The organism is Psychrobacter sp. HII-4 (assembly GCF_904846595.1).
GTDB classification, from domain to species: Bacteria; Pseudomonadota; Gammaproteobacteria; order Pseudomonadales; family Moraxellaceae; genus Psychrobacter; species Psychrobacter celer.
This window is the reverse complement of sequence record NZ_CAJHBJ010000001.1, coordinates 173,014-230,684: the sequence shown is the minus strand read 5'-3', so window position 1 is coordinate 230,684 and position 57,671 is coordinate 173,014. Positions and strand designations below refer to the sequence as shown.

Genomic DNA, 57,671 nt, shown 5'->3' with positions numbered 1-57,671 from the left:
GTCATAGAGATAAACAGCAAATATGGAAAAGTCAGGCGCAGCAGCTCAGCGGTGATGGCAAATTTGTCGGGTTGTTCAGCAAACCCTGGGGCAAACAGTGTCACCACCCACGGCGCAATTAAAATCACCAGCACCGTCAGCATGGACAGCACTAGTAGCAGTGCCCCTGAGGTACGACTGACCAAAATTTGCACCTGTTGTAGGCTATATTTTTCTTTATACTCAGACAGCACAGGGACGAATGCTTGGCTAAAAGCGCCTTCGGCAAACAGACGCCGCAAAAAGTTTGGAATCTTAAAAGCGACCAAAAAGGCATCCATCAGGCCACCTGCGCCAAACACGCCCAATAACACCACATCACGTACCAAGCCTAAAACACGAGACAGCATGGTCATGCTACTGACGACCATCGTAGAGCGAAATAACCGACTTTTTGCCATAAGAACCTGTTTTGCTATGTTGTTTGCAGATAAGGGGTTGCTAATAAGAAGTTGCTGAGTGGTGGGTGTCAAAAAACTGACAAATTATAGCACTTTCGTTATCGAGTTGACTTCCTCCCCTCCCTAAAGTGAGGGGATTCCTACTAAAGACGGCCAAGCCCGACCGCGAGAATGTTTTTCGCTCCATTAACATCTCTGTTATGGGTCGTTTTACAAGAACGACAAAACCACTCTCTTATACCAAGCCCTTCTCTACCTTTCGGACTGTCTTGGCGGGAGCCGCAACACGAGCAGGTTTGGGTGCTGTACGCTTCATTGACTTCGATATAGTGGCAACCTGCGTTCGCGCATTTGTAATCCAGTTGCCGCTTAATCTCAAACCAACCAGCATCATAGACGGATTTGGCCAGTTTGGATGAAGTGAATGATGTTGATTTAATCTTTCCAACAACGATTAGGCTGTTGGCCTTAACAAGCTTTGATGTGAATTTATGGATCAGATCTTGACGGGTGTTTTTGATCTTGGCGTGTATCGCACGGATCCGTTTTTTATTCTTGGCTCTTTGGGCAATGGCCAGTTTTTCTGCGTATTGATGGGTTAGCTTAGTGGTTAGAACATCGCCATTACTACTGACCGCTGAATCCTGACAGCCTAGGTCAATACCGACTTGGCCAGTACCGCACTTAATCTTTGGAAATTCTTTAACGGTGATACAGGCGTACCATCTGCCTCGTGCATCTTGTACCAGCTCACAGGTGTTGATGTTGTACAGGGCTAGGTTATCGCTATCCCACATATCAATGATTAGCTTTTTGCCTTTAGCAAGGCTTAGCTGAATAGTAGATTTAAGGCTTGTCTTGCCTGATTGACGAGTTGATAGGTGTTTTACGGCTGTCTTTTTAAAAGGAATCCAGCCCAAACTTCTTCTCTTGGCTTTAGGATTATTGGTGCGCCAGTTGAGTTTGGCTTTTTTAAACTGTTTACGGGATTTAGCGTGAACCTCACTAATCGCTTGCAAGGTTTGGCTGTGCAGATTTAGGTATTCACCCGCCCCTTTAGTGTAAGCGGCTAAATCATAAGCTGAAAAGAACTTGCCTGTGCGCTGTAAATGTTTAAAACTAAGCTCATTAACGTAATTCCAGACAAAGTTGACCGCTCCAGCTAAGATATTAAGCTGCTTGGCGTGTTTGTCTTTGATGCGTAGTTTGAGCGTTTTCATGAAATAATTATGATCTCAATGCGTTTGATTATCAAGGGGTTCGCCATACTGGGCGACAATGGCTGACGCCTGATATCCACGCCCTAGAAGGATGTGGTTTTACGGCGTTAGATGATAAATGGAGTGACTGTGGGAATGCTACCAGCCAGCCAGCCAGCCAGCAGCAGCTATCCTGCCATTTGGTGAGCAATAAGCTCACGCAACCGCGCCCATTCAAAAAACTCGCCTGGATCGGTCTTGCGTCCAGGGGCGATGTCGCTGTGTCCAGTGAGGTGACGGCGGGTGTTGGGGTAGGCGTTATATATAGCTGCGACGACGGCTGCAAGCGTGTGGTATTGCGCGGCGGTAAAGGACACAAAATCAGACCCTTCAAGCTCGATGCCGATGCTATAATCATTACACTCAGGTCGCCCAAGGTAGCTGGATCTGCCAGCATGCCACGCGCGCTCATTGAAGTTGACAAATTGCGTAATTGTGCCATCACGTTCTATGAACAGGTGCGCTGACACTTCAGCACCTTTGATCGTCTGAAAATACGGATGGGCGTCCCAGTCCAACTGATTGGTAAATAGTGCTTTGACATAATGCACACCATCAGAGCCGCATGCGCCAAACTCGTTGGGCGGTAGGCTGATATTGTGAATGACAATGGTATCAATGGTGGTGTGCTCAGGTCGCTTATTAAAATTGGGTGATGCAAGCCAAGTGGCGGCCGATAGTAGGCCATCATCGATAGTCATGGATGATGGGATGGTTGAGCTGGGCATAATGTTCTCTTTATATTGTCGTTTTCGTTATAAATAGGTTGAGCGCAGATGTCAGATGTATGGCATCGATGATGGTGGTTAGCATATTTAGTTGTTATTTAGATTTATATTCATTCATATGATAACGGGCGAGAGTTTCCTCATGTCTATAAAGCCGATTTTTTCTGTAAATTGTACCTCAAGCGCTACTCGCCTGCGAGCGTGCTGCGTGCGTGCACGTTTGCCTTTTGCAGTGGCAGCGCTGCTACTTTCAGCGCAAGTGCAGGCTGTGTTGCCGATGCCTGCGTCCTTGGTGATGACAGGCGAGCTGGCGGCTGCGCCAACCACCACGGCTGATATTAGCCAGAGCCCAATGCCGCAGACTGATGGCACCTTGCCTAGTCAAAATAGCGAATCCGAGCAATTATTAGCCACATGGCGTCAGCAGGTGCAAGCGCACAGTCTGGCTGAGCATACCACTTGGCGGCGATTGTTGTACTTTTTGGATGATAAAAAATCACTCTTTAATAAAGACGCGTCCAAAAGCCTTATCGATAGTCCTGCGTTTTTTCTCAGCACTGACGGCCAGCACGACGCTGGCGCTGAGCTGGATGCGCTGCTAGTGGCCTTGGCCGAGCAGATGGTCGCACCGCCTGAGTCTAAACCCAGCAGCGATGCACAGTCCGCTATTTGCCGGTTTCCTGCGCGCACACACTGGCTCACTCAGAGGCTAGGCATTGATAGCTCAAGCTTGCAAGCGTACTGCCCTGAGCTGACAGAGTGGATGGCGATGCTAAACCCCGAGCAGCTGTCCATTATGTTTGCTGAGGAGTACTTGGACAATCCAATCTCCGCGTTCGCCCATACCCTGCTACGTATCGACTCACCAATCAGCGCTGCTGACCCCAGTCAGATTCACCATGCTTATGCCCTCAATGACACCGTCGATGGCGATCCTGACGATGCGTTCGCTGTTTATGCCATTAAAGCCACCAGCGGCGGCTATAATAATAGAATTGAGATCGACCCTTATCCCGAAAAGCTGGCCAAATATCTCAAAGACGATGAGCGTGACGCGTGGACGTATCAGTTGGATTTGACACCCGCAGAGGTGCAGCAAATCATCCTGCATGTGTGGGAAACTAAGGATTTAGAGATTCCTTATTATTTTACCACGGATAACTGCGCCTCTGAGATTCTGCGTCTGATCGATGTGGTGCGCCCCGAGCAGGATTTGCTCAGCCAGCTGCCTTATGTGGTCATCCCCTCCGATGTGGTCAAGCTGCTTGATGAGGAGTCTTTATTGGCAGATGCCCGCCATACCCCATCTGACAGTACCGTGCGTCAAGCCGAGCTAAATAATGCCAAGGCGGCCGCACTGGGCTATCAAAACCTCACCAATGATGACGCGAGTAATATTCAATCAGCCGCGCGCAATGTGGCATCGAGTATCTCAGCTGGCGATAAAAAGACCATCATAGATCATGGCATTATTGCCTCGGACAACAACCCAATCGATAGACATCCATTACAAGTGGCTCAGATTGGCGCAGGTCAGCGCGGTGATAATGGCTACCTTGATGTGGGGTTGCGTTTGGGATTCCATGATACCTTGGATCGCGCTTCAGGATTTCCGCAGTTTTTTAATCTAGAGGCACTGGCTGCGACCGTGCGTTTTTATGAGACAGACAATAGTAAAGACCATGAGCCAGATCGTGTGGTGTTAGAAAATTTTACAATACTACGAGGTCGCTCTTTTAATCCTGTCAATACCGCCAAGCAAGGCAAAACCTGGGGCGCCAGTGTCGAGGCGACCCGCGTAAATGATGGCTCGCAACCATCAGGGTGTGATCACTTGGTCGGTAGCGCCGGCTATGAGACGGGCTGGTCGTGGGCGCTCGGCAGCCCAAAAGCTGGCAGCGGTGAGATGCCGCCGCAGCTATGCTACGCCCTATTGTCAGGGAAGGGGCAAGCAGGCCGCGGCATCCATAAAGGCTTTCGTATCGGTGCTGGGGTCAATACAGGCTGTGACTATCAGATTAACAATCAGTTACGCGCGCAGGCCCAATTACAATTGCCATATTGGTATCATGGCAGCAGTGACGACCCAGACGCTCGCAGTCATTATTGGCAGCCAATCTCAAGCGTCGGCCTACAGTACGATATCGATAAAAATCAAGCAGTGCGCATCAATGCCAGCTATGAGTGGCAGGAGCGTATCGATGCCAATGACGATATACAGCTGTCATACCGACGCTATTTTTAAGGATATAAAATGAGTATGCACCTACTGATTATCGGACAAGGCGACATCGGACTGCCCGTGGCCAATAAACTGGCGCAGGACGGTTTGTCAGTCACCGGTCTTGCTCGCCGCACCCGCGAGCACTATGATTTAAATGATCAAGCAAGCTTTATGCAAGCAGATGCCTTGCGCTTGCGCGCTGATGAGCTACAAGACTTTACCCATTTGGCGATTATCGTCACGCCCGATGACTACTCAGCCAGCGGTTATCAAAACAGCTATTTGGCGATTGCTCAGCATGTAGCCGCGCTGGCCGAGCAACTACCACATCTGACGCGCGTTGTGTTTATTTCGTCAACGGGCGTTTATGGGCAGGATGGCGGCGAGTGGATCGACGAAGAGACGGTGCCGACCCTGCCTGAGCGCGAAGCCTCGCAAATTATCTTGCAAGCAGAAAGGGTACTGCAGCAAGGCTTTGGTGATCGCGCCATTGTCATTCGCCCTAGTGGTATCTATGGGCGCGAGCGTCTGATGCGCCTGCGTCAAGCCCGGGATCCGCAAAAAAAGCCCGTCGCCGCTGCCCACTGGAGCAATCGTATTATGGATAGCGATTTGGTCAATATCATCGTCAATGTCTTGACCATTGCTGCGCCAAAGCCGCTTTATATTGCGACGGATTATGCGCCAGTCACCACCTTGGAGCTTGGTGTTTGGCTCAGTGCGCAAGTGGGAGAAGCGCCGCCAGCGATAGCGGACGAAAAAACCGCTGTCACGGGCAAGCGTCTGCACAGCAATATACCATTAGCGTGGCTTGACTATCCTGACTGGCAAGTAGGTTACCGTGATATTTTGCGCCATCAAGCGTAAAATAGCCATCTATCGTCAACCCTATCGTTCAGTTATTTTAAAACCGATACAGCACAGCCGGTACTTATTTCGCGCTTATCGTTTTTTATCATTGATGGAGATTTCATGACCCAGCCTTCTACTTCTGAGAGCCGCTTATCTACTGCAAAGCACGCAGCAAGCGACATGCTGGCAGAAGGCAATGCTGAGCGCTCCTCTACGTTGCCTGATAGTCAGCAGCCTGCCATCGTGCACCCTAATTTTGATCCAAACCAAGCGCCGCTCGATCCTGCGCGGCCGCTGAGTGATATTCCAGAGCCAGCGCGGCGGCTAAACGGTCAGCTGCGCCGGCTTTACGGCAACTCTAAACGGTTCTATCAGCCTTGTACAAGCAGTTTATCGAAATGGGCGCTGATTGCCTCTGAGGCGTTGGCTGAGCATTTGGCGCTATTACAGGCAGCAAAGCTTGTCGAGTTGCCTGACAGCTTTTATCAAAACCACAGCGAACAGCCGCTACTATCGCCGCTCGGTGACATGATATTGTTGGATATGGCCGATATCCATCAGGCCATGCGCGCGTATCCAGCGCTCCATCGTTATGGTTTTGCGCCTACTGATCGCTCGGTAAAAACTCACCAAACAAGCGCAGGCTTGCCTGAGAAGACCAAAGCCTCTACCGCCTCCCTGTACGCCCTTATCAAACGCTATAATCCTGACGAGTTACTAAGCGATGCCTATGCTGATGACTGGCAGGTGATCTTGCAGCCGCAGCAGTTTGAAACGGGTGAAGGCAGCTTGGCCACTGACATCATGGCGTGCAGCGCGGCGGTTCATGCGCTAAAGCAGTGCCAGACGCGTAAAAGCATCAATCACCGCTATAGTGCGGCGCAAGTGTGCCAGTACGTACGCAGCTATTTGCTCAGTCAGGTGATCTGTGAGCCTGCGCAGCGCCATGTTTATCGGCAAATTCGAGTGTTTGCAGGGCATATCGTGGTCGCCGCCTACTATTTGGGCTGGGACATACAAGTCAGCCATGACGGTCACTGTTACTTTAACCTCTCATCGCGTAATGGCTTATTAATGCGTTATCCCAATATGCAGGATTATGCCATCAACGGTTGGTCAAGCTGATCAATAATGCGTACAATAACGCCACTTTTTTGCCTTTTTTTGCCAATAGGAATATCTCATGCTAAATGCCGCAACTGCTGACGCTCAAACCGCCTCTTTTTCTTCTCATCAATTTATTCAGCTGGCGCTTGATAACCAAGTGCTTAAGTTTGGCGAGTTTGTCCTAAAGTCTGGTCGTATCAGCCCCTATTTTTTTAATGCAGGCTTGCTGGCGACAGGTGAGATGTTGTCTCTGCTGGCACGCGGCTATGCAGATGCTTTGGCGGCACAAATGACCAAAAGTGACGAGGCGGACATGCAAGAGCTGGTCATCTTTGGTGCGGCTTATAAAGGCATTCCCTTTGTTGCTGCCACCGCGCAAGCGTTGTGGCAGCATCACGGTATCAACGCCAAATGGGGCTATAACCGCAAAGAAGCCAAAACACATGGCGAGGGCGGTAACTTGGTGGGTGCAGATGTCAGCGGTAAGGCGGTCTGGGTGCTCGATGATGTGATTACGGCTGGCACAGCGATGCGTGAAGTGGTCGAGATACTCGAGCAAGCGGGCGCCAGCGTGGCAGGTATTATCGTGGCGCTTGATCGAAAAGAAAAAGGCCAAGGTGAGCACTCTGCTATCCAAGAGCTGGCCGCGACGCTAAACGTACCAGTACGAGCATTGGTCGATATCGACGATCTGATCAGCTATTTGGCAGCGGCAAACGGCCAGTACAAAGATGCCACCCAACTTGCAAAAATGCAGCATTACCGCGCCCAGTACGGTGTATAGTTGGTCATTATCGTTATAGTGGCTGCTGCTCTGTGATTGCTAGTATACATATCGGCTATATATCAGTTATATATCAGCGCGCCTAAACCATCTAATATAAATGAGTTTTATTATGAGCCAAGAAAATCAAAAAAAATCCTTACACATACTGGTCATCATGGACCCTATCGAGCAGGTCAATTATAAAAAGGACACCAGCTTGGCGATGATGTGGGCGGCTCAAGACCGTGGTCATACGCTTGGCTATTGTCAGATTCATGATCTGTGGCTGGATCGCGGTCAGTTGATGGCCGATACCCAGCCTGTGACCGTCAAACGTGATCCGGCAGATTTTTATAGCTTGGGCGACAAGGCCACAGGCGCGATCAGTGATTATGATGTGGTTTTGATGCGTAAAGATCCACCGTTTGACATGCGCTTCATTTATGCCACTTATATGCTAGATCATGCCAAGGCAGCAGGCGTGTTGGTGGTCAATGACCCACAAGCGATTCGCGACTGTAATGAAAAGCTGTTTGCCACTTGGTTTAGCGACTATATGAGTCCGACGATTGTGACCAGCAAACAGGCACACATTCGCCAGTTTATCGCCGAGCAACAAGACGTCATCGTCAAACCCTTAGACGGCATGGGCGGCACCGGTATTTTTCGCCTGACCGCTGACAGCCCAAATATCGGGGTGACGTTAGAGGTTTTGACCGAGCTTGAGACCTTGCCGATCATGGCGCAGCGCTACTTACCTGAGATCGCCGAGGGCGATAAGCGTGTGCTCATCGTCGATGGAGTGGTGGTCGATTATAGCTTGGCACGTATTCCGGTCAAAGGCGAAACGCGTGGCAATCTTGCAGCCGGTGGTAGTGGGGTGGCGATGCCGCTCACCGATATAGAGCGTCAAGTGGTAGAGGTCGTCGCGCCCATTGTCAAAGAAAAAGGTCTTATGTTTGTCGGGCTTGATTTGATCGGCGGCCGTATCACAGAGATTAACGTTACCAGTCCGACTTGTGTACGTGAGATTGATGACCAGTGTGGCACCGATATTGCTACAGATTTGATTATCGCAATCGAGCACAAGCGCGCTCATTAGGGCGTATCCTCATTTTAAAAATGGCGATAAAAATTAGATAAATTGCCGCCAAACAAGGAAAATAGCGCAGATAATATCGAGATATTAGCCAGCTATTTGACACCGTTTGGCCAGATTTGGCCATTTTTAGCCCATTTAGATGGCTATCGATTGAATTGAGGACACGCCCTAAACAAAGCAGTAACGATAGCGTAATTTATTACTAAAGTATGTGCACAATGAGAAAAAAACCTTGTGCTAAGATGGGGTCGAAAAATGCGCCTCTAAGCACATGCCAATAACGCCCAAGCCGTGATTTTTCATGGCTTGGATTTTTGTTATGAACTGTGCATAAAGTACTATATATCAGCCCATAATTTACACTATACTATGCCAGCTTTCGGCGGCTCGTTTTGGACGGTGGGCCATGACCACGATAGGACAATAAGTGCTTCATATAAATACAAAAAAGATAGGCAGGGGTTCATGAAAACACCGCATATACTAATGATGGCTGCTGGGACGGGTGGTCACGTGTTTCCGGCACTGGCCGTTAGTGAAGAGCTGAGCAAACGCGGCGCGGTGATTCACTGGCTGGGCACGCCCGCTGGTATGGAAAACCGTTTGGTCGAGCCGACAGGCTACCGCTTTCATGCAATCGATATGCAGGGTCTGCGTGGCAAGGGCGTTGGCCGTCTCTTAAAGCTGCCGGTGACCCTGCTCTCGGCGACGATGGCGGCTATCAAAGTGATTCGTAGCAATCAGATCGATATAGTGGTGGGTTTTGGAGGCTATGTCACTGCGCCTGGCGGTATTGCAGCGCGTTTGACCAAAACCCCACTAATCATTCATGAGCAAAACGCCATCGCTGGTATGAGCAATCGCTATTTGTCCAAGATGGCGACCAAGGTGCTACAAGCGTTTGAAGATACGTTTGCCAATAGCCAGCAGGATGCTAAGCTTGAGACTGTGGGCAACCCTGTGCGCAACGCCATTACGGGCGTCACGAAGCCTACTGAGCGTTATGATATCCACGACAGCACGCCTCTAAAGCTATTAGTAGTAGGCGGATCGCTGGGTGCACAGGCGCTCAACACCAATGTGCCCAAGGCTTTGGCGCTATTAGATCAGCCGTTTGATGTGCGTCATCAATGCGGCCGTAATAATGAACAAACGACGCAAGCGGCCTACGATCATGAGGATTTGAGCCAGCACACATTTGTGGTACAGCCTTTTATCGATGACATGGCTGCCGCCTACAATTGGGCAGATGTCATTGTATGCCGTGCCGGCGCTTTGACGGTCACTGAGATTCAAAACGTCGGTATTGCGGCGATTTTTGTGCCATTGCCACACGCGGTGGATGACCATCAAACCGCCAATGCCCGCACGTTAACTGACCACGGTGCTGCGATTTTATTGCAGCAGTCTGAGCTGACCGCGCAGCGCTTGAGCCAAGAGCTGGCGGCACTGGATCGCGCGACGTGTTTGGAGATGGCCAAAAAAGGCCACGCGCTTGCCAATCGCCATGCCAGCAAGCAGGTTGCTGATATCATTTGGCAAACGTTATAGTTTCTATCGTTGTCAGCCGTTGTCAGCGACAGGCGTTGAGGCTGATTGTCTTAATCAGTTATTTTGACTCACCCTATTTTATTTGCCTTTAACCAAGAGAATCTCTTATGTCTACCTCTGAAAAATCTCTACCCAAGCGTTTGATCGAAATACCAGAAATGCGCCGTATTCAACATCTGCATTTTGTCGGTGTTGGCGGCTCGGGGATGTGCGGTATTGCAGAGGTGATGAACAATCAAGGCTATCAGGTTAGCGGCTCTGATATTGCTGACAGTGTGGTGACGCGCCGCTTACAGCAGATAGGTATCGATATATCGATTGGGCATGACTCTAAAAACATCGCCAACGCCGATGTCATCGTTGTGTCCTCCGCGATTGATCGGAGCAACCCTGAGGTCAAAGCAGCATTAGAAGCGCGCCTGCCTGTGGTGCGCCGTGCTGATATGTTGGGCGAGCTGATGCGTTATCGTCATGGTATTGCGGTTGCGGGTGCACATGGCAAGACCACCACCACCAGCTTATTGACCACCATGATGGCAGAGGCGCAGCTAGATCCAACCTACGTCATCGGCGGTAAACTCAATGCGTCTGGCAAAAACGCCGCGCTCGGTAGCAGTCGTTATTTGGTGGCCGAGGCCGATGAGTCAGATGCGTCGTTTTTGTCCTTGCATCCGATGGCGGCGATTGTGACCAATATCGATCAAGACCATATGGACACTTACGAAAACAGCTTTGATAAGCTCAAAGCGGCTTATATTCAGTTTTTACAAAACATGCCGTTTTATGGTTTGGCCGTGGTTTGCGGTGATGATCCTGAGCTGTATGCGATGATTGACGATATTGGCCGTCCAGTATTGACCTTTGGGCTTGAGCCTTTTAATGATGTGCAAGCGATCGATGTGGTGAGTGAAGGCACCAAGACGCATTTCACCGTATTGCGCCGCGACCGCGAGCCGTTGCGTCTTACCTTAAACATCCCTGGCATCCATAACGTATACAATGCGCTGGCCGCTATCACCATGGCGACCGATGAAGGCGTCGATGATGAGGCGATTACTCGCGCTTTACAAAAGTTTGAAGGCGTTGGTCGCCGCTTTGAGCAGCACGCCGCTGTGGCTGTCGATGAGGGCAATGTGTTACTCATTGATGACTATGGCCATCATCCAAAAGAAGTCGATGCGACGATTAAAGCGGCGCGCCAAAGCTTTCCAGATCGCCGCTTGGTGATGCTGTTTCAGCCGCACCGTTATACCCGCACGCGTGACTGCTATGATGAGTTTGTCGAAGTGCTCTCAAGCGTCGATGAGTTGTTGTTATTAGAGGTTTACTCTGCAGGCGAAAATCCGATTGCTGGTGCTGATACCAAATCCTTAGCACGCAGTATCCGTCTGCGCGGTGAGGTCGAGCCGACGATTATCGATAAGGACAATCTGGCCCCTGCTATGCAGCGTTTATTAAAGGCCAATGACATGCTAATCACCCAAGGCGCTGGTAATGTTGGGCAGATTGCTATCGACTTGGCCGCAAACAACCTTTATATCCAGTAAGCTAAAAGACTTTTAGGAATTATCCTCATGACGATACAAACTCAGCAAGACACTCTAGATAGACTGGCAGAGACGCTAAAACAAGATGAGCCTATCACTGAGGATAAAACCATTATCATCAACCCAGAGCCAGCCATCGCAGCAGCGGCACAAGCAGGGAAGAGCAGTATGGAAAACAAGCAATCAACCAAAGAGCAGTCATCAAAAGCGGTGACCTCTAAAGTCAAAAATGCCAGTGAATTTGGTAAAGTAGCCGTTGTTTATGGTGGCAGTAGCAATGAGCGCAGCGTGTCACTAGACAGCGGGGCTGCTGTATTACAGGCTTTGCAAAACCAAGGCGTTGATGCCACCCATTTTGATCCTAAGCACCAAGACATCACCGAGCTGCGTCAGTATGATCGCGTGTTTAATGTTTTGCATGGTCGCGGCGGCGAAGACGGCTTGCTACAAGGCGTGCTGCAATGGTTCGATATTCCGCAGACAGGCTCAGGTGTTTTGGCCTCGGCACTGGGTATGGATAAAGTACGCACCAAGCAGTTATGGCAAGGGTGCGGCTTATCAACCGCGCCGTTCTCATTATTGACAGCCGACACCGATTGGCAGCAAGTGGTCAATATGCTGGGTTTGCCGCTCATTATCAAACCGGTGCATGAAGGTTCAAGCATTGGCATGACCAAAGTCAACAATCTCGACGAGCTCCCGGCCGCCTATGCAACAGCCGTGCAGTGCGGCGACGCGGTCATGGCAGAGCGCTGGATTACTGGCCGTGAGTTTACCATCGTGATCATCGATGACGAGGCCTACCCTGTGATTCGCCTTGAGCCTGCCGATATCACCAATTTTTACGACTTTGAAGCCAAATATAATCGCAATGACACCAGCTACTATATCCCTTGCGGCTTAAGTGCCACCGACGAAAAGCACTTACAAGAGCTGAGCCTTGCCGCGTTCCGTGCCGTCGATGCCAAAGGCTGGGGCCGCATCGATGCCATGCAGGACGAAGCGGGCAACTTTTGGCTGCTAGAAATCAACACAGTACCTGGGATGACCAGTCATAGCTTGGTGCCGATGGCCGCAAAAGCGCGCGGTATGGATTTTGACGCGCTGTGCTGGCATATTTTGTCTCAGACTGTGTAGTGAAGGTTACCAAAAGCCGTTTTATGCGGAAACCAGCAGGGTTTTAAAACGGATAATGTATCGCTAGCCCTGCTGTGTCATAGCTTCATGTAAACTTGTGTAAATTCATAGTCACTCTTTGGGGTTAGGCTATTGTTTGACCACAAAATACGTTAATATTGTAATTATTAGGTTGTTTTGGTGATATTTGTGTTTTTTATGAGCAGCTGTCATAAGTCGTTCATAAAGTAAGAAAAATGTTACATTTAACAGAGCATGACCGCACTATAAATGTCGTTTTCTCCCAAGTATTTGTTAACCTACTATTTAGACGGTTTGCACTCAAACGGTTTGCAACATCGATGAGAAAATTAATATCAACAAACAGCATGAGCAATCTATGCAAATATAGGGAAAAAGGTCGTTATGGCTCAAACCGTCAATGAGGCAACTGACTTGATGAGTGATAAAACCCGTCGCCCGACCTCTAGTTTTCAAGTACCGACTTCGGTTAGATACTTATTTATGGTCTTGGTACTAGGTTTGTTGGTACTGATACTACTGATGGGCGGCAAGGCGCTGCGTGATGCCCCACCAGCTGCTATTCATGTGAGCAATCAGGGCTTGACCGTGACGCAGTATCGTTCGCTCAGCCAAGTGATGAATCAGCAAAAAGTCAGTAGTTTTTTTACCTCTGATTTGCAAGCGCTCAGAGACATCGCAACAGGGCTGGCGTGGGTCGATCAAGTGAGTGTCTCACGCGATTGGCAACGCGGCATCGTGGTGACGGCACTGCCCAAACAAGCGATTGCAAACTTTGGTACAGAGCGACTGGTCGATGCAAAAGGCGCGGTTTTTGTGCCTGCTGATAGCAAAGATCTGGCGCAAGAGGGGTTTGCAACGCTGCAAGGTGAGATATCACAAGCACCAGTCATCATGCAGCAGATGCAGCAAGTCAACGACTGGTATGCGCCGCTAGGTATACAGGTCGAGGACATCATCTTATCACCCAGAATGACGTGGCTGATTCGTTTCGATAATGGATTGCGAGTGATTGTTGATAACGAAAATACGGCGCAAAAACTGCTTAATCTGAGTCAATTACTGGCCAATCAATTAAGCGATCGCCGCGATGAGATACAGTCAGTGGACTTGCGTTACAAAAACGGCTTTACCATCTCTTGGGATATCAGCGCGCCACCAGCACACTCATCATAATCGGTGGTGATGCTGAGTAAAAAATGATAAAAGCCGGCTCAGAAAGATAAGCATGAGCGGCCATGCACAAACCCGATAAACAGCCTGTCATAGCGCACCGATAGATAGATGCTGTTTATTTAGTAAAAGTTGTTTATTTGCTACAAAGAATATAGCGATGGTTTTAATGATTTAATGGAGACGTCATCTGCTCTCCTGTTTAGCGATAATTTGTCTGGTACCATGAAAAATACTGAAAATCTGGTTGTTGTCCATCTAAGCGCCACGGCAGTATATGTCGTGATAGGCAATGTCGTCTCTGCAACAGACATTCGCATACTGGGCGTGGGACAAGTTAAAAACAGCGATTTTTATCAAGGGCAAATCAAACACCGCGAACGTCTACAAGGCGCCATAAAACAAGCCATTCAAGAAGCCGAAGACACGGCCAATTGCCGCGTGCATAGTGTGTGGCTCACGCTTGCCACGCCCGAGCTCCTCAGTAGCAACAGTGCAGGTGAGGTGCGAGTCGAAGACGAAGTGGTCCGTGCCAAAGACATGGTGCAAGCCCTATCCAATGCCAAATCCCGCGATTTGTCGCCAGATTATTATTTGATGCATTGCTGCCAGCAGGGTATCTATGTCGATGAGCAAGACTTTATGGTCGATGATGCCATTGAGATGATGGCGCACAACATCACCGTGATGTATCACATGATGATGATGCCGGTTTCTAGTCGCCAAAATATCCAAAAACTGTTGCAAAGCTGTGATGTCGGCATCGATCATATTGTGTTTGATGCGGTGACTAGTGCGGAATATAGCTTGATGAGCGATGAGCGCCAGCAAGGGGTTTGCTTGGTGGATATTGGCGCTAGTACGACCAGTATTTGTGTCTATAAAGAAAACAAGCTGATTTTTACCCATTGTATCGCCACGGGTAGCCATGAGGTAACGATGGACATTTCAGCAGATTTTGGCATCTCGATGATTGAGGCAGAAAAGCTCAAAAAAACGTATGGTACCGTCGATGTCGATAGCGTCGATCCCAGCTCGTTTTTCCTTTTTAAGCCACAAGGCTCGAATGACGAGATCAATATCGGTACCTATAATCTGGCACGCATTATTGAAGCGCGCTATATACAGATATTTACCGAAGTGGCGCGTCAATTGCATGAGGCTGATCTAATCGGCTATATTGATAAAGGCATCGTGCTCACAGGCGGCGGTACGGCCATCAAAGGCATGATACCCTTTACCAAAAAGCTGCTAAAAATGCCGGTGGTACTGACCAATACTCATCCTGCAATCAGCGCACACAATCATTTTGATAATGACGAAGCGTTTAGACAGCTCAATATCCAAGTGAATGATCGCGCTTATCAGACGGCATTTGGTACACTACTATATAGTCAAAGTGAGCAGTTTCGCCGCAGTGAAAAGAGCGAGCCTGAAGCCATCAAAAAAAGCCGCGTCACGGGCGTTTTTCAGAGCGCAGGCCAGCGTTTTGCCAATGTCTTAAAAAAGATACTATGAGGCTGCTAAGTGCCGCTGATACTGTTGGGCCATGCTTTTAGTCGAGACACTCTGATATAGGCTTATAGAGGGGTGAGGCAAGAGCGAGACCGACAAACAATAGATTAAGCAGTAAATACCGTGCTAAGACGACATATGTCGTCTTGGCCAAACTATTTGGGCCATTTACCCTATTTTATTTAAATACATTTATATATAGTATGTCGATAGCGCGCCACATGAGTGCGTTACTACGTATCGACCATTACGCTATCTGCAACTGGAGAATCTTTCTTATGTTAAAATACACCATGCCAGATGATAACCAGCTTCAAAATAACGGCCAAGCAAGCTTCACAGTATTCGGTGTGGGTGGCGGCGGCGGTAATGCGGTTGAACATATGGTACAACAAGGGATTAGAGGTGTAACCTTCGTCTGTGCCAATACGGATAAACAAGCACTTGACCGTCTGACGGCGCCGCATAAACTGCAGCTGGGCGCAAAGACCAACCGCGGGCTAGGTGCTGGTGCCAACCCAGAAGTAGGCCGCGAAGCAGCAGAGAGCGAAGAAGAGGCCATCCGCGGCTTGCTTGAGCATTCAGACATGGTGTTTATTACCGCTGGAATGGGTGGTGGTACGGGTACGGGTGCCGCGCCAGTGGTGGCTCGTATCGCAAAAGAGATGGAAGTGCTGACAGTTGCTGTGGTGACCACGCCATTTAAATTTGAAGGTGGTAAACGCATCAAAGCGGCAAAGGCAGGTATCGAGCAGCTGACCAATTTTGTAGACTCTATCATTACCATTCCAAACGACAAGCTGATGAGCGTCTATGGCAATATCTCAATGCAGGATGCCTTTAAAAAAGCCGATGACGTATTATTGCATGCGGTTCAAGGTATCGCTGAGACCATCGCCAGCGAAGGTATGATTAATATTGACTTTAACGATATTCGCACCGCGATGACAGCCAAAGGTCACGCTATGATGGGAATTGGCCGCGCCAGCGGTGATGATCGTGCTCGTCAAGCCACAGAAAAAGCCATCAGATCGCCACTACTTGATGATTTACGCCTAGAAAACGCCAAAGGCCTGTTGGTCAACGTTATCTCCTCTGAGTCGTTATCACTCGATGAGATGAGCAAAATCAGTGAAATCGTCGAAGAAATCACAGACATCGATGATGCGCATATTTTCTACGGCTCAGTGATCGATGAAAAAATGGGCGATGATTTGCATGTTACTGTCATCGCAACCGGTCTTACTTTAGACGAAAACGCTGGCAAAGAGCCGGAAGTGAAAGAGCAGCCAGTACCGTCTGTAAACAGTACTCAGCCAGTTGATCCTAACGTACATACCAGTGCGTTAAACAGTCAAAAGCAGTCACAAGCGCAAATGTATCAAGACCATACTGCTCGCACAAACACCATACAAGAGCAGCCTAAGACCAAAACCAACAGTATTCAAGACTATCTAAAGCGTCAGCAAAACAAGTAGTTTGTCATACAGATTTTGTCTGTCACATAAGATATAGATAAAAAGGCCAGCATACATTGCTGGTTTTTTTGTGTCTGCTGTAGTTTACAAGCCTGCTTTAAGTGTAAAAAAGTATGACAGATTTTGAGATATAGGCACAGATATAAGAGAAAAAACAGACCATAGATAACGGCAAAAAATCAGTGATAAGTGTTATCAATCAAGGAGATAAGTAAATTAGCTACTTTTAACTATAGCGAAATAGGGGCGGGTAATGGTACACTATGGCAATTGTAACAAAATATGTGAGAAGACAGCCATGAACCAAAGAACCATAAAAACAGCGATAGCCGTTACAGGTACTGGTCTCCATAGTGGTCAGCCTGTTGACTTAGCGTTTCATCCGCAGCCAGTCGATACAGGTATTGTTTTCGAGCGCTCAGACATCGCCGGCAGCCAACCGATTCCAGCCAGTGCCTTTTTGGTACAAGATACCATGATGTCCTCCAATCTGGTCTTTGGAGGTACGCGCGTGGGTACGGTAGAGCATTTGCTTAGTGCGATTGCTGGACTGGGTATTGATAATTTATTGATTCGCGTGTCGGCATCAGAGATACCGATTATGGATGGCAGTGCCGCACCTTTTGTCGCCTTACTGCTGGAGGCGGGATTTTGTGAGCAAGAAGCACCCAAAAAATTCATTAAGATTGTGCGACCTGTACGAGTAAAAGTCGATGATAAATGGGCGGAGTTACGCCCTTATGAGGGGTTTGAATTAAACTTTGAGATTGACTTTGATCATCCTGCTATCGACAAAGACTTTCAGCACGCCCAATTGCAGTTCTCGACCCAAAACTTCATCGAGCAGCTCAGCTCGGCTCGTACATTTGGGTTTTTACGTGATATCGAAGCTTTGCGTCAAAAAAACTTGGCGCTAGGCGGCAGTATGGACAATGCCATTGTCATCGATGATATGAGCGTACTCAACGAAGAAGGCCTGCGTTTCAATGATGAGTTTGTCCGTCATAAAATCTTAGACGCATTGGGCGATTTATATTTGATAGGTTATCCTATTTTAGGTCGTTTTAATGCCTATAAGTCTGGTCATGCTCTAAATAATTTGCTGGTACGTGAGATACTATCTAATCATGATAACTTTGAAATTGTAACATTTGATGACAACGTAACTTGTCCGATCGAATATTTGCCACTTAATGGTTTGGCCGTTGAAGGATAAATACAGGAATATACACGAAGTATCGAAACATTTACGCAATATTACATAAGTCGACCATGCTTACAGTTATAAAATATTCGTATTTTTGAATATATTGTGTGGTTTACTTTAACAATTCTGCGCTAACCTAGACAATATAAAAGCTGTGGATAATTTTATAATCGTCTATTGCTTTCATTCATCATTTGAATGAAAGCAATAGACGATTTTTTTTGTTTGCGATATTACAAAAACCCAGCGTTCAAGGGGTGGTTTTCTGTTTTTGTTTACATAACTTTACATAGTAACGAGATGATTTTTAGTGATTTGCGAGGCGCAAAAGTGCTTTTTTGAGATTTTCATCAGTGGTGACATGCTCTGCAGCCTGTGATATAGTCCGCTTTGTGTTTTGGCTAAGAGCCTGATTTTTATTAGCTTTACGAGATTTTGATGAGGCCGCCGCTAGCCCTGAAGATGATTTTGATAGATGATTTTCAGTAGAAGTATTGGCTACAATGACGCGAATTTGCTTGAGTTGTTTAAATGTAATTGACTGCTCATTAAGGACTTGCAAGTACGCGCTCTGTAAATAGCGAATATGGTTAGCAGCCGTCATTGAGCTGACACTGAGCACCAATTGCTCAGCAGTAAGTCCGACGACCCAGCAGCTATTGAGGATTTCCTCAGGTAGACAGTCTACCAGTAGCGCTTTTATCTCATTGGTCGCTTTTATATAAAACTGCATATTATCAGCAAGGGTTTGGGGTAGTGCGCTACCAGCAAAAGCTTGATGATCAATAAGTTTGGCAAGCCGATTGGGCTGTTTTTTTGACATCGTGATAACTCATCTAGTAGGTGACAAAAACGATATTTATCATAAACATGCTAACCGCAGTATATAACAAGTGAGTGATGAGGCAGTTGACCAGACCAAAACTATCGGTGTGAGTCACGATAAAAGAAGTGGTTGTGATGAGGATTTTATCATGTTTGCTTGATGTGAATATCCTCTAAATTAATTGATGCGTCGTCATGGATGACGAGCAATCCTGTATTAACCATAGGTAGTAAATTTATGAAACAAGCTTTATTGATTTTGTCAGTATTGGGAATGGGTATAGCACAGACGAGCGGTGCTGTCGAAACGACCTTTCAACCAAATAATACCTTGAGTCATACCGTCACAAACATCTCTACTGCTGTGAACTACGGTTCTAGTCGCAATATCTATAGCACCAATAGCGGCGCCCATGTTTATAGTAATGATGAAATCAGTCAAGCAATTGACAACCTAAGTGCTCATGCCAAGCAAAAAGAATATCAACTTGCCTCGCTCACCAGCCGCCTCTCTTATGAGCAGCGCCAGCAGCAAGCAAGCCGTGTACCTGATAGCAACTCAGCCCCTGCCATTGCCGCAGCACGTGCTTCACGCGTGGCGTTGTCTAGAAGCTCTGGCTACTGTGCCCGCTATGTCCGTAAAGCCTTGCAATCAGCAGGCTATGAGTTTACGCCAAATCCTTCAGCGTATCAGTACGCCACGCGTGGCACGCTTGCTCAAGCAGGCTTTACCAAAATCAGTAATGACACACCGCATCAGGTGGGTGATGTGATCGTCTATGACCGTAGCTCAAGACGCCCGCACGGCCATATCCAGATTTTTGATGGTACCGACTGGGTATCTGACTTCCGCCAAAAAGGTATCAGCCCATACAGCGGTGTCCATAGTTATACCACATGGCGCGACTCACAATACGTAGATGATGCCTCAGATCGTGGTATCTATCTTGCGATGGCAGACAAATAATAATCTGTTTAGTAATCAGCTGATAGCAAGCTGATTTACCAGTTTTCTCCAAACTCAGTAATGCTCTTTATGACGTTACTGAGTTTTTTTTATTTGTGCTGTCATAGCACGAAGCACATGACGTTACTGAGTTTTTTTATTGGGGCTGTCATAGCGCGAAGCACATAAGACCTAAAGTACGAACTGGCCCCAATGCTGGCGATTGTGAAAATCAGGCGGGGTAGCGTGAGAGGGCGCAAAATATAGCGCTGTTTTATCCAGCCATAAGATAACGCAGGGGTGGAGGTACTCAATCACGGTGCCATATACGGCGTATTGTTGATGCGGCAATGGCGTCACTGGTATATGCAAGTAACGCTCAAAATCAACTGAGCGGGCCAAGTTTATACTTGAGCTTGAATTTACGCTCGATGTTGGCCAGTCGAGCGTGGCACGGGTTTGCAGATCGGTCATCAGGGCTGGCGGCGGCAAAGTATATGGGTACCGATAGTCATCAAACTGATAAAGCGCGTAACGACCGTCTGGACTGGCATTGATTTCGATATAGGGTGTCTTTGTCACTGCCAGCGTAGAAGGTTGCGGCGTTTTGGCACTGATAAAGCACTCAAGGCAGGTCTCCTCCCACAGATAGTCTGCAAAACCGACCTTGTCTGGCTGCCATACTGGCCACTCTAATCGGTGCGCCATAGAGGGTGTGGGCATGCTGATCTGATAATGAAGCTGTAGATAAAAAGGCGACGTCTGGCTGATGTCTGCGTGTACGCTCACGCGGATCTCTGATAGCGCAGCGATACTGACACCTAATTGCTGCGCCTTGGTGGCGAGGCTGTCGGTGGCTAAACGCAAATGAAAGACTTGGCTCATGATGTAATCACTGTTTTGATAGGCAGTCTTTTCGATAGGTAGAATGAATACTGCGCGAGGTCTATATAGTTAATCCTACATAAAAAACTGCGGTGCCAGAGTGCTACTGATATTTATTTCATAGTAGATTGATTATATACCCATCATGCAAAAAACCGCGAGCAACATGCCGCGCGGTTTTAGGGTATAGCAGATAGCAGCCGTATTGCGGCATGGTCACACACAGCACGGCCATTTGTTTATCCGCACTAAATCCACACCGCCTCTTTGTGCCGACATGCTACTGGGCGTGGCGAGTGAGATTAGAAAGTTTTGGATTGGCATTTGGGTTTTGGCGTAGTAGCAACGCCATACGACCGATAGAATGCACCAAAGTGGCGTTTGCCGCCGCTGCAAGCTCTGCCCCGATGGTGTCACGCTCTTCTTTGGTGCCGGCCGGTAATTTTACCTTAATGAGCTCATGATCTGATAAAGCGCGATCAATCTCTTCGGTGATGGTGGGCGTGATGCCTTTGTTGCCAATCATAACGATAGGTTTTAGCTCATGGCCGATGCCTTTTAGACGTTTGATGGTAGCGTTATCGAGTTGCATAGAATTCCTAGGTATTGATAAAAATAAAAATATTACCGCCAACAGCAGTGAGTGATCATTATAGATAATCTATGACCAACTTGCATGAGATCGGCAGGATTTTGCACGATTTTACGTGCTGAAAATGTTAAACTGAAGGTTTGACCACATTATAAACGCTACTGCCTTATAAAACAGTTATTTAACCAAGAGAATTTGATGATTTAAGCGCATTTATAGATAAATCGCCTCATTGGTACTATATTGGTACTATGTCTTGCGTGCATCAGGCGTTTCAAAGTGTATCGTTAGCAAAGCGCATAAAGTTTTGCAGAGCAATAGGAGCAGGTATTTTGGCCACGCGTATCGAAAACAAAAAATTGTCAAAAAGCAGCAGTGCTTGGATGCAAGAGCATATTGACGACCATTATGTACAAAAGGCCCAAAAAGACGGCTACCGCGCCCGCGCAGCTTATAAGCTCCTAGAAATCAACGAAAAGACCAGCCTAATCAAAAAAGGCATGACGGTTGTGGATTTGGGCAGTGCGCCTGGTAGCTGGTCACAAGTGGCCGGGCAGTTGGTGGGTGATAAAGGCATTTTAATCGCCTCTGATATCTTGCCCATGGATGCTCTGCCAGATGTCACCTTTATCCAAGGTGACTTTCGTGAAGCCGAGGTATTTGACGCGATTATGGCAGAAGTGGGCGATCGGCAGGTCGATGTGGTGCTATCAGATATGGCGCCCAATACTTCTGGCAATCGCGCGATTGATCAGCCGCGTATGATGTACCTGTGCGAGCTGGCGGTCGACTTTGCGCTGGCAACCTTACCCAAAGGTGGCGCGCTTATTATGAAAGTGTTTCAGGGTGAGGGTACACAAGAATTACGTCAGCAGATGCAGCGTGATTTTAGTAAAATCCGTAGCATCAAGCCCGCTGCCTCACGACCACGATCAAAAGAGATGTTTTGGGTGGCGATCAAATAGTTTTAGTTTCAATAAGTTGCTGCTATTGTAAGCGGGAGAGTATGCCATTATAAAAGATGGATACCATGCGTGAAAATCCGCTACAATCGTTAACTGAATAAAAGTGAAACCTGCTTGAATTATGCAGGGAAACACCACATATCATGGTATATTAACTTTGTTTTAAGCATGCGTTTTAGGCAAAGTCGTCTGATGATAAACGCCCGATACGCTCGTTGAGATTTATATATCGTCAAATGAGCCAAACGTTTATGGACGTCACGTGTTTAGTAAACACACCAATAAGTAAGGGATGGGAATAACTAGTGAGCGACATGGTAAAAAATACCTTATTGTGGCTGGTGGTAATCGGCATTTTGGTGCTGGTGTTTAGCGGCTTTGATCAATCCTCTGAGCCGGATAACCTTAACTACTCTGAGTTTGTGACCGCGGTGTCAGAAAATCAGGTAGCCAGTGTTGAAATCGATGGCGAACAAATCACCGGTGAAAAGAAAAATGGCTCATCTTTTGAGACCATTAGACCCGCTGTGACAGACGACGAGCTGATGCCGCTGTTGCGTGAAAATCAGGTTGAAGTTCAAGGAACTGCTCCGAAACGCCAAAGCGTCTTGATGCAATTGCTGATAGCCAGTTTCCCAATTTTATTGATTATTGGTCTGTTTTTATTCTTTATGCGTAATATGCAAGGCGGCGCTGGCGGCAAGGGCGGTGGTCCGATGAGCTTTGGCAAATCAAAAGCCAAAATGCTCACCGAAGACCAAATCAAAGTCAATTTTGAGGATGTCGCAGGCTGTGAAGAGGCCAAAGAAGAAGTGGTCGAGGTCGTTGACTTCTTGCGCGATCCAGACAAGTTTACCAAGCTAGGTGCGACCATCCCACGCGGTATCTTGATGGTTGGACCGCCTGGTACGGGTAAGACGCTATTGGCGCGTGCCATCGCTGGTGAAGCCAAAGTACCGTTCTTCTCTATCTCAGGGTCTGACTTTGTCGAGATGTTTGTCGGTGTGGGTGCCTCACGTGTGCGCGATATGTTTGAGCAAGCGAAAAAGAGTGCCCCTTGTATTATCTTTATCGATGAGATCGATGCCGTTGGTCGCCACCGTGGCTCTGGTATGGGCGGCGGTAATGATGAGCGTGAGCAAACATTGAACCAACTATTGGTTGAGATGGACGGCTTTGAAGGTAACGAAGGCGTGATCGTGATTGCCGCGACCAACCGCGCTGATGTACTCGATAAAGCGCTACTCCGTCCTGGTCGTTTTGACCGTCAGGTACAAGTAGGCTTGCCCGATATCAAAGGTCGTGAGCAGATTTTAAAAGTACATTTGCGTAAATTGCCGAATACTGTCGGTGTCGATGCCAGCTCGCTTGCGCGTGGTACGCCTGGCTTTAGTGGTGCCCAGCTGGCCAACTTGGTCAACGAAGCGGCACTATTTGCCGCCCGTCGCAACAAAACCAGCGTCGATATGAATGACTTTGAGGACGCAAAAGACAAGCTATATATGGGTCCTGAGCGCAAATCGATGGTAATACGCGAAGAAGAGCGCCGTGCTACTGCTTATCATGAAGCAGGACATGCCTTGGTTGCTGAGCTACTACCAGGTACCGACCCTGTGCATAAAGTAACGATCATGCCGCGCGGATTTGCCCTTGGTGTGACTTGGCAGCTACCTGAGCATGACCAGACAAGTATGTATAAGTCAAAAATGCTCAATGATATCGCTATTTTGTTCGGCGGTCGTATCGCTGAAGAGGTGTTTATCAATCAGATGTCGACTGGTGCTTCTAATGACTTTGAACGTGCAACTAAGATGGCACGAGCAATGGTGACTAAGTATGGTATGTCAGATGCGCTAGGTATCATGGTGTATGAAGATGAAGACAGCTCACAAGGTTATTTTGGCTCTAGCAGCCGTACGATTTCAGAGGCCACCCAGCAAAAGGTCGATGAAGAAGTGCGCCGTATGTTAGAAGAGCAATATGATATCGCTCGCGAGCTGATTGAAGCCAACCAAGACAAGATGCATGCGATGGTCGACGCCTTGATGAAGTGGGAAACCATTGATCGGGATCAGCTGCAAGATATCTTAGCAGGCGAAGAGCCACGTCCACCAAGAGTGTATCAGCCCAACGAAGTGAACTTGTCAAAAAATGACGTTAAAACAACGGGTTCGACACCGCCGCCATTACCAGCGATGTAGAGCAAGCAAGTAAAATTGCAAAAGACAGCTGCCAGATCACTGTTTAAGCTAAAAAGCCCTTTTTGATAAAGGGCTTTTTTATGGCTCGTATTTTACTCAGAATTTAGAACCGTATGGTATTTACTGGTATTATAAGTAAACGGTAACCAATACCGATTGTCCTTTTTTTAGCTCCTTTTATTGATAATGGATGGCCTATGTCATTGTTTCAGCCTTTACCGACTTATCGCATTCGCAGCCGCAACAAAGTGTTGGATTTATCGCAGCCGCAGGTGATGGGAATATTAAATGTGACGCCAGACTCGTTTTCAGATGGTGGTCAGTTTACCGCGGTAGATAAAGCGCTGCAGCATTGTAAACAGCTGATAAATGAAGGGGCGACGATTATTGATATCGGCGGCGAATCTACCCGTCCAAATGCCGCGCCTGTAGCGACGGATGAAGAAGTGCAGCGTGTGGTGCCAGTGGTGACAGCCATTCGTCAGCAGTTAGGTGAAATGGGTCAGGATATTTGGCTGTCGATCGATACCAGCAGCCCGACTGTGATGCAAGCAGCGTTTGATGCAGGCGCTGATATTTGGAATGATGTACGCGCGCTCAGACGTGAGGGTGCGGCCCAATTAGCCGCAGAACTTAATATACCGGTGATGCTGATGCATATGCGCGGCGAGCCCACGACCATGAATGAGTTGGCGCAGTATGATGAGGTAGTCAGTGATGTCAGTCGCGAGCTGCTTGCTCGTATTGAAGAAGTGACTTGTGCTGGCGTGAAGCGTGAAAACCTCATCATCGATCCAGGCTTTGGTTTTGCAAAAGATTACGAGCATCATTGTGCACTATTGACCCAGCTTGATAAGTTACAAACGCTTGGTTTGCCATTGATGTTTGGTATCTCGCGTAAGCGTTTTTTGGCACAAATACTCACTAAGAGCGGTGTACCAGCAGTTGCCACTACGCAAGCCAGCGAGCGCGATGCGATCGGTACTGCGGCTGGATTGTTGGCATTGCAGCAAGGCGCGAGTATCATCCGTACTCATAATGTAGCGATGATGCAGCAAGCGGCCGCGCTTTGGCAGCAATTAACCGAGTATCATCAAACCTCTGTCATTACGACCAACAACCATCACTATCAATCCACTAAATAATGTACCTACTAGCTATGAGGCGTTTCCTATGAGCATATCTGAAAACAAGCAACCTGAGCCAACCAATGAGCAGCGCCGCGTCATCTATCAAGCTCGCCGCGGCCTAAAAGAGCTGGATTTTTATATCGACCCTTACGTCAAGGAGCGGTATTTGACCGCAGATGCTGCTGAACAGGCGACCTTTGCCGAAATGCTCACCCATGAAGACCCTGATTTATTGGATTATTTTACCAATCAATCGCGACCTGAAGATGATGCAATCTGGGAGTTAGTCAATAAAATTAAAACATGGCGTCATACCAAAGAGTTGATGCCCTAATTCGCTACCACACACCTTATGAGATTACCGCGATATCATGGATTCGATAACTGCCCTGCGTATTGATACTGCTATCGAGCCTAAGAGCCGGTTGCGCTTGCTGTTATATCTGAGCTTAGCAAGTATCATGATAGGGCTTGGTATATTGGCGTCTTTGGCGCTTTGGCAGTATGTGCTGGTCTTAGCGGTGGCAGCCGCCGTGGTTGGTTATTTGACCGTATCGCGACCGACCCTGCTACATCTAAGCCAGCCGCCACTGAGTCAGCGCCTTGATCAACACTGGCAGCTTCTGATGCGTACGGCACAGGGGGAGAGTTTATGGTTGGCAAACCTACGAGCCATTCACCGTTTTGAGTGGGCGCTCAGTTTTGAATTTGATATCATCGAGCCTTATCAGCGTTCGTTGGCCGTGGCAGTTTTTCGCGATCAAGTCAGCTCCGAGCAGTGGCGAGAGCTAAATGTTTTGGCCAATATGAGCACGGGCAATACGGTCTAAATACTTATCTTCTTTTTCCTTGGTAGCGATGTACAGGCTTACAAGCGCCTACATGTCATAACAAAATACCTATCTCGATCAGCAAAGAAGCCTGCTATATTAATAGCACTATTAATTGGCAACTAACTATAGTCGATACATTTTAAAAGTGTTATAGCGCTACTGGGATGAATTTTTCGCAGCCTCTGCGGACGCAGCACGCAAGTAAAATTTATACCAGTAGCGCGTTTAAACTTATGACAGTTTTGCTTTGAGCCGACTATGACAACACTGTTGTAGAAAGTATGGTTATAAAAATTATGGTGATAATGTACGTTGTGAGGCAGCGGCGTTAAAAAATGGCTACTGACAAATAACGGCTACAAAGACACTGTGCTAGACCACGATAATGATAAAAAAGGAGAAAAATATGAGTTTATTAGGGAATTTAGTCAGTCAGGTGGCTCGTCAAGCCATGAATCCTGCCGACGCTCAGCATAACCCAGTCAATCAGCGTGCTGATACAAGGCGGACAGGCGGTCTGGGTGATATCTTAGGAAGCGTGCTGGGAGGCAGCCAGGGAGGTGGCTATAATCCGCGTCAATACGATCGTCAGCCAGATAATGGCTTTGGCCTAGATGACATCATCGGCGGTCTTACTGGCGGCGCGCAGCGTGGTGGTGTCAGCGCAGGCGCTGGTGGTTTGGGCGATATTTTAGGAAGCGTACTGGGTGGTCAGCGCAGTCAAAGCGGCTTTGGCGGTAAAGGCATGCTTATCGCCGTGCTTATGCCCATGGTGCTCAGCTGGATCAAGCGTAATGGTGGTCTGAGCGGTGCATTATCCAAAATCACGGGCATGGGCTATGAAAACCAAGCACGCTCTTGGATGAGCAATCAGCAAGACAATGAAAATCTCGACCCAAACGATGTCAATCGATTGTTTGATGAAAGTGAGATTCAACAAGTGGCAGCGCATACTGGTGCCAACGAAGCCGAGGTGCGCCAAGGCATTGCAGAGCTGCTACCTGAAGTCGTAAATCAGCTTACCCCCAAAGGTAACTTAGATACCGAAGCGGAGGCTAATGAAGAGATTGATCAAATCATCAGCCAGTTGTCCAACCGTCTAGGCACTTTACGATAATGGTCCCATGTTTGTGTTATAGCTACCTTTAGCTGTGTAGTCTGCCGCTACTTACGCAGACAGCAGATAGCGGCCAAAAGAGCACGTTTGTATAGCGTGCTCTTTTTTATTGTGAGGAATTCAACAATACATACTACATAGATATGTTAAAAATGGTGAACAAATGCGCAACGGTGCTGGTAATCTTATAAGATGAGGGTATCAGCCACTGTATAGGATACTGACGCATGCCGTTTAAGCCGATCCAAGCCGCTATTGCCATCGTCGTAGGCCTTATCATCTGGTTTATCATTCCTGTACCGACGGGCGTCACCGCTGACGCATGGCACATGCTGGCTTTATTTATCGCCACCATCGTTGCCATTATTGGTAAAGTACTACCCATCGGGGCGATAGCGGTCATCGCCGTGACGCTCGTAGCTTTGACGGGTGTGACCAGTGACAGCCCAAAACAAGCCATCAATGATGCGCTCTCTAGCTATTCAAGCCCGCTTATATGGTTGATTGGTATCGCAGTAATGATATCGCGCGGCCTTATTAAAACTGGTCTTGGTCGCCGCATTGCTTATTATTTTATTTCTATCTTTGGCAAAAAAACCATCGGAGTCGCGTACTCATTGACGGCGGCTGAGCTGATGATAGCGCCTATCACGCCGTCGAATACCGCGCGTGGTGGCGGTATTGTTCATCCTATTATGAAATCTATCGCCCAAAGCTTTCATTCAACGCCAGAGGAAGGCACGCAAAATAAAATTGGTCGCTATCTGGCAATGGTCAATTATCATGCCAATCCGATTACCTCAGGGATGTTTATCACCGCGACCGCGCCCAACCCTTTAGTGGTAGACCTGGTAAATAAAGCCACAGGCGGCAACATTCAGCTGTCGTGGACAACGTGGGCGGTGGCGATGTTTGTGCCGGGCATCCTGTGTTTGGTGGTAATGCCTTTGGTGATTTATCTGATCTATCCACCTGATGTCAAAGTCACGCCTGACGCTAAAGGTTTTGCAAAAGACAATTTAGCAGACATGGGTAGCATCAGCCGCCAAGAAAAAATCATGCTCGGTGTGTTTGGCCTGATGCTACTACTCTGGGCCAATATCCCAGCGCTGCTATTGGGTGAGCAATACAGCGTCGATGCCACGACGACGGCTTTTATCGGTCTGACGACTTTGATATTGACTGGGGTGCTGACGTGGGAGGATATTCTCAAAGAAAAATCTGCTTGGGATACCATCATCTGGTTTGGTGCCTTAATTATGATGGCCGCTTATCTGAATGAGCTTGGCTTGATTCGCTGGTTTTCTGACAATATCGAGGCGATGATTGGTACGACGGGTCTGGGCTGGGTAGGTGCCGTGGCGATTTTGACGCTAGTGTATTTGTACATTCATTACTTCTTTGCAAGTACGACTGCGCATATAACCGCTTTATTTGCCGCCTTTTATGCCGTTGGGCTGAGCTTAGGAGCGCCGCCCATGCTATATGCGCTGATTTTGGCAGCAGCGGGCAACATTATGATGACCCTCACTCATTATGCGACCGGAACCGCCCCCGTCATCTTTAACTCAGGGTATGTGACCTTAAAAGAGTGGTGGGGCATCGGCGCTATCATGAGTGTGGTCAATCTGGTGATTTGGATAGGGGCAGGTATGATATGGTGGAAAGTGCTTGGCTATTATTAATAGGTATCTGAGTGTTAGATGAGTCACGGTTAAAATCGCTCATCTAATGTCTCAAGCGTGTAGTCAAGAGCGGCAAAGCAGATGTCACTCTTAAAGCCTCTATACTGCAAAAACCGTAATTGACGAGCCTTGTCTTTTGGCTCACGGGGCAAGGTATTGCCGTATTTTTTGGTGCGAGCGGTCACCGCTAGCTTTAGCCAGTCAACGCCTTCGACCAGATTATTATCACCATCTTCGACAAATTCGCTAAATTCCTCAGACTCTGCATTTGCCATATCGATCAGCTCATCGATGTTGTCTGGCATGGCTATTTTTTTTTGATAAAATGCTTGCTTGATGCGGCCGCGCCCCCGTCCTTTACGGATGTTTTCACGGATGAGCATGAGGGTGGTGCGATAATCACTTTGATAGCCTTTTTTCTCAAACTCATCGAGTAAGGCATCGATCTTGTCTGGGTCTTGCTCCTTATCGAGCAGTTTTTGCTTTAGCTCTGCTTTACCGTACTCACGGCGCGACAGATAATAAAAAGCCAGCCAGCGCAGGCGACTCTCTGCCTTGATAGCATCAATCTCAGCTTGCCTTTGCTCAGGGGTGCGAAGATACGCTTTTAGAGCAGCAGGTAAGTTGTCCGCTTGCGCGTCTGTACGGTGACTATGGGCAGCTATAGGGTCAGGCAGTGGCGCTGAGCCTTCTGTACTCTCTAAATGATCTGCACCCTCTAGGCGCGCATTGCTATCAGCGGTAATGGTAGAGGCGGTATCGTCCGAATGACCATGAATATGATGCTTTACCTCGGCCAGCATCTCTTTGATACTTTGCGCCTTTGGTGGCTGATACGCAGGTGCGTCGTTAGGCTCAGGGCTAAAGCTCGCGGCTGGATGAAAGCGTTTTTCACGTCTTTTACGTTTGGCTGTAGACGCCGACTTCTGAGACGTTTTTTTATCGACATGTGCCGTATTAGGCGATCTGAGCGCTTTGGGTGTTTGGGAGGTTTTAGAGATTTTTTTTGGCTTGCTAGTAGGGGCGCTCGCTGAGTCGGCGTCCGATTCAGCGAGTATTTCAGCTAAGGTTTTAATGTTCATAATCAATCATAACGATAAATAAGCGTGCCGTTATTGTACTGGCTCAGGCGCTAGGTCTTCATCTTTTTGAGAGGCGTCAGTGTCTTTGGCGTCTTTTTTGCTACCAAGCTTTTCTTCACGGATCTTATCTTCGATTTCTTGAGCAATACTAGGGTTTTCTTTTAAGAAAAGCACAGAGTTGGCTTTACCCTGACCGATTTTTTCATCGCCATAGCTATACCAAGAGCCTGCTTTACCCACAGCGCCAATTTCGACACCTAAGTCGATGACCTCTGCTAGGTGATTGGTGCCTTCGCCATAAGTGATTTCAAACTCAGCTTGGCGGAAGGGTGGTGCCATTTTATTTTTGATGACCTTGACACGGGTTTGGTTGCCAATGATTTCATCACCGTTTTTGACTGCACCGATACGGCGAATATCCATACGCACTGAGGCATAGAATTTCAGCGCATTACCACCGGTTGTGGTTTCTGGGCTACCAAACATCACGCCGATTTTCATACGGATCTGGTTAATAAACACCACCATACAGTTGGAGCGTTTGGCATTACCTGTGATCTTACGCAGCGCTTGGCTCATCAAGCGGGCTTGTAGACCCATGTGTGAGTCGCCCATCTCGCCTTCAATCTCAGCGCGCGGCGTAAGTGCGGCGACGGAGTCGACCACGATCATATCGACCGCCCCTGAGCGTACCAGCATATCGGTAATCTCCAGCGCCTGCTCACCGTTATCAGGCTGAGAGAGCAGTAGGTCATCTGTATTGACCCCAAGCTTACGCGCATAAACAGGATCAAGCGCATGCTCGGCATCGATAAAGGCACAAGTACCGCCTTGTTTTTGACACTCAGCGATTGCTTGTAGCGTCATGGTGGTTTTACCTGAGCTCTCTGGACCATAAATCTCAATAATACGGCCTTTTGGCAGGCCGCCAGTACCAAGCGCGATATCTAGTCCTAGCGAGCCTGTCGAGACCACATCGGCATCGAGGACTGCAGAGTCATCGCCCAGTTGCATGATGGTGTTTTTACCAAATTGTTTTTCGATTTGACCAAGTGCGGCTTTGAGGGCTTTGGCTTTATTGTCGTCCATACTGGATTCCTTGTCTTCAATTATTAGTGTAAAAGGATAAATTCGATGATAGATAAAATACGGGTAATAGGAGGGCTACGGGCCATATATACTGACGGCTCCCCAAATGGTAGGTAACGGCCAGTGTCTAGCAAGAAGAATAAGATGTCGTATCGATAATGTCGAGAGTGCAATCATTCTACTATACAGTAAAATCAATGACGGATAAAAGTAAATAAAAGTTTGATATAACTGCTTGTACAAGTAGCGCCGTCTCATTATTAAGGCGTTTGTTCATCTCGCTAAGCGTTAGAGGTTTATGGTTGATTGGATAAAGGTATTATAACAAAATCTGGATAGCATACTAAGGGTGCAGGTATGCTAAACGACATTGGTTGTCGCATGCATATTATTTTTAGAGTTATATAAGTATTGGTAAAATTAGTGAGTATTTTGGATAGGAAAATGGTATTGTTTGTCAATAGGGTTTGCAGTTGTCCACAATAAATCCTCGGTAAAAATTCGCTGATTGTGAAACATCGGCTCTGATTTCGGTTTTTCTAAAAAATATGAAAAATAAATTTTTAGCTTCTCTATATTGATGTAAATATTTGATTTTAAAAGATTTTTAAATTGTACAAAAAATGAACGATTTTACCTGACCCTTTAATATATCTAGGAAAATGCTTGTCAAGTGCTGACTTATACACAGGGTTATCCACAGCTTATGGGGAGAACTCACCAAGCCCTTGTAACATCAATGTTTGCGCAAATCGCTTATTATGACTTCTTAAAGATCAAAGCGGATTTTGTGATGTCACGTGTGTATTTTTCTCAAAAAATTAGTCTGTGTTGCCGATGTTTCACACCATAAAATAGTTATTTTTATAAAAATAAAACCGTCAAAATGGTCGCAAGAAGCGCTGAGTTGACCGTATGGTAAGCTTTTTATACTTAGTCGGCCGTGTTAAGGGGCGTTTTTATTCGCTGTATCGGTCACATTCCACCGCGCTCTTAATCATCTTCGCTGGCAAAGCGCCGCGCATAAAAAAGGCGGCTAATCTGTTAGCCGCCTTTATCGCTCTTTATCTAAGAGTAGATTTTTAATCGTTTGGTGTTAGTCTTTGCTATAAATCAAATCCCAAACGCCATGACCGCGCGCGATGCCGCGGCGCTCAAATTTGGTCATTGGACGAAAGTCTGGTCTGTCAATAAAGTTACCTGTGCCTGCTTGGTTGGTGAGGCCAGCAAAGTTGTCTAGTACCTCCAGCATCCAAAAAGCATAATGATCCCAATCAGTGGCGGTATGAAACCAGCCGCCTTGGGTTAGGCTGCGTGTCACAATCGCCATGCGCTCAGGACTGACAAAGCGGCGCTTATAGTGGCGCTTTTTTTGCCATGGGTCAGGGAAGTACAGCTGAATACGGTCGATATGGTTTTCTGGTAGCTGTTTGAGTAGTTGGATGGCGTCACCATTGATAATCTTGACGTTACGCAAGCCTTGGGTGCCGGCCATATAGGCGCATTTGCCAATGCCTGGCTCATGGACTTCGATACCGACAAAGTTGCGCGCCGGCTCTGCGGCGGCCATCTCGATGAACGAGTCGCCCAAGCCAAACCCAATCTCTAGGGTCAGCGGTGCGTCACTGCCATTTGGGCTATCGGCAAATAGCGCGCGCAAGTCATGGATGCCTGTTAAGTCGCCATCGCCAAAGCTGTTATTGACCAAATAATCGGCGAACTCGGGCGCAGTCAACGCCAGCTCGGCGTTTTTGTTCATGTGTGTACGTCGTTTCATAAAGGTATTGACGATACGAACGTGTTTGTCCGCGGCAGGCGTGCTTTGGTTGTCATCAACGTCAGCGCTCGCTGTGTCGACGTCGATTAGGGTTTGCTCATCAGTGGTTGGCGTACTGGTGAGATTGTCATTACTATCAGGATGTTGACTCATAAGATGGGCAGTGCTTCATTAGGTGAGTGAGATGGCGTCATTATAAGTGATATTGTTGCGACTGTGAATGTGCAATACGTTTTTAGCGGTTTTATACGGTTATAGGAGATGAGAATAGATGTGACATCAAAGACGATAGTAAAGACTATCGCGATGATAAAGGCTATTAAAGTATCGAAAGACGTCAAATCGGTGTACACGGGTTTTCTATACAGATCGGTTGGCGTTATCATATAATAACGATTGATATTTTTTAAAACTTAGAGCGTACTCTCATGTTATTTATCGAAACGGATTCACCACCACCGTTTTATCAAGAACAGCTCACAGCAGCCAAGCGCAGGCAGCTGGACAAATGGTTTATTGGCCATCGTAGCCAGCATTATTATCTAAAGCGCTTTGAGGAATTTGATGAGCAAGGGTATTTGTCGCCCAAATGGCACTGGGCGGCATTTTTCGTCACCTTTCCTTGGCTGCTATACCGCAAGCGCTATATGGACGCCATTGTCTATAGTGTGGCGGGTTGGTCGTTTATTCAGCTTAATGTGGCGCTGGTCTTGGTTGCGTTTGAGTTTGTGGCGATGTCTTATGTCCCTGATGCGTATCAGATGGCCACCCGTATCGGTATTGCCGCGGCTATTTGGCTGTTTTGGTCGTTTATGGTGGCGCGTTGGACGGATGCCTATTATTATCGTATGGCGCGTCGTGAGATTGCGGATGCTATCAATGACCATCCGCGTGATGAGGAGGCGCAAAAGGCGCACCTAAAAAAAGAAGGCGGCGTGAGCTTGTTTGGTTTGGGGCTTGGTTTTGGGTTTTTTGCATTTGCACTATTGGTGATTAAAGTACAGTTTTTGCCTATCATTGCCAAACCAAAAGAAAACGCGGTGCTGTTTGATACTTATGATATCGCCAAAAACGCCCAAAATCGGGTGGCGCTGATCTATCAGCAGACTGGGCAGTGTCCTGTGAATTTGCCGCTTAGTACCGAGGATCAGCAGGTGCGCATGCATATCGCTGTCCAAGCGCCAGGGGTGACCAATACCGATTGCGCAATCATTGCGATCATTCAAAACGTCAGATTTCCAGTGCGCTACCTCAATGATCAGACCTTGGTTTTTTATCATCTGCCAGATAGTGATGATTGGGCTTGCACCAGCTCACTCAATAAAAAACAAACCCCCAAAAGCTGCCTAGCTGATTGATGCATGGATATCGAAGCAAGGGTGTGCTGTGCTATCGAGCGTGTATCCCAGTTAATGTCGTCAAAGTAGTCGAGGACAATATTTTAAAGTGACAATGCTTTAGAATGACCATGCTTTAGGGTTTGGAATCAGCAGCGCTGGCATCTTGGTCATCGACAGGCGTTGCTTGACTCTTTAGTGGCTCATAAAAGTCAGTCAAATCCATCTTGCGCGCTTTATCGATATCTTCATCAAATAGACTCTCAAGCTCTGCCATGGCTGACTGCGCCGACTCAATCAGGCTGGCTTCGTCGCCATAAATGGCTTGCTGGCGCTCAATCAAGTCATCATCGTAATCACGGAATGTCTGCACCGTTTCTCGGGCTTTCTCTGGAGAGATGCCCAGCAGCTGTAGCGACTCGCGCGACATATCTAACGACGACAGGTAAGTCTCGCGCCAAATATGACGTACGCCTACTTCACGCAAGCGATAATAATGCTGACGATCCCGCGCTCGTGCTAGGACGATCATATCGGGATAGTTTTTGCGCAAATACTGGGCGGTGGTGATAGAGCGCTCCAAATCGTCAATCGCTAATATAAATACCCGTGCTTTTTTGATGCCAGCAGCGCGGAGGATTTCAGGGTTTTTTGGGTCGCCGTAATAGACTTGGTTACCAAATTTACGCACGAAATCGACACGGTTGGCTGAGCGTTCAATGGCGGTAAATTCGATATTGTGCATGCGCAGTACGCGCCCGATAATCTGCCCGACACGGCCAAACCCTGCAATGATGACTTGATGCTCATGATCAGGAATCGCATCGTACTCACGGCTGGGCTTGCTTTTGGCAAATAATGGCTCGCCGATTTTTTCTAGCAATAAAAACGCCAACGGTGTGAGTGCCATAGAGATGGTGACGATGAGGTTTAAGGTGTTGGCAACCTCAGGGCGCAAGACGTTTTGGGCGCTCGCCACGCTAAAGAGGACAAAGGCAAATTCACCACCTTGTGCCAGTGTCACGCCCAGCCTAATACTAGTCGGCCAGCGATTGCCTGAGACTTTGGCGATGGCGGTAATCACGGCAAACTTAATCACCATCAGCGCAATGGCGCAGCCAATAATAAAAATAGGCTCCGCTAAGATAAGCTTGACGTCTGTGAGCATGCCAACCGACATAAAAAACAAGCCCAAAAGCAAGCCTTTAAACGGCTCGATACTGGCTTCGAGCTCGTGACGATATTCAGAGTCTGCCAGCAATACGCCCGTCAAAAACGCGCCCAGTGCCATTGATAGACCAATCTGACCCATCAAAATCGACACGCCCATCACAATAAAAAGCGCCACCGCCGTGAGCAGCTCAGAGGCACCACTGGAGGCCACAAACTTAAAAAATGGACGTACCACATAACGGCTGGCAAAAATCAGACCCGCAAATACGGCAAACACTTTACCAAAATACAGCAGGTCGTAGCTTTGCTCGCGCACCCCTGACAAAAACGGAATGACCGCCAATAAAGGAATGACGGCGATGTCTTGAAACAATAAAATAGTAAAGGCTTCACGGCCATGAGTGCTAGAGAGCTGCTGCTTTTCGGTCAGTATCTGTAAGACAAAAGCGGTGGAGGAGAGTGCAAGTCCAAAACCGACGATAAAGGCAGTATCTAATGCCAAAGAAAAAAATTGGTGCAAAAGCCACATTAACAGTATGCCAGTGAGGCCAACTTGCAGACCACCGAGGACAAAGATCGAGCGCCGTAGTGCCCAAAGCCGCGATGGTTGTAGCTCAAGGCCAATGATAAACAGCAGCATGACCACGCCAAATTCAGAGAAATGCAGCAAGCTCTCAGCGTCACCTGCCACATCCAAGCCGCTCGGCCCCAAAATCAAACCAGTAATGAGATACCCCAAAACTGTCGCGATACCAAATCGTTTACCAAGGGGTACAAACAGCAGCGCTGCTCCTAAGAAGATTGTAGCTTGTAACATCAAATTTGGTGAGCCGGCGGCGGCAGCGAACATCTGGTATCCTCAAATAGTGGCAAGGTCAAAGACATAATCAAAAACGTGGTCAAAAAAATATCAGAAACCTGCGTTATTTTTTGCGGTAAATTTTCCAAACGCCATTGTCGGCGATGGGGTTGTTGTAAGCATCGTTACGGCGCTTACGCGGTGTCTGTCTGCTATCGACCACTTTAAAATCAGGCAACGCATGGACGATAAGACCGGTACGATAAAAGCGTACGCGCTCAGGCTCCATCATCTCACCCTTACTATCGCGGCAAAATACATAAGCACGTAGGTCAATAAACTCACGATGCGCCACCAATCTTGCCTCGTCATCGTTATCAAATACTGCTGACATGCGCGCAGTCTCCTCGGCACTATAATCGCCGCATTTATCAATCAGGGCACCGACCGAGCCAAAGCTTTTGGATTCTTTGGCTCGGGTTTTGGTCAGATGCAGGCGCTGCACATGATAAATAAACTGCGGTATCTCAAGGCTGGCAGGCAGTGGCAGATAATCGGGCGGTAGGTTGGCTGCAGGATAAAAAGCCATCGCACGCTCAAGTAGGGGCTGCCAACGCTGCTGGTAGGCCTGTACCTCGGCTAAGTTACCTTCGTAAATGGGCATGTCGCGGATCTGACGCAAGATATCAGGTGGAAACTGCTCGTCACGAAACTGAGCAATATCGTCTTGCAGCGTCGATAGCAAAACTTTGGCGTGTTTTTTGCCCTCTTTTGACGTTGGGTTGTCAATATAGTCTGGGGCGACAAAGGGCGCGGAACGTCTAGACATAAGCTCACATCGTCAAGGAATCGGTTAAAAAATACAACTCAGTGTATCTGCCATGGCAAATTAATCAGTAAATAGCAGTTTATAATTATTATAACCATATAAACGCCAATAAAAGGTTTTTTTTAAATAGGATAAGTAAAGTTTTGCTAGAAATTGTTGAGATGGGTTGGTGGTAATGAGTAAGTGATAAGCAGAGTGGGCTATTTTTAACCCATTTAGGTGATTGTCGATTAAATGGAGGGCATGTCATCGAATGGATCGTGCTGGCGGTGGTATTTGCTCACTCTCTACATACCATCGTTAATTGACGCCGTTTTCTGTTTTTTGTAACTAGGCCGTGTTGAACATTCACAAATAGTCTCTGTCAGTGCCGTTGAACATTCACAAATAGTCTCTGTCAGTGCCATGGCTGAAGGTTCAATACGCCCTAGTGACTGTGCCCGATATGGTTATTCACAGAGCTTTGCTGCTCTGATATGTCGCAGACCAATGCATCGCTATGGGTGCTGGTCTGCGGGTGTGACAAACTTTCAACCTGAATGGTGGCGTGATGAATACCAAGCGCAAGCAAACCTTGCTCAAGATTGGCAATCAATACGCTGGCATCCGAGATTCTCATATCCCCATCGACCATCACATGGCAAGATAGCGCATTTAGCCCGCTGGTGATGCTCCAGACATGCAGGTCGTGGACTTGTTTTACTTGTGGATGGGCAAGCAGTTTGTCCTCGACATCCACCAGCGATATGCCTTCTGGCGTGCCCTCCATCAAGATATGTACTGAGTCGCGCACCACGCGATAACCACTTACTAAGATAAGTACCGCGACGATCACCGACGCTGCGGCATCGGCCCAAACCCAGCCAAACCCTATCATCAGTAAAGCGGCGACAATAGCGGCCACTGAGCCCATCAAATCACTTAATACATGCAAGTAAGCGCTTTGCATATTGAGGTTGACAGGCTCTTTGGAGTCATCGCTTTTATTTGCTTTTTCTTTATTTACTTTATCTTCATTTGCTCCATGGCTATGGGTGTGCCCATCGCTGCCGCTACTACCACGGTGCATCAGCCAAGCGACCAAGATATTGACCAGCATACCGATGGTGGCGACGATTAACATACCTTGGGTAGCAATCTCTGGCGGTGAGTTAAAACGTTTGATCGCTTCATAAAAAATCATCAAGGCGATAATTACCAGCGTCGCACCATTGACGGTGGCCACGATAATCTCAAAGCGTTTATAGCCAAAGGTCTTTTGATGAGTGGCAGCTTTTTCGCCGATTTTAAATGCCATCAACGTCGCACCAAGGGCGATGGCGTCGCTGAGCATGTGTCCTGCATCAGAGAGTAACGCCAAGCTGCCTGTCAGTAAGCCACCAATCGCCTCGATAAACATATAGCCTGTGATGATCACAAAGCTAATCAGTAACGTACGCTGATAGCCTTTGGTATCTCTTGGCGCGGTGTTTTGCTCTAGGTGAGTGTCATGATCATGAGCGTCTTGATTGCCAGCAGTATAGTTACTATCGTTGTTTTTATAGACATCAATAGGCTCACTTGGAGGCAAATGCTTATTTTGCTTATGACTGGCATCTTCTTGACTCATAACGTTACTCAAATTTATTAAGACTTATGGTAAATAACTTCAAGGATTAATGATAAATCTAACATAGCCGAGTATTAGAAGCTGTAACGACGAGGTAAAAATGCAGCCAGCAAGCTATAGTCGATTCACTGCAAAAATGACATCGTGCTACTGGTATAAATTTTCCTTGCGTGCTGTTATCACAGAGGCTGCGCAACATTCATTCCAGTAGCACTCTTCAATTTATCACCATGTTATTTTGAACTGACTATATATACGTTTGGTAGCCTAAGAATAATAAGAGGAAACGGTGATAGGTTTGAGGTGTCAGCCTACCAGCCGACAGGGTCGATATCTAAAGTCAGTTTTAGATATTTAGCGCTGGGTAGCCCCAGTACGGGTTGCCACCAGTGGTTCAGTACTTGGTGGAGCTGTCCGCGCTCTTTGGCGATGAGGAGTAGCTGGGCATGGTAGCGGCTGTTTTTTTTGCTCATGGGCGCATCGATGGGCCCGAGCACGGCCAAATTGTGGTTACTGGGCAAGATAGCGATGGCATCTTTGAGCGCTTGCATGGTGGCGGCTAGGGTTTTGCCTTCGCAGCGAATCAGCGCTGCATGGGTATAAGGCGGCAGTCCCATCATTTTGCGCTCTTGTAGTAGATCCCGCGCAAATGACAGATAGCCGTCTTTTACCAGCTTTAGTAGTAGCGCGTTGTCAGGCTGTAGCGTCTGGATCAGCACGCGTCCTGCCTTGTCTCCGCGTCCTGCTCGACCGGCGACCTGAATCATCAGCTGCGCGGTATGCTCAGGCGAGCGAAAATCTGCGGACAAAAAGCCGCGATCGGCGTTGGGCAAGCACACCAAGGTAACGTTTGGAAAGTGATGACCTTTGGCGACCATCTGCGTGCCAACCAAGATAGCAGGATCACCTTGATTGATACGCTGATAAATATTTTCCCAGCTGTCTTTGCGCCTTGTGGTATCACGGTCGATTTGAATAATCGGGTATAAGACTTTGCTGGTTTGCGGATTGGCAAAAATCGCGTGTAAATTTTCGCTAAGCCTTGTCGTGCCTATACCTTTGGCATCCAAGTTTTGACTGCCGCAGTCAGGGCACACCGCTGGAATATAAGCTTGCCAGTCGCAGTGGTGGCATTTGAGATAGGCGTTACTGCTGTTTTGGCGGCTATAGTGTACTGTTAAATGCGCATCACAGCGCGGACAATCTGCTTGCCAGCCGCAAGCTTCGCACAATAAGACAGGTGCGTAGCCGCGCCGATTTAAAAACACCAGCACCTGATCGCCAGCTTCTAGGGTTTGCCGTATTGCCCCAATCATGGCGTCTGTCAGTCCAGTATCGTAGCGGGCGCCGTCGTCCGTTGTCTGCTGGTGCGTACTTTGCAGACGCGCATCAATAAGCTGCATGGGTGCAGGTTTGGCATTGCCTGGCCGTGTCGATAGCTGACATTCTATGAGTTTGCCATCATCGACCAATTTTAGGTGCTCAAGCGAAGGGGTGGCGGTGCCGAGTATGACAGGGATGTTGTATTGCACGCCGCGATAAAGCGCGACATCTGCGGCGTGGTAGCGCAGGGTGTCTTGCTGCTTATACGAGCCATCATGTGCCTCGTCAACGACAATCAACCCTAAATCGGCAAAAGGATAGAGCACTGCTGAGCGTGTACCAATGATGATTTGGGCGTGTCCTGTGCGGCAGTCTTGCCAGCCCTGCAGGCGGTGGGTGTTGTTCATGCCAGAGTGTAGCAGCACGATATCTGCGGCAAAACGGCTGGCAAAACGGGCGCGCGTCTGCGGTGTCAAGCCAATCTCTGGCACCAAAATCAAAACCTGTTTGCCCGCCTCAAGTACCGCTTGCATGACTTGTAAATACACTTCGGTCTTACCGCTACCAGTAATGCCGTTTAATAAAAACCCAGTATAACGGCCAGCTTTGTGAGCTGCGATGATGGTGCTGACTGCCTGTTGTTGCTCGTCATTGAGATCAAGTGGCAGTTTGGCCAGTTTGACAGGCGTCGGTGCTTGTTTTGGCTCGATATAGCGCTCGATGAGTCCTTTTTCTTCCAGTGTTTTTAAAAAAGGCCGCTGCATGCCTTCTAATAATAAAACGTCTTCGCTGGCACCGCGCTCGCCGTGCAATTTGAGCATATCAAACTGCTGTTTTTGTTTTTTGGCATTGGGATGAAAGTCGTCATCAGTGATGTTCGGCAGTATGCGCCAGTGCGTGATCAAAAGGTCTAGCGGCTTGCCTTGACGCACCAGCGTCGGCAGGATAACGCCAAACACATCGCCCAGTGGATAGTGATAGTAGCGTGCCAGCCAGTAAGCAAGCTTTAGCATCGCCGCGTTTAAGATAGGCTCGTCATCCAAGCATCGATAGATAGATTTGAGCTTATTTAGTGGTACGCTGCTATCGGCGGCAGCAATATGAGCAACCACGATACCGATAAGTGTCTGGCGACCGAAAGGAACTTCGACACGGCTACCGATTGCTGGACGCGCGCTAGGCTCAGCGGTGGCCTGCGTAGCTGCTGGCAGGCGATAGTCAAATACCCGGTAAAGGGGCACAGGTAGAGCAACTTGTACCAACATAAAAGGCGTCGCCGTCTTATTAGAGAAGTATCATTGCCACAGACGATGATTTACATGGTCGGCATAGGCAGCGTTAGGTACTAAAGTCGAAATAACGCCGCATTAGGGCGTGTCCTCAATTCAATCGATAGCCATCTAAATGGGCTAAAAATGGCTAAATCTGGCCAAACGGTGTCAAATAGCTGACTAATATCTCGATATTACTTGCGCTATTTCCCTTGTTTGACGGCGATTTATCTCATTTTTATCGCCATTTTTAAAATGAGGACACACCCTAACCAAAAATATTTGAATATTTAATAGACTCTGTTCAGCTATTCACTGCTAAAAACCAATAAGCTTAGCAGAGTGCTAAGCTTATCGTTACAACACAGATCTGAGAGGTAGGCTTACTCAATATACATAATGGCTTCGATCTCAACCACGCCGCCCTTTGGCAACGCGGCGACTTGTACCGCCGCGCGCGCTGGGTATGGCTCGCTTAGGTTGGCGGCAAACACATCGTTGAGCACGGCAAAGTCGCTTAGATCGGTCAAAGAAACGTTGAACTTCACCACGTCACTTAAGCTACCGCCAGCAGCTTCACAAACGGCTTTTAGGTTGGCAAATACTTGCTTGGCTTGTGCTTCAAAGCCTTCTTTTAGCTCCATGGTGTCTGGGTCAAAACCCAGCTGACCTGAGACATAGACAGTGTTGCCAACTTTGACGGCTTGTGAGTAAGTGCCAACGGCGGCAGGTGCTTTGTCTGTTTGGATGGTTTGACGAGTCATAGGATATCCTTGTTATCTGTTGTTAGATGGGTTTATCAGTTGGGTTTTGAGCATACAGTGGCAGCCTGTACTGTCTTGCTGCAAGCTGCCCAGTTTAGCATTGTTTACTGCTTTCTAAAAACCTCTGAGCATCGCGCCGCGTTTTATAATTTGCCGCGTCATCAAAAGCCGTCAAAAGCTGCTTGTGCGATCGTCAATCCAATATAAACACGACTTGATAGCCATGTGTCTGATTTATTTGTATTCGACGACAGAGCGACACATCTGGTCGCCATTTAGCGTTATAGCTGATATAGACGGATAATATTGGGGAAGCCGAGTAATGAGCGCAGCTCGCGGATACCCTGCGCTAAGTGGTTGCGGCTACGTACCACGATATGGAGGATGGTATCGCTGCTGCGAACATCGATTTTTTCGACGCCTATATTGAGCTGGCGCAAGTGATAAATCACTTCACTGATTTGCTCATCGCTCAAGGCAATAGAGAGTTTAAGATAAGCGGGGAAACGAACCTTACCGTTATTTTTGATCCCCGTCTCGCCTGCCTCGCTTTGGTTGACAGCTTTATCGCTGCGCCAACGCAGTTGAATGACCTGATAAGGATTGTCTTTACGAATGTCATCAAGCGAAAAACACTTATGACGATGGACGACCAGACCGTGGCGTGATAAATGACCGACGATAGGGTCGCCGTAGATCGGATGACAGCAGTTGGCAAAGTTGATCTCAACCCCTGAGGCGTTGACGATCAGCTGCTGCGGCTGGGTCATGTCATCGCTATTTTCTTGCGCGTGTAGGTCGTTGACTTCGTCACTAAATAAACGGGTAACGACCAGCTGCGGCAGCAATGTGCCAGAGCTGATTTGCTCAAATAAGGTGTTTTTTTCTGTCAAACCGCGCCATTCAGTTAGGTTTTTCCAGTCGCTGTCTGTCAGATCGTCAAGGCTTTTTTGATAAGTCTTAAGCGCGCGATCTAAGGCTTGCTTTCCGTGATGCTGTTTGTCAGCAGCGGACAAGTCCTTAAACCAGCGCAATATCTCTTCACGGGCCTTGTTGGTGGCTACAAACCCAAGCCACTCTGCTTTTGGCTCTGAGTGGTTGTCGACCTCGATTTCAACCAGTTGGCCATTTTTGACCACCGTGCCCAGTTTGGCTTTTTTGCCATCGATGTTGGCACCGACAGCGACGTTGCCGACCATCGGGCCGACAGCATAAGCAAAGTCTAGGGCGGTAGCGCCTTGCGGCAGCTCGTAGGCTCGGCCTTTGGGGCTATAACAAATGATTTTGCTAGAGTGTAGATAATCCATCAGCTCGTTAATGGTAGAGACGGCCGCCGAAAAGTCAGGACTGCCATCATTTAAGCTGTCTTCTTCGACCAAGTCCTTCATGTTACGCAAGGACGCTTGAATGACCGATTGACTGACATCAGAGGCGTGCTCAGCACCGATGACCCCAAGCCTTGCCGCGCTTTGCATTTGCTTGGTCAAAATCGTAACTTTGACCACGTCATTGTCGCGCTCGTAGATGAGCGTCAGCGACTGATTGCCACCTGGCAGCGGGCGGCGAATATTATCAGCAATATGGGTGTCGTCGATTTGGTATTTTTTGATCAGATAATAGGCGAGCTTATCGCAAGCTTCGATATTGTCGAGTACGATCTCAAACGCATAATGACGCAATAGCGCACTGATTTCGCCGCGGTTGCGAAAAAACTGTCGGTAAATCACCACGCGGTTGTCCAAGACCTTGACCAGACCGTTTAGATCTAAGTTATTTAACACGATACTCAGATAGCGATGAATGGCTTCTCGTTGAAAATTGCGCCCCAAGCCATGCTGCAACAGCTTATCTGAGAGCTTGTTGTACATCTCAGAGTCAAGGTTGCGATAGCACAGTACCTCGATATAATCGGCGATGTCATTGAGACCCATCAGCCGCGCAAAGGGCACATAAAAATCCAGCGTTTCTTGTGCGGTGGTGCGCTGTTTTTCTGGGCGCACCGCATCCAATGTCGACATGTTGTGCAGGCGATCTGCTAGCTTGATGATCAATACTCGTGGATCTGCGAGGGTCGCGGTCAAAATCTTATGAAAAGTGGCAGCTTTGTTTTCTTGTTTATTGTGTGCCGAGGATTTGAGCTTGGTGACACCATCGACCAATCTGGCTACGGCTTTGCCATAGCGCTCGGCGATTTGCTCATCAGTGACCTCAGTATCCTCCACCGTATCATGCAAAATCGCCGCAATGATGGTGTCTCGATCCAAACGAAAACCTGCCAATATCTCAGCGACTGCAATAGGGTGGGTGATATAAGGCTCCCCTGATTTGCGCTTATCCTTGATATGGGCGATGTCACCAAACTCACAGGCATCAATAACATCACGGCGCTCGGCGGCAGTGAGGTAGCCTACTGAGCGCAATAAGTTATATTGAGCTTCATCGACTAGGTGATGACTGAGTTTGGGCAAGGTTTGAATCATAAAGTGACGATCCTATATTTGATGGCTGGGTTTTATGACCAGTTTTTATGGCTGCTTTTTATAACCAGTTTTTATGATTGGGCAACTGCGATAACAATCAATCATCGATCAAGATAAACGGCGGCTGACAAAATGTGAACTCGCTATAGAAAACGTGAGTGAGGGCCGTGCAGCTTCTAATTAATCGTAAATCGCATTCAATGTCAACAGCTAAGCAAATCGCGCGGCAAAAAATCTAAAAAATCCTACTCAGTGGTATATTTTGGGGTCTCAGTGGTGATTACAACTGATACAACCAAAAAACCACAGCCTATGCTGTGGTCTCTTTTGTCATGGTGATATGACGGCTTTTTGGGCATATATAGCCCGCCTTAATCTGATTGGTCTATCAAACCACGGTTAAAGATTAAAAGCTATGATCACCTGACAGGGCTAAGTCTAATGAGCTGGTTGCAAAGTTATGCTCTGGCTGATTTAAAATATCGCGGGTGATTTTGCCAGCAGCAATCTCACGTAATGCCAAAACCGTTGGTTTGTCATTATCGACATCAACCATTGGCTCAGCGATACCTTTGGCCAATTGACGGGCGCGCTTGCTTGCGACTAAAATCAGCTCAAAGCGATTATCTACGTTATCTAAACAATCTTCAATCGTCACTCGTGCCATAAATAGCTACCTCGGTTGTTTTTATTAAGTGGCGAAGATGGCCGCCACTCAATAAAAATAATATCAAAAATATATAAAGGGGGATAGCTAGACATTATAGCATTTTTTGCCCCGCCGCGTCGTTGCTTTTTTATCTCTACTGCGCAAAATCTGGCACGCCGCCCTTTTAATGTGTTCATTTGTCTGATGTTTTAGTCTGCCTGAGTGCCGAGCAAATTGGCAATGGTGCGATGGTAGCGCTGCTGCTGGCGGCTTAGGGTCTGCCTGTCAGCGACGATAATGGCCTTTAGCTCAGTCAATGCCACCTCAAAGTTGTCATTTATAATCACATAATCAAAATGGACGTACTGCGCCATTTCCGTCACTGCACCGGCCAAACGCTGCTCGATGACCTCCATCGAGTCTTGCGCGCGTGTCGATAGACGCTGACGCAGGGTTTCGATACTGGGCGGTAAAATAAAAATCATCACCGCGTCCGTAAAGATTTTTTTGACTTGTAGCGCCCCTTGCCAGTCAATCTCTAAGATGACATCGACGCCTGCGTCTAACTGCGCCCGTACGCTTTGCTCTGAGGTGCCATAATAGTTGCCAAACACCTCGGCATGCTCCAAAAACTGATTGTCATGGATGGCAGCGACGAATTTGTCGACATTGGTAAAATGATAATGCTGACCATCGACCTCGCCTGGACGCGGCGCGCGCGTGGTATGTGACACACTGACAGTCAAGTCATTGGTGGTAGCCAATAGCTGTTTTACCAGTGAGGTCTTGCCAGTACCTGAAGCGGCGGTGATGATAAATAGTGAACCTGTCATACAGTGTGTCCTAGTAGCGAGTGCCCTAATAAATATAAAAAGCTGGTAAAAAGAAAAATCGCCATCATTTATGGCGATAGCAGGGTTGATTGGTACCGTGATAAACAGCCGTTACGCATAATAAAGCACCTGCCCATCAGTAGGCGGTAGTCACATGACTACCACTTACTAACTGTGACCGGCGCAGGAATTTCAAAGGCAATAAAAGCAAATTATGCTACAGTAACGCATGGGTTTTATCCCAAACCTTCAATCAAAGCTTACTCCAAGCTGTTGTGAGACGTTTTATATAGTCTTAAATACAAATTATCTAATGATAGGCCTTTTTATGCAAATTTATCTTGCCAATCCGCGGGGATTTTGTGCTGGTGTCGATCGCGCTATTGCGATTGTCAACGAAGCATTAACACGTTTTGAGCCGCCCATTTATGTCCGCCACGAGGTGGTACATAATAAATTTGTGGTCTCAGACTTGGCCAATCGCGGCGCGGTATTCGTTGAAGAGTTGGATGAAGTACCAGATGGCTCCATCGTTATTTTTTCAGCACACGGAGTATCAAAGGCGGTCGAGGATGAGGCTGAGCGCCGCGATTTGACGGTATTTGACGCCACTTGTCCGCTCGTCACCAAAGTGCATATCGAAGTGGCAAAGTTTGCACAAGAGGGCATGGATGCTGTGCTGATCGGCCATGCTGGACATCCAGAAGTCGAAGGCACCATGGGGCGATTTAACCGTGGGCATGGCGGTCAGATTCATCTGGTCGAAAACGAAAGTGATGTGGATGCACTCAGTGTCCAAGACGCTGAGCGCCTAGCGTTTGTCACCCAAACCACACTATCGATGGATGATACCGCGCGCGTCATCGATGCACTGCGCGATAAGTTTCCAAGTATTCAAGGCCCGCGCAAAGACGATATCTGCTACGCCACCCAAAACCGCCAAGATGCGGTCAAAGACTTGGCGGGCCGCTGTGAAGTGGTGTTGGTCGTTGGCTCACCAAATTCATCAAACTCCAACCGTCTGCGCGAGCTGGCCGAACGTATGGATTGCCGAGCGTATCTGATAGACAATGCCAGCGAGATGGACAAAAGCTGGCTGGAGGGTGTGCAGAGTATCGGTGTGACGGCTGGTGCCTCAGCGCCGGAAGTCCTGATCCAAGAAGTACTAAAGCAGCTACAAGACTGGGGTGGTGATTTGCCAAGCGAGCTATCAGGTATCGAAGAAAATGTGACGTTTAGCCTGCCAAAAGCGCTGCGCATTCCGGTCACTCAAGTAGGCAAGTGATATGAGTCAACAGCAGCCAAAAACAAAGTTTGTCTTAGCAGAAGCCACGCTAGATGAGATCAACAAGCAGCTAAAAATCAATACCTTTGTCACCATCGTCTTGGTGCTGATGCTGCTACTCAATACCGCTCAGTTTATAAAGGGTTATAGTGTCTTATATGGCGTACTGATTGCGGTGATGGCGTTTTTTCTATTTATCATGGTCAAGAGTCGTACACTGCTGACCATGCAAAAACAACGATTGAGCAAATAACGTATGCTTATCGAATCCGGCAACACGTTATTCCAATCAAGCTCATATTCAACCAAGCTCATATAAGGTACACGTCGACGATAAGTCAGGCAGAATCAGCCAGACAGTTTGCGGTCATAAATAGTGTACTTTAAATAAAAAAGAGAATCGAAAACATTAAGGAAAATTATGTCAGCGTATTACAAATTGGTCAAACGCGAACCATTGGCAGAGGGCATCAGTGTCGCGCATTATCAGCCGACCCAGCATGCCCAAGGCGCGTGGAATGAGCACGAGCAACATATGGCACCAGCTACTGGGGTGCTGAGCGCTGAGCTGCAAGGGTATGCGCCGCAAAAAAACATGCGCATTGCTCGTATTAGCTTAGATATTTTGGGGCTGATACCGCTTGATGAGTTTACCATCACTACGCGCTGTATTCGCCCAGGTAAGACCATCGAGCTTGTCGAGGCGGTAATGAGCAGCCGTGGTCGAGATGCCATTATTGCTAGGGCATGGCGACTGCTGACGCAAGACACCAGCGCCATCGCTGGCATTGAGGATCAACCAGCACAGTATAAGCCAGAAACGCTGCCTGCTTGGGAAGATATGAAAGGCTGGCCGGGCGGCTTTATCGAAAGTGTGCGCTTGGTGGCCGCTCCAGATCGCCGAGAAGGTCGCGGCATGGTTTGGATAACCAACGATGTCGAGATGGTAGAGGGCGTACCCACTGATGATATGGTACATCTGCTGGGCATGGTCGATACTGCCAATGGCGTGGTACCAAGACTGGGTTTAGGGCTGTCAAAACTAGAGTGGATGTTTCCCAATACAGACCTGCAAATCCATATGCACCGTGTCCCTAAAGGTCGCTGGCTCGGTATCGAGGCGGTACAGCAGTATGGCGCTGATGGTATCGGGCTGACCAGTGCTGTGCTCCACGATGTGCATGGTCCCTTTGGTCGTAGCGAACAAATTCTCACCATCCGTCCGATGCCGCGCTAGTATAAAGGAGGTGAGCGAGCATAGGTAAGCGAGCATATACGCCGCATTCGCGACCATGCTAACTATGCTGATCATATTAACGAAGGCAAGGCAGAGCCAGAACCATGCCGATTATCGCAAAGCCTTCCATAGTTCTGAAAAATAAAATGAAAGAATGTGATTAATTGATTATACAAAACAATATAAATCAGTTGTAATAGTAATCAAGCAAAGGCTAGGTAAGATAACTGCACAGGCAGGTTACTATGAACAAAATTTATCTGAACAAGAATCATCGATTTTCAAACAAACTGACGAGGATTCTAGATGTACTGCTAGAAGCGTATTCAGTATAAGTTTGGCACTTTCATTTGTTTTTACAGGAGTATGACCATGAGTGATAAAAAATGCCCTTACGCCCCAACCCAATTGACCATGGGTAATGGCGCACCAGTCGCTGACAACCAAAACAGCATGACCGCAGGCAAGCGCGGCCCATTATTGGCTCAAGATATCTGGCTCAATGAAAAGCTTGGCAATTTTGCCCGCGAAGTGATTCCAGAGCGCCGTATGCATGCCAAAGGCTCAGGCGCGTTTGGTACCTTTACCGTGACCAACGACATCAGCAAATATACCCGCGCGGCTATTTTTAGCGAAGTGGGCAAAAAAACCGAGATGTTTGCGCGCTTTAGTACTGTGGCAGGCGAGCGCGGCGCGGCCGACGCAGAGCGTGACATTCGCGGCTTTGCTTTGAAGTTTTATACCGAAGAGGGTAACTGGGACATGGTCGGTAACAATACGCCTGTGTTCTTTTTACGCGACCCACGCAAGTTCCCAGATTTAAACAAAGCGGTCAAACGCGATCCACGTACCAACATGCGCTCAGCGACCAACAACTGGGATTTTTGGACTTTATTACCAGAAGCCTTTCACCAAGTCACCATCGTCATGAGTGATCGCGGCATCCCAGCCTCGTACAGACACATGCATGGCTTTGGCTCACACACCTACAGCTTTTGGAATGAAGCGGGCGAGCGCTATTGGGTGAAGTTTCATTTCCGTACGCAGCAAGGCATCAAAAACTTAACCGATGACGAAGCTCGTGAAGTCGTCGGTATGGACCGCGAAAGTAATCAAAAAGACTTATACGATGCTATCGAAAAAGGCGATTTTCCGAAGTGGAAAATGTACGTGCAAATCATGCCAGAAGCTGAGGCAGATACCGTTCCTTATCATCCGTTTGACTTGACCAAAGTATGGCCGAAAGGGGATTATCCGCTTATCGAAGTGGGTGAGTTTGAGCTTAACAAAAACTCTGACAACTATTTTGTCGATGTCGAGCAAGCTGCGTTTGCACCTAGCAACCTAGTCCCAGGTATCAGCGTCTCACCAGACAGAATGCTCCAAAATCGCTTGATAAACTACGCCGATGCCCAGCGTTACCGTGTCGGTGTCAACCATCAGCAGATCCCTGTCAACAAACCACGTTGCCCTGTGATGAGCAACCACCGTGATGGTCAAGGCCGCGTCGATGACAACTATGGCAGCCGCCCACACTATGAGCCAAACAGCTTTAGCCAGTGGCAGGAGCAGCCTGATTATGCCGAGCCACCCTTAAAGATTGATGGCGATGCGGCGCACTATGATTTTCGCGAAGACGACAGCGACTACTTTAGCCAGCCACGCGCGTTGTTTCATTTGATGAGTGCTGAGCAGCAGCAGGTCTTGTTTGATAATACCGCCAGAAACATGGCAGGCGTGCCAGACTTTATCCAGTATCGTCATATTCGCAACTGCCACTGGTGTGACCCTGCGTATGGCGAGGGCGTGGCCAAGGCTTTGGGCTTGAGCGTCGAAGATGCGATGGCTGCCCGTGACGCTGATCCAGCGCGTCATCTGCCAAGCTGTCTATAAGCCGCGACGCATCGCTTGGCGCGCCTAGAGGTGGCAAGCGAGGCAATGCCACTCAATGCTAAAAAATCATAAAAACCGCTTAAGTCAACTTAGGCGGTTTTTTTGTGGCCGATTTTTATGGCCAATCTTGGTTTTTGCGGTATTTTGGCTTGAAATTTTCGCCTGTGCCCCTATCTGATTAACCAGCCTAACAGTATTTATCGCCCAGCCTTTATGGCCAGAGATGCCATACTGTTAGTATTGGAAATTTGTGATTCACCGCTGCTGATGACAGCATCTTTGGTATGAATAATAGGAGTTTTTATGAGTGAGCAGACCCAAGTGGACAATCAAAGTTCCGCTGATGTAAAAAAACACAGTTTTGAAGCAGAAGTCGCCCAGCTACTGCACTTGGTGACCCATTCGCTATATTCTAATGCCGATATTTTCGTTCGTGAGCTGGTCTCTAACGCCTCGGACGCTTGTGATAAGTTGCGCTTTGAAGCCACCAACGATGACAGCCTTTATGAAGACGACGGCGAGCTTAAAATTCGCATCGATGTCGACACCGAGGCCAAAACCATCAGCTTTATCGATAATGGTATCGGTATGAATGAAGCCGATGCCATCGAAAACCTAGGTACCATCGCCAAATCAGGCACCAAAGCTTTCTTAGATAAGCTGTCTGAGTCGCAAAAACAAGACGGTCAGCTGATCGGTCAGTTTGGGGTGGGTTTTTATTCAGGGTTTATCGTGGCCGACACCATCACCGTTGAGTCGCGCAAAGCTGGTAAGCCTGCCAATCAAGGCGTCCGCTGGGTATCTGATGGCACGGGAAGCTTTACGGTTGAGACCATCACAAAAGACACTCGTGGCACCCGTATCACGCTGCACTTAAAAGAAGAATACAGTGAAGGTGAAGACAACTACCTAGACCGCGGAAAGATCAAGCGTCTGGTCAACAAATACTCAGATCACATCAGCTTGCCGATTCAGATGCGTAAAGAAGTTTGGCAAGAAGATGTCAAAGAGGAAGGTGCGGACGAAAATGATAGTAGCGACGTACCAGCCGGCGGCCAGATGGTCTTGACTGATGAATGGGAAACCATCAACAAAGCCAGTGCGCTGTGGACACGCTCAGCATCTGAAATCGAAGATGATGAATATGTCGATTTTTATAAAAACATCACTTATGACATGGACGATCCGCTCACATGGACACACAACCGTGTCGAAGGCCGCGTGCAGTACACCCAGCTGTTATATATTCCTAAAAAAGCGCCAATGGATCTGTACACACGCGAGCAGCAGCATGGGCTAAAGCTGTATGTCAAACGCGTCTTTATCATGGATGACGCAGAGCAGCTACTACCGATGTATCTGCGCTTTGTCAAAGGGGTGATCGACTCTGCTGACTTACCACTGAACGTCAGCCGTGAGCTGTTGCAAGAGTCACGCGATGTAAAATCTATCCGTGATGGTAACGCGCGCCGCATACTGACTTTGCTGGCAAGCCTTGCCAACAGCGAGGACAGCGACAAGCAAGAAAAATTTGCGCAGTTCTATAGCGAGTTTGGCGATGTCATCAAAGAAGGCCTAGGCGAGGACATGGGCAACCAAGCGCGTATTGCCAAGTTGCTGCGCTATGCCACCAGCACTAATGACAAGGTCGAGACCAGCTTTGAGGACTATAAAGCGCGTATGAAAGATGGGCAAAAAGCCATCTACTATCTCACCGCAGACAACCTCGCTGCTGCCAAAAACAGCCCGCAGCTTGAGCTGTTTAAGAAAAAAGGCATCGAAGTGATCTTGATGACCAGCCGTGTTGATGAGTGGGCGATGAACTTCTTGACCCAGTTTGATGACACGCCGCTACAAAACATCGCCAAAGGTGCGGTAGATTTGGGCGATTTGCAAGACGAAGAAGAAAAAGCGGAAGCGGAAAAGGCGCAAGAGGCCATGAAGCCAGTCGTTGACAAACTAAAAACGACCCTAGGCGCACGTGCTAAAGACGTACGCGTATCGAACCGCTTAGTCGATAGTCCTGCGATACTCGTTACTGCAGAGGGTGAGCTGTCACCGCAGATGATTCAGATGCTCAAGCAAATGGGTCAAGAAGTGCCAGAGACGCAGCCTATCTTGGAGGTCAACCCAGAGCATCCGCTGATTAAAAAGTTAGAGTCCAGCGAGCAGTTCGACGACCTTGCTCAAGTGATCTTTGATCAAGCGCTGCTGGCAGATGGTGGTCAACTTGACGACCCAGCCGCGTATCTAAAGCGCGTCAACGAGCTATTGATGAAGTAAACACGACTAATATCAGTGACTAATAAAGGAGGTCTTGTACTCAAGGCCTCTTTTTTTATATGTTTTTAGGTAAATATAGCCGAATTTTACAAATCAGCCTTATCCTCTTAGGCGACAATCCGTTACAATCGCGATAGATTAGCGCGCTAAGCTGTTTGGCTGGGTTTTTTATTTTTAACCCTGTTTTATCGTCAATTAGGGATAAAACTGCTGTCGGTACACCGTACAAACATTAGGGCGTGTTGAACATTCAACTGTGGCACTGACAGTGTCTATTTGTGAATGTTCAACACGCCCTAGATAAAGTATATAAAATGGTCTATTAAAAAACGCCGACAGTAAAGCGTGTTATCCTTGATTTGCGTTATTTCTCTCGACTGGCTAGAGGTCTAAGTCTTTGTCACTTGCGTCGTTAAAAACCGTATCGCTTCAGCGTTTTTCGCTCAATTTCGCGGCCAATATCATTGCAACCTTATGGATGCTAGTAGGCTCAACGCGGGCGTTTTCTTGGGTCAAGCCTACGTTTATACAGTTTGCTGTTTTTGCGCTATTGGCGCTGGGCAGTAATGTGCTGTTTTCGTGGCTGGCAGCCGAAAATGGCAGCGTGTTTAATGAGCAAGGACTGGTCAGCTATCTTATTTGGCCGATGATTATTTTGCTCGGTGGTATCATCTTGGCACGGCGAGCGAGCAATCAAGCCTTGGTGTTTGTGCCCGTGATACTATGGCTGGTCGCGGATACGTTATCGGCGCTGCTACAAAGCTTGGTACAGTTTTTGGGCAGTCACGGCTGGCTACCTGACTGGAGCTATTCGTTTTTACCTATTTTATTTTTGCTGCTTTTTTTATGGCAGACATTGGCACTGCTTTGGATATTTTCGCGGCGTCTGCGTATTCCGTGGTGGGAGCGTATCCTTGTGCTGCTCGGTGCGGTGGCACTTTTGACTATCTGGCAGCGTAACGTCGCTGATCAGCCCATATTTAAACAAATCCCTATCGAGCCTGTGCTAGAGGAGGCGGCGCTCTACAAGCAGCCGCGTTTGCTCCAAAACGCTCTAAACAGTATCGATCCGGGTATCACAGGCAAAACCGACTGGTATTTTATGGGTGTGGCGGGGTTTTCTGAGCAAAATGTATTTCGCTCGGAGATCAATAAAGTCCGTGAGCTGTTTGATGTGCGGTTTGGTACCAGTGGTCGCTCGCTTGCTTTGATTAATAATACTTATAGCTGGCTAGATGAGCCAGTGGCGACCAAGACCAGTATCTTGCGCGGGCTAAAAAAAATTGGCCAACAGATGAATACTGATGAAGATGTGCTGTTTATGACGCTTTCATCACACGGCACCGAAGACCTGATGCAATTGGCCAACCCGCCGCTCGCCATGGAAAACCTCGATGCGGCATGGCTGCGTGAGGCACTGGATGCGTCTGGTATTCGCTGGCGAGTGATTGTGCTCTCGGCTTGTTACTCAGGCTCGTTTATCGACGAGCTGGCGTCGCCGACTACAGTGGTGATTACGGCCTCAGCTGCTGACAAGATGTCGTTTGGTTGTACCAACACCGCTGAGATGACTTACTTTGGGCAGGCATTTTTTGCCGAGAGCTTGCGTAGCAATACCAGCTTTGCGGCGGCCTTTAAAGACGCAAGGCGGCGGGTTAGTGAGCGCGAAAACCTGATGGGCTTTGAGCCCTCTGAGCCGCAAATGGCCATCGGTAGTCTAATGGAGACGGCGCTGCCAGCCTTTGAGCAAGTGCTGTTTGATAAAACGCGGCCGCCAGTGGCACGCATTACAGAGAGGGTTGGCATCGATACCGCACCTAAAAACGCTGCCCGTCCAGCAGTCGCCGCTATTGATGAGATACGTTGATCTTATCAATATAAAACAGCATGACCCATGTATTCTCTCGTTAAGCGTCATATATTTGACCAGTATTTTATCTTAAATAGAAAGGATCTGACTTATGAATAACTCCTATCATCATAGCCTCTCTGCCAGCTCACAGCTCACGCAGCTTAGTGTCAATCGCTGTTTTGATGGCGAGCAGCACTATTATAGCCATCAATCGACAGCGACAAAGACTGCGATGACGTTTAGTATCTACTTGCCAGATGAGGCGCTTGCAGGTCGCCGCTGTCCAGCTGTTTTATATTTATCAGGTTTGACGTGTAATGCCGATAACGTCACGCACAAAGCGCATTTTCAACAAAAATGCAGCGAGCTTGGGATGATATTTATCGCGCCAGACACCTCTCCTCGTAGTAGCGACGATATTGATGTGGCAGATGATGAGCGTTATTTTGTCGGGCAGGGCGCCAGCTACTATGTCGATGCTGCGCAGGCACCGTGGTCCGAGCATTTTAATATGCAAAGTTATATCGTAGATGAGCTATATGACTTACTGCGCTCAGAGTTTCCTATCGATAGCATCGGTGTGACAGGGCACTCGATGGGTGGTCATGGGGCACTGCTATTGGGGTTTAAATTCCCGAGTAAGTTTGTCAGCGTATCAGCGCTGTCGCCAGTATGCGCCGCCAGCGAGTCGGCATGGGGCGAGGCTGCTTTTACAGAGTACTTTGGTGATGATAAAGCGCAGTGGGCGCAAGCAGATGCAGCAAAAACGATAGAAAAAGTCGGTCAGCAGTATACAAGTATTTTGGTCGATCAAGGCGCGGCGGACAATTTTTTGGCAGACGGCCAATTACAGACCAATAAGTTGCTTGACGCTTGTGAAAAAGCCAAACAGCCCTTAACATTACGTTATCAAGCAGGGCATGACCATAGCTATTACTTTATCCAAACTTTTATTAATGATCATATCGAGTACCATTGGCGTATGGCGCAGTTTGGCTAGTGGCTTGTTTGTCCCGAGCTGTTTTTTGTGCGTAGGCTTTCATATAGGTGCTGTACGGTAGATTGCTTATGTTTATTAAGGTTAAAATATGATGGCAAGTTATCAAGATATTATGACTTCCAGGCCTGCTATATCGCAGGCCGCTTGTGCCTCATCCTCGCTTACCATCATGCGCGCTGATATGATTGCCGCCTTACAAAACAAGCAACGTGGTAAGCGGGCGTCAACTGAGCCGCAGCCCTGTCCTCAGCATACAGATAGTAGTCTGAGCGTGCTAGATGAGGCGCAGATATCACGCGTAATAGAGATGGCGTGGGAGGATAGGACGCCATTTTCAGCGATAGAGCATGGTTATGGTCTAAATGAGTCAGCAGTTATTAAGCTGATGCGTCACACGCTAAAACCGTCGTCTTTTCGCCTATGGCGTCGGCGTGTCAGCTGCCGTGCTACCAAACATGACGCCAAACGCTCCTTTAGCGTAGGACGCGCTTATTGCAAAACGCAATATAAGCCGCGTTAGCTGTGGTTTTTAGCCTTGTTATTTCTAGCCTTGTTATTTTTGTACAATCATCAATCAGGTAGTTTATTTATGAGCAGTCCTTCTAAGCCTTATCTTATTGCGCCTTCTATCTTATCGGCTGACTTTGCCAGACTTGGTGAAGAGGTCGAAAAGGTATTAGAGGCTGGTGCTGATGTCATTCATTTTGATGTCATGGACAATCACTACGTACCCAACTTAACGTTTGGTAGCATGATCTGTAAAGCGCTACGTGATTATGGCATCGATGCCCCTATCGATGTGCATCTGATGGTGTCACCTGTCGATGGTATGATTGAGCAATTTTTGGACGCAGGAGCCAGCATCATTACCTTTCATCCAGAAGCCAGCGCGCATATCGACCGCTCTTTGCAGCTGATCAAAGATGGCGGCGCTGAGTGCGGTTTGGTATTAAACCCAGCAACGCCCTTACATTACTTAGACTACGTGATGGATAAGGTCGATCAAATCCTGCTAATGAGTGTCAACCCAGGGTTTGGCGGTCAGTCGTTTATCGACAGTACGCTGGGCAAGGTGCGTGAGGTGCGTCAGCGCATCATCACCAGTGGCCGTGATATCAGGCTTGAAGTGGATGGCGGCGTCAAGGCCAGCAATATCCGTGCGATCGCTGAAGCGGGCGCTGATATGTTTGTCGCAGGCTCGGCGATATTTAATCAGCCAGATTATAAAGCTGCAATCGACGCCATGCGTGCAGAGCTGGCATTGGCCAACGCGAGTGCATAGCTGAGATGGGGCACGGCTCACGGCTGCTGTGAGCGTAAGCGCCCTATAAAAGTAAAAAGGTGACATATGAACACAAACAAACCGCCACACGCATCGGTGCCGCCTGATTCTGTAAATAGCCGTGTGCCGCGACAGCGCAGCTTGGTGCCTAAAGGTATTACCATTGGTCTTGCTGTATTTGCGCTTGTACTCAGCTTAGCCGGTTATGGCTTTCGGCTGATGCTCGGTGAGGATGTAGAGACGGTGCTGCGCCATGCAGCGGTCATCGTCCCAGCCTTTGTGCTGGGTATTCCGCTGTTTTTTTGGCTGAGTTCGCGCCTGCTCAACAAAGTCAAAGGCATGAATATCGAAACTCGTAATGCCTTAACGCTTGGCTGGCTGACCGCGTGCGTGGCTATGCTGTGGCTGATGGGGACTTATAGTTAAGTTGTTATATGCCTCGCTATACTGCACAAACTAAGGGGTTTTGCGTATCGTACATATCAAATACCCTGTTATGAGGACAGGTTAGTGTGTATGAGCGCAATTCACCCTTTTG

At 47.9% G+C, this 57,671-nt stretch carries 48 protein-coding genes (1 of these 48 running past the window's edge); 31 read left to right on the top strand and 17 right to left on the bottom strand.

Annotated elements, in window-relative coordinates:
- The 3 genes from murJ to ampD all read right to left on the bottom strand — a co-directional run.
- Positions 1 to 440 carry the 5' portion of a murein biosynthesis integral membrane protein MurJ gene (gene murJ / locus JMX98_RS00990; RefSeq protein ID WP_201583823.1) on the bottom strand. Its footprint begins 1,111 nt before the window's first position, so 440 of the gene's 1,551 nt are visible here — the first part of the coding sequence; it begins with the start codon at positions 438 to 440; the stop codon falls past the left edge of the window.
- Positions 441 to 583: 143 nt separating this feature from the next.
- Positions 584 to 1,660 (bottom strand): RNA-guided endonuclease InsQ/TnpB family protein, encoded by a 1,077-nt coding sequence (locus JMX98_RS00985; RefSeq protein WP_201583820.1) that lies wholly within the window; start codon positions 1,658 to 1,660, stop codon positions 584 to 586.
- Positions 1,661 to 1,827: 167 nt separating this feature from the next.
- A complete protein-coding gene (gene ampD, locus JMX98_RS00980; protein WP_201583818.1) occupies positions 1,828 to 2,427 on the bottom strand; it encodes a 1,6-anhydro-N-acetylmuramyl-L-alanine amidase AmpD in 600 nt (199 codons plus the stop codon).
- 142 nt (positions 2,428 to 2,569) lie between these two features.
- Here ampD and JMX98_RS00975 point away from each other — a divergent pair, with 142 nt between their 5' ends.
- The 12 genes from JMX98_RS00975 (at position 2,570) to lpxC (ending at position 18,116) form a co-directional block, all read left to right on the top strand.
- On the top strand, positions 2,570 to 4,672 hold the full coding sequence (locus tag JMX98_RS00975; RefSeq protein ID WP_227679916.1) for a DUF4105 domain-containing protein: 2,103 nt from the start codon (positions 2,570 to 2,572) through the stop codon (positions 4,670 to 4,672).
- A gap of 9 nt (positions 4,673 to 4,681) precedes the next feature.
- The gene (locus tag JMX98_RS00970) at positions 4,682 to 5,518 is read left to right on the top strand and encodes an SDR family oxidoreductase (RefSeq protein WP_201583815.1); all 837 of its coding nucleotides are present in this window, start codon (positions 4,682 to 4,684) and stop codon (positions 5,516 to 5,518) included.
- 105 nt (positions 5,519 to 5,623) lie between these two features.
- Complete coding sequence (locus JMX98_RS00965; protein ID WP_201583813.1) at positions 5,624 to 6,628, top strand: hypothetical protein; 1,005 nt, start codon at positions 5,624 to 5,626, stop codon at positions 6,626 to 6,628.
- A 58-nt stretch (positions 6,629 to 6,686) separates the two neighbouring features.
- A complete protein-coding gene (gene pyrE / locus JMX98_RS00960; protein WP_075100446.1) occupies positions 6,687 to 7,394 on the top strand; it encodes an orotate phosphoribosyltransferase in 708 nt (235 codons plus the stop codon).
- Positions 7,395 to 7,506: 112 nt separating this feature from the next.
- Positions 7,507 to 8,478, top strand: coding sequence for a glutathione synthase (gshB, locus tag JMX98_RS00955; RefSeq protein ID WP_201583811.1), 972 nt, complete (start codon positions 7,507 to 7,509; stop codon positions 8,476 to 8,478).
- Between the two features lie 465 nt (positions 8,479 to 8,943).
- Complete coding sequence (gene murG / locus JMX98_RS00950) at positions 8,944 to 10,029, top strand: undecaprenyldiphospho-muramoylpentapeptide beta-N-acetylglucosaminyltransferase (protein WP_201583809.1); 1,086 nt, start codon at positions 8,944 to 8,946, stop codon at positions 10,027 to 10,029.
- A gap of 107 nt (positions 10,030 to 10,136) precedes the next feature.
- Positions 10,137 to 11,576 carry a UDP-N-acetylmuramate--L-alanine ligase gene (gene murC, locus JMX98_RS00945; RefSeq protein WP_201583807.1) on the top strand — a complete coding sequence of 480 codons (1,440 nt, stop codon included), beginning with the start codon at positions 10,137 to 10,139 and terminating at the stop codon, positions 11,574 to 11,576.
- A 168-nt stretch (positions 11,577 to 11,744) separates the two neighbouring features.
- A complete protein-coding gene (locus JMX98_RS00940) occupies positions 11,745 to 12,713 on the top strand; it encodes a D-alanine--D-alanine ligase (protein WP_201584097.1) in 969 nt (322 codons plus the stop codon).
- 405 nt (positions 12,714 to 13,118) lie between these two features.
- Positions 13,119 to 13,910 carry a cell division protein FtsQ/DivIB gene (locus tag JMX98_RS00935; protein ID WP_201583805.1) on the top strand — a complete coding sequence of 264 codons (792 nt, stop codon included), beginning with the start codon at positions 13,119 to 13,121 and terminating at the stop codon, positions 13,908 to 13,910.
- 222 nt (positions 13,911 to 14,132) lie between these two features.
- On the top strand, positions 14,133 to 15,425 hold the full coding sequence (gene ftsA, locus JMX98_RS00930; protein WP_199774450.1) for a cell division protein FtsA: 1,293 nt from the start codon (positions 14,133 to 14,135) through the stop codon (positions 15,423 to 15,425).
- 275 nt (positions 15,426 to 15,700) lie between these two features.
- A complete protein-coding gene (ftsZ, locus tag JMX98_RS00925) occupies positions 15,701 to 16,900 on the top strand; it encodes a cell division protein FtsZ (RefSeq protein ID WP_192996105.1) in 1,200 nt (399 codons plus the stop codon).
- Between the two features lie 298 nt (positions 16,901 to 17,198).
- Complete coding sequence (gene lpxC / locus JMX98_RS00920) at positions 17,199 to 18,116, top strand: UDP-3-O-acyl-N-acetylglucosamine deacetylase (RefSeq protein WP_201583802.1); 918 nt, start codon at positions 17,199 to 17,201, stop codon at positions 18,114 to 18,116.
- A 298-nt stretch (positions 18,117 to 18,414) separates the two neighbouring features.
- Here the strand turns inward: lpxC and JMX98_RS00915 are convergent, their stop codons facing one another.
- Positions 18,415 to 18,930 (bottom strand): DciA family protein, encoded by a 516-nt coding sequence (locus tag JMX98_RS00915; RefSeq protein ID WP_105244068.1) that lies wholly within the window; start codon positions 18,928 to 18,930, stop codon positions 18,415 to 18,417.
- Positions 18,931 to 19,170: 240 nt separating this feature from the next.
- Here JMX98_RS00915 and JMX98_RS00910 point away from each other — a divergent pair, with 240 nt between their 5' ends.
- Positions 19,171 to 19,899: a CHAP domain-containing protein gene (locus JMX98_RS00910; protein ID WP_192996101.1), complete on the top strand. Its 729-nt coding sequence runs from the start codon at positions 19,171 to 19,173 to the stop codon at positions 19,897 to 19,899.
- Between the two features lie 171 nt (positions 19,900 to 20,070).
- Here the strand turns inward: JMX98_RS00910 and JMX98_RS00905 are convergent, their stop codons facing one another.
- Together JMX98_RS00905 and JMX98_RS00900 are read right to left on the bottom strand one after the other, a co-directional pair.
- A complete protein-coding gene (locus JMX98_RS00905; RefSeq protein WP_105244066.1) occupies positions 20,071 to 20,763 on the bottom strand; it encodes a hypothetical protein in 693 nt (230 codons plus the stop codon).
- A 280-nt stretch (positions 20,764 to 21,043) separates the two neighbouring features.
- Positions 21,044 to 21,355 (bottom strand): YhbY family RNA-binding protein, encoded by a 312-nt coding sequence (locus JMX98_RS00900; protein ID WP_075100455.1) that lies wholly within the window; start codon positions 21,353 to 21,355, stop codon positions 21,044 to 21,046.
- A 332-nt stretch (positions 21,356 to 21,687) separates the two neighbouring features.
- Between JMX98_RS00900 and JMX98_RS00895 the strand changes: the two genes are divergently transcribed.
- From JMX98_RS00895 to JMX98_RS00865, 7 genes are all read left to right on the top strand, one after another.
- Complete coding sequence (locus JMX98_RS00895) at positions 21,688 to 22,320, top strand: RlmE family RNA methyltransferase (RefSeq protein WP_075100456.1); 633 nt, start codon at positions 21,688 to 21,690, stop codon at positions 22,318 to 22,320.
- A gap of 305 nt (positions 22,321 to 22,625) precedes the next feature.
- Positions 22,626 to 24,521, top strand: a complete 1,896-nt coding sequence (ftsH, locus tag JMX98_RS00890) for an ATP-dependent zinc metalloprotease FtsH (RefSeq protein ID WP_320157755.1) — start codon at positions 22,626 to 22,628, stop codon at positions 24,519 to 24,521.
- A gap of 197 nt (positions 24,522 to 24,718) precedes the next feature.
- Positions 24,719 to 25,666: a dihydropteroate synthase gene (gene folP, locus JMX98_RS00885; protein ID WP_201583796.1), complete on the top strand. Its 948-nt coding sequence runs from the start codon at positions 24,719 to 24,721 to the stop codon at positions 25,664 to 25,666.
- 28 nt (positions 25,667 to 25,694) lie between these two features.
- Positions 25,695 to 25,985, top strand: a complete 291-nt coding sequence (locus JMX98_RS00880; protein WP_201583793.1) for a succinate dehydrogenase assembly factor 2 — start codon at positions 25,695 to 25,697, stop codon at positions 25,983 to 25,985.
- A gap of 37 nt (positions 25,986 to 26,022) precedes the next feature.
- On the top strand, positions 26,023 to 26,481 hold the full coding sequence (locus tag JMX98_RS00875; protein WP_201583790.1) for a hypothetical protein: 459 nt from the start codon (positions 26,023 to 26,025) through the stop codon (positions 26,479 to 26,481).
- Positions 26,482 to 26,890: 409 nt separating this feature from the next.
- The gene (locus JMX98_RS00870) at positions 26,891 to 27,601 is read left to right on the top strand and encodes a YidB family protein (protein ID WP_201583788.1); all 711 of its coding nucleotides are present in this window, start codon (positions 26,891 to 26,893) and stop codon (positions 27,599 to 27,601) included.
- Positions 27,602 to 27,828: 227 nt separating this feature from the next.
- The gene (locus tag JMX98_RS00865) at positions 27,829 to 29,286 is read left to right on the top strand and encodes an anion permease (RefSeq protein WP_201583785.1); all 1,458 of its coding nucleotides are present in this window, start codon (positions 27,829 to 27,831) and stop codon (positions 29,284 to 29,286) included.
- A 29-nt stretch (positions 29,287 to 29,315) separates the two neighbouring features.
- Here the strand turns inward: JMX98_RS00865 and JMX98_RS00860 are convergent, their stop codons facing one another.
- The 3 genes from JMX98_RS00860 to trmB form a co-directional block, all read right to left on the bottom strand.
- Positions 29,316 to 30,368: a regulatory protein RecX gene (locus JMX98_RS00860; protein ID WP_201583781.1), complete on the bottom strand. Its 1,053-nt coding sequence runs from the start codon at positions 30,366 to 30,368 to the stop codon at positions 29,316 to 29,318.
- Between the two features lie 30 nt (positions 30,369 to 30,398).
- Positions 30,399 to 31,457, bottom strand: a complete 1,059-nt coding sequence (gene recA, locus JMX98_RS00855; RefSeq protein WP_201583777.1) for a recombinase RecA — start codon at positions 31,455 to 31,457, stop codon at positions 30,399 to 30,401.
- Positions 31,458 to 32,553: 1,096 nt separating this feature from the next.
- The gene (gene trmB / locus JMX98_RS00850) at positions 32,554 to 33,387 is read right to left on the bottom strand and encodes a tRNA (guanosine(46)-N7)-methyltransferase TrmB (RefSeq protein ID WP_201583774.1); all 834 of its coding nucleotides are present in this window, start codon (positions 33,385 to 33,387) and stop codon (positions 32,554 to 32,556) included.
- A 275-nt stretch (positions 33,388 to 33,662) separates the two neighbouring features.
- Here trmB and JMX98_RS00845 point away from each other — a divergent pair, with 275 nt between their 5' ends.
- Entirely contained in the window at positions 33,663 to 34,592 is a 930-nt protein-coding gene (locus JMX98_RS00845) for a DUF2628 domain-containing protein (protein WP_201583771.1), read from the top strand.
- A gap of 115 nt (positions 34,593 to 34,707) precedes the next feature.
- Here the strand turns inward: JMX98_RS00845 and JMX98_RS00840 are convergent, their stop codons facing one another.
- From JMX98_RS00840 to gmk, 8 genes are all read right to left on the bottom strand, one after another.
- The gene (locus JMX98_RS00840) at positions 34,708 to 36,594 is read right to left on the bottom strand and encodes a monovalent cation:proton antiporter-2 (CPA2) family protein (RefSeq protein WP_201583767.1); all 1,887 of its coding nucleotides are present in this window, start codon (positions 36,592 to 36,594) and stop codon (positions 34,708 to 34,710) included.
- A gap of 73 nt (positions 36,595 to 36,667) precedes the next feature.
- Complete coding sequence (locus JMX98_RS00835; RefSeq protein WP_192996077.1) at positions 36,668 to 37,372, bottom strand: hypothetical protein; 705 nt, start codon at positions 37,370 to 37,372, stop codon at positions 36,668 to 36,670.
- A 427-nt stretch (positions 37,373 to 37,799) separates the two neighbouring features.
- Entirely contained in the window at positions 37,800 to 38,981 is a 1,182-nt protein-coding gene (locus JMX98_RS00830; RefSeq protein ID WP_227679913.1) for a cation diffusion facilitator family transporter, read from the bottom strand.
- Between the two features lie 311 nt (positions 38,982 to 39,292).
- Positions 39,293 to 41,569 carry a primosomal protein N' gene (locus JMX98_RS00825; RefSeq protein ID WP_201583764.1) on the bottom strand — a complete coding sequence of 759 codons (2,277 nt, stop codon included), beginning with the start codon at positions 41,567 to 41,569 and terminating at the stop codon, positions 39,293 to 39,295.
- Positions 41,570 to 41,958: 389 nt separating this feature from the next.
- Positions 41,959 to 42,339, bottom strand: coding sequence for a RidA family protein (locus JMX98_RS00820; RefSeq protein WP_075100471.1), 381 nt, complete (start codon positions 42,337 to 42,339; stop codon positions 41,959 to 41,961).
- A 281-nt stretch (positions 42,340 to 42,620) separates the two neighbouring features.
- Positions 42,621 to 44,819, bottom strand: coding sequence for a RelA/SpoT family protein (locus JMX98_RS00815; protein ID WP_201583761.1), 2,199 nt, complete (start codon positions 44,817 to 44,819; stop codon positions 42,621 to 42,623).
- Positions 44,820 to 45,225: 406 nt separating this feature from the next.
- Complete coding sequence (gene rpoZ, locus JMX98_RS00810) at positions 45,226 to 45,486, bottom strand: DNA-directed RNA polymerase subunit omega (RefSeq protein WP_068403827.1); 261 nt, start codon at positions 45,484 to 45,486, stop codon at positions 45,226 to 45,228.
- 191 nt (positions 45,487 to 45,677) lie between these two features.
- Positions 45,678 to 46,301: a guanylate kinase gene (gene gmk, locus JMX98_RS00805; RefSeq protein ID WP_201583758.1), complete on the bottom strand. Its 624-nt coding sequence runs from the start codon at positions 46,299 to 46,301 to the stop codon at positions 45,678 to 45,680.
- Between the two features lie 328 nt (positions 46,302 to 46,629).
- On the opposite strand from gmk, the gene ispH reads away from it, so the two are divergent.
- From ispH to JMX98_RS00755, 10 genes are all read left to right on the top strand, one after another.
- Positions 46,630 to 47,586, top strand: coding sequence for a 4-hydroxy-3-methylbut-2-enyl diphosphate reductase (gene ispH, locus JMX98_RS00800; RefSeq protein WP_201583745.1), 957 nt, complete (start codon positions 46,630 to 46,632; stop codon positions 47,584 to 47,586).
- Position 47,587: 1 nt separating this feature from the next.
- A complete protein-coding gene (locus tag JMX98_RS00795; protein WP_075100476.1) occupies positions 47,588 to 47,839 on the top strand; it encodes a hypothetical protein in 252 nt (83 codons plus the stop codon).
- A 168-nt stretch (positions 47,840 to 48,007) separates the two neighbouring features.
- Positions 48,008 to 48,823 (top strand): thioesterase family protein, encoded by an 816-nt coding sequence (locus JMX98_RS00790; RefSeq protein WP_201583743.1) that lies wholly within the window; start codon positions 48,008 to 48,010, stop codon positions 48,821 to 48,823.
- 366 nt (positions 48,824 to 49,189) lie between these two features.
- Positions 49,190 to 50,716, top strand: a complete 1,527-nt coding sequence (locus JMX98_RS00785) for a catalase (protein WP_288996267.1) — start codon at positions 49,190 to 49,192, stop codon at positions 50,714 to 50,716.
- A 303-nt stretch (positions 50,717 to 51,019) separates the two neighbouring features.
- Positions 51,020 to 52,999, top strand: coding sequence for a molecular chaperone HtpG (htpG, locus tag JMX98_RS00780; protein WP_201583738.1), 1,980 nt, complete (start codon positions 51,020 to 51,022; stop codon positions 52,997 to 52,999).
- A 397-nt stretch (positions 53,000 to 53,396) separates the two neighbouring features.
- Positions 53,397 to 54,866 carry a C13 family peptidase gene (locus JMX98_RS00775; protein ID WP_227679912.1) on the top strand — a complete coding sequence of 490 codons (1,470 nt, stop codon included), beginning with the start codon at positions 53,397 to 53,399 and terminating at the stop codon, positions 54,864 to 54,866.
- Positions 54,867 to 54,960: 94 nt separating this feature from the next.
- Positions 54,961 to 55,851: an S-formylglutathione hydrolase gene (gene fghA, locus JMX98_RS00770; protein ID WP_201583736.1), complete on the top strand. Its 891-nt coding sequence runs from the start codon at positions 54,961 to 54,963 to the stop codon at positions 55,849 to 55,851.
- Between the two features lie 265 nt (positions 55,852 to 56,116).
- Positions 56,117 to 56,371 (top strand): TIGR03643 family protein, encoded by a 255-nt coding sequence (locus JMX98_RS14270; RefSeq protein WP_227679952.1) that lies wholly within the window; start codon positions 56,117 to 56,119, stop codon positions 56,369 to 56,371.
- A 69-nt stretch (positions 56,372 to 56,440) separates the two neighbouring features.
- Entirely contained in the window at positions 56,441 to 57,133 is a 693-nt protein-coding gene (rpe, locus tag JMX98_RS00760) for a ribulose-phosphate 3-epimerase (RefSeq protein WP_105244043.1), read from the top strand.
- Positions 57,134 to 57,199: 66 nt separating this feature from the next.
- Entirely contained in the window at positions 57,200 to 57,559 is a 360-nt protein-coding gene (locus JMX98_RS00755) for a hypothetical protein (protein WP_227679910.1), read from the top strand.
- Positions 57,560 to 57,671: the final 112 nt, after the last annotated feature.

What these genes read in the sequence shown, in the direction of transcription:
- lpxC (WP_201583802.1), top strand. Translation starts at nt 17,199, where the DNA reads ATGAACCAAAGAACCATAAAAACAGCGATAGCCGTTACAGGTACTGGT.
- ampD (WP_201583818.1), bottom strand. Translation starts at nt 2,427, where the DNA reads ATGCCCAGCTCAACCATCCCATCATCCATGACTATCGATGATGGCCTA.
- JMX98_RS00755 (WP_227679910.1), top strand. Translation starts at nt 57,200, where the DNA reads ATGAACACAAACAAACCGCCACACGCATCGGTGCCGCCTGATTCTGTA.
- JMX98_RS00975 (WP_227679916.1), top strand. Translation starts at nt 2,570, where the DNA reads ATGTCTATAAAGCCGATTTTTTCTGTAAATTGTACCTCAAGCGCTACT.
- JMX98_RS00900 (WP_075100455.1), bottom strand. Translation starts at nt 21,355, where the DNA reads ATGCAACTCGATAACGCTACCATCAAACGTCTAAAAGGCATCGGCCAT.
- JMX98_RS00970 (WP_201583815.1), top strand. Translation starts at nt 4,682, where the DNA reads ATGAGTATGCACCTACTGATTATCGGACAAGGCGACATCGGACTGCCC.
- JMX98_RS00910 (WP_192996101.1), top strand. Translation starts at nt 19,171, where the DNA reads ATGAAACAAGCTTTATTGATTTTGTCAGTATTGGGAATGGGTATAGCA.
- gmk (WP_201583758.1), bottom strand. Translation starts at nt 46,301, where the DNA reads ATGACAGGTTCACTATTTATCATCACCGCCGCTTCAGGTACTGGCAAG.
- JMX98_RS00820 (WP_075100471.1), bottom strand. Translation starts at nt 42,339, where the DNA reads ATGACTCGTCAAACCATCCAAACAGACAAAGCACCTGCCGCCGTTGGC.
- JMX98_RS00865 (WP_201583785.1), top strand. Translation starts at nt 27,829, where the DNA reads ATGCCGTTTAAGCCGATCCAAGCCGCTATTGCCATCGTCGTAGGCCTT.
- murG (WP_201583809.1), top strand. Translation starts at nt 8,944, where the DNA reads ATGAAAACACCGCATATACTAATGATGGCTGCTGGGACGGGTGGTCAC.
- JMX98_RS00815 (WP_201583761.1), bottom strand. Translation starts at nt 44,819, where the DNA reads ATGATTCAAACCTTGCCCAAACTCAGTCATCACCTAGTCGATGAAGCT.
- JMX98_RS00880 (WP_201583793.1), top strand. Translation starts at nt 25,695, where the DNA reads ATGAGCATATCTGAAAACAAGCAACCTGAGCCAACCAATGAGCAGCGC.
- pyrE (WP_075100446.1), top strand. Translation starts at nt 6,687, where the DNA reads ATGCTAAATGCCGCAACTGCTGACGCTCAAACCGCCTCTTTTTCTTCT.
- JMX98_RS00985 (WP_201583820.1), bottom strand. Translation starts at nt 1,660, where the DNA reads ATGAAAACGCTCAAACTACGCATCAAAGACAAACACGCCAAGCAGCTT.
- JMX98_RS00905 (WP_105244066.1), bottom strand. Translation starts at nt 20,763, where the DNA reads ATGAGCCAAGTCTTTCATTTGCGTTTAGCCACCGACAGCCTCGCCACC.
- JMX98_RS00790 (WP_201583743.1), top strand. Translation starts at nt 48,008, where the DNA reads ATGTCAGCGTATTACAAATTGGTCAAACGCGAACCATTGGCAGAGGGC.
- folP (WP_201583796.1), top strand. Translation starts at nt 24,719, where the DNA reads ATGTCATTGTTTCAGCCTTTACCGACTTATCGCATTCGCAGCCGCAAC.
- JMX98_RS00840 (WP_201583767.1), bottom strand. Translation starts at nt 36,594, where the DNA reads ATGTTCGCTGCCGCCGCCGGCTCACCAAATTTGATGTTACAAGCTACA.
- JMX98_RS00845 (WP_201583771.1), top strand. Translation starts at nt 33,663, where the DNA reads ATGTTATTTATCGAAACGGATTCACCACCACCGTTTTATCAAGAACAG.
- fghA (WP_201583736.1), top strand. Translation starts at nt 54,961, where the DNA reads ATGAATAACTCCTATCATCATAGCCTCTCTGCCAGCTCACAGCTCACG.
- rpoZ (WP_068403827.1), bottom strand. Translation starts at nt 45,486, where the DNA reads ATGGCACGAGTGACGATTGAAGATTGTTTAGATAACGTAGATAATCGC.
- murC (WP_201583807.1), top strand. Translation starts at nt 10,137, where the DNA reads ATGTCTACCTCTGAAAAATCTCTACCCAAGCGTTTGATCGAAATACCA.
- JMX98_RS00915 (WP_105244068.1), bottom strand. Translation starts at nt 18,930, where the DNA reads ATGTCAAAAAAACAGCCCAATCGGCTTGCCAAACTTATTGATCATCAA.
- trmB (WP_201583774.1), bottom strand. Translation starts at nt 33,387, where the DNA reads ATGAGTCAACATCCTGATAGTAATGACAATCTCACCAGTACGCCAACC.
- ispH (WP_201583745.1), top strand. Translation starts at nt 46,630, where the DNA reads ATGCAAATTTATCTTGCCAATCCGCGGGGATTTTGTGCTGGTGTCGAT.
- JMX98_RS00965 (WP_201583813.1), top strand. Translation starts at nt 5,624, where the DNA reads ATGACCCAGCCTTCTACTTCTGAGAGCCGCTTATCTACTGCAAAGCAC.
- JMX98_RS00795 (WP_075100476.1), top strand. Translation starts at nt 47,588, where the DNA reads ATGAGTCAACAGCAGCCAAAAACAAAGTTTGTCTTAGCAGAAGCCACG.
- JMX98_RS00875 (WP_201583790.1), top strand. Translation starts at nt 26,023, where the DNA reads ATGGATTCGATAACTGCCCTGCGTATTGATACTGCTATCGAGCCTAAG.
- htpG (WP_201583738.1), top strand. Translation starts at nt 51,020, where the DNA reads ATGAGTGAGCAGACCCAAGTGGACAATCAAAGTTCCGCTGATGTAAAA.
- JMX98_RS00835 (WP_192996077.1), bottom strand. Translation starts at nt 37,372, where the DNA reads ATGTCTAGACGTTCCGCGCCCTTTGTCGCCCCAGACTATATTGACAAC.
- JMX98_RS00940 (WP_201584097.1), top strand. Translation starts at nt 11,745, where the DNA reads ATGGAAAACAAGCAATCAACCAAAGAGCAGTCATCAAAAGCGGTGACC.
- rpe (WP_105244043.1), top strand. Translation starts at nt 56,441, where the DNA reads ATGAGCAGTCCTTCTAAGCCTTATCTTATTGCGCCTTCTATCTTATCG.
- JMX98_RS00870 (WP_201583788.1), top strand. Translation starts at nt 26,891, where the DNA reads ATGAGTTTATTAGGGAATTTAGTCAGTCAGGTGGCTCGTCAAGCCATG.
- JMX98_RS00830 (WP_227679913.1), bottom strand. Translation starts at nt 38,981, where the DNA reads ATGAGTCAAGAAGATGCCAGTCATAAGCAAAATAAGCATTTGCCTCCA.
- JMX98_RS00935 (WP_201583805.1), top strand. Translation starts at nt 13,119, where the DNA reads ATGGCTCAAACCGTCAATGAGGCAACTGACTTGATGAGTGATAAAACC.
- gshB (WP_201583811.1), top strand. Translation starts at nt 7,507, where the DNA reads ATGAGCCAAGAAAATCAAAAAAAATCCTTACACATACTGGTCATCATG.
- JMX98_RS00825 (WP_201583764.1), bottom strand. Translation starts at nt 41,569, where the DNA reads ATGTTGGTACAAGTTGCTCTACCTGTGCCCCTTTACCGGGTATTTGAC.
- recA (WP_201583777.1), bottom strand. Translation starts at nt 31,457, where the DNA reads ATGGACGACAATAAAGCCAAAGCCCTCAAAGCCGCACTTGGTCAAATC.
- JMX98_RS00785 (WP_288996267.1), top strand. Translation starts at nt 49,190, where the DNA reads ATGACCATGAGTGATAAAAAATGCCCTTACGCCCCAACCCAATTGACC.
- JMX98_RS00860 (WP_201583781.1), bottom strand. Translation starts at nt 30,368, where the DNA reads ATGAACATTAAAACCTTAGCTGAAATACTCGCTGAATCGGACGCCGAC.
- ftsZ (WP_192996105.1), top strand. Translation starts at nt 15,701, where the DNA reads ATGTTAAAATACACCATGCCAGATGATAACCAGCTTCAAAATAACGGC.
- ftsA (WP_199774450.1), top strand. Translation starts at nt 14,133, where the DNA reads ATGAAAAATACTGAAAATCTGGTTGTTGTCCATCTAAGCGCCACGGCA.